Origin of the sequence: Shewanella sp. MSW (assembly GCF_007636515.1) — a bacterium.
Taxonomy (GTDB): domain Bacteria; phylum Pseudomonadota; class Gammaproteobacteria; order Enterobacterales; family Shewanellaceae; genus Shewanella; species Shewanella indica.
In genome coordinates this window covers 57,672-115,342 of record NZ_LVDR01000009.1, presented here as the reverse complement: position 1 = coordinate 115,342, position 57,671 = coordinate 57,672, and the positions used below count along the sequence as shown (strand labels likewise).

The 57,671-nt window shown below is 51.3% G+C and carries 51 protein-coding genes (1 of these 51 only partly in view); 32 read left to right on the top strand and 19 right to left on the bottom strand.

Going from position 1 to position 57,671, the window contains the following annotated elements; genetic code table 11:
- Both AYI96_RS11700 and AYI96_RS11695 read right to left on the bottom strand, forming a co-directional pair.
- A protein-coding gene (locus tag AYI96_RS11700) for an ATP-binding protein (protein WP_144361655.1) crosses the window boundary here: on the bottom strand, positions 1–863 show its 5' portion. 1,246 nt of this gene lie to the left of the window's left edge; the window shows 863 of its 2,109 coding nt (coding positions 1–863); its start codon is at positions 861–863; its stop codon lies beyond the left edge, outside the window.
- A gap of 2 nt (positions 864–865) precedes the next feature.
- Complete coding sequence (locus AYI96_RS11695) at positions 866–2,248, bottom strand: sigma-54-dependent transcriptional regulator (protein WP_039035395.1); 1,383 nt, start codon at positions 2,246–2,248, stop codon at positions 866–868.
- Positions 2,249–2,528: 280 nt separating this feature from the next.
- Here AYI96_RS11695 and AYI96_RS11690 point away from each other — a divergent pair, with 280 nt between their 5' ends.
- The 8 genes from AYI96_RS11690 to mutM are packed head-to-tail and all read left to right on the top strand — an operon-like array spanning position 2,529 to position 9,493.
- Complete coding sequence (locus AYI96_RS11690) at positions 2,529–3,341, top strand: substrate-binding domain-containing protein (protein ID WP_039035396.1); 813 nt, start codon at positions 2,529–2,531, stop codon at positions 3,339–3,341.
- Complete coding sequence (locus AYI96_RS11685; RefSeq protein WP_039035397.1) at positions 3,338–4,045, top strand: ABC transporter permease; 708 nt, start codon at positions 3,338–3,340, stop codon at positions 4,043–4,045. The genes AYI96_RS11690 and AYI96_RS11685 overlap by 4 nt, the downstream gene beginning before the upstream one ends.
- Positions 4,046–4,053: 8 nt before the next feature.
- Positions 4,054–4,761, top strand: coding sequence for an ATP-binding cassette domain-containing protein (locus AYI96_RS11680; protein WP_039035398.1), 708 nt, complete (start codon positions 4,054–4,056; stop codon positions 4,759–4,761).
- Positions 4,745–5,338: a molybdenum cofactor guanylyltransferase MobA gene (mobA, locus tag AYI96_RS11675; RefSeq protein WP_039035399.1), complete on the top strand. Its 594-nt coding sequence runs from the start codon at positions 4,745–4,747 to the stop codon at positions 5,336–5,338. The genes AYI96_RS11680 and mobA overlap by 17 nt, the downstream gene beginning before the upstream one ends.
- A gap of 9 nt (positions 5,339–5,347) precedes the next feature.
- Positions 5,348–7,153 (top strand): bifunctional molybdopterin-guanine dinucleotide biosynthesis adaptor protein MobB/molybdopterin molybdotransferase MoeA, encoded by a 1,806-nt coding sequence (locus AYI96_RS11670; RefSeq protein ID WP_071475706.1) that lies wholly within the window; start codon positions 5,348–5,350, stop codon positions 7,151–7,153.
- Between the two features lie 8 nt (positions 7,154–7,161).
- Positions 7,162–8,148 carry a GTP 3',8-cyclase MoaA gene (gene moaA / locus AYI96_RS11665; RefSeq protein ID WP_144361654.1) on the top strand — a complete coding sequence of 329 codons (987 nt, stop codon included), beginning with the start codon at positions 7,162–7,164 and terminating at the stop codon, positions 8,146–8,148.
- 54 nt (positions 8,149–8,202) lie between these two features.
- Positions 8,203–8,661: a hypothetical protein gene (locus AYI96_RS11660; protein WP_071475707.1), complete on the top strand. Its 459-nt coding sequence runs from the start codon at positions 8,203–8,205 to the stop codon at positions 8,659–8,661.
- Positions 8,662–8,677: 16 nt separating this feature from the next.
- Complete coding sequence (gene mutM / locus AYI96_RS11655) at positions 8,678–9,493, top strand: bifunctional DNA-formamidopyrimidine glycosylase/DNA-(apurinic or apyrimidinic site) lyase (RefSeq protein ID WP_101096235.1); 816 nt, start codon at positions 8,678–8,680, stop codon at positions 9,491–9,493.
- Between the two features lie 7 nt (positions 9,494–9,500).
- On the opposite strand, the gene AYI96_RS11650 is transcribed toward mutM, so the two are convergent.
- The 5 genes from AYI96_RS11650 to coaD all read right to left on the bottom strand — a co-directional run bounded on the left by AYI96_RS11650 (position 9,501) and on the right by coaD (position 14,818).
- Entirely contained in the window at positions 9,501–11,222 is a 1,722-nt protein-coding gene (locus AYI96_RS11650; protein ID WP_071475708.1) for an ArnT family glycosyltransferase, read from the bottom strand.
- Entirely contained in the window at positions 11,222–11,896 is a 675-nt protein-coding gene (locus tag AYI96_RS11645; RefSeq protein ID WP_144361653.1) for a TVP38/TMEM64 family protein, read from the bottom strand. The genes AYI96_RS11650 and AYI96_RS11645 overlap by 1 nt, the downstream gene beginning before the upstream one ends.
- 1 nt (position 11,897) lies before the next feature.
- Complete coding sequence (locus AYI96_RS11640) at positions 11,898–12,629, bottom strand: glycosyltransferase family 2 protein (protein ID WP_039035429.1); 732 nt, start codon at positions 12,627–12,629, stop codon at positions 11,898–11,900.
- Between the two features lie 198 nt (positions 12,630–12,827).
- Positions 12,828–14,321 (bottom strand): capsule assembly Wzi family protein, encoded by a 1,494-nt coding sequence (locus AYI96_RS11635; protein ID WP_144361652.1) that lies wholly within the window; start codon positions 14,319–14,321, stop codon positions 12,828–12,830.
- A 5-nt stretch (positions 14,322–14,326) separates the two neighbouring features.
- On the bottom strand, positions 14,327–14,818 hold the full coding sequence (gene coaD / locus AYI96_RS11630) for a pantetheine-phosphate adenylyltransferase (protein WP_144361651.1): 492 nt from the start codon (positions 14,816–14,818) through the stop codon (positions 14,327–14,329).
- A gap of 315 nt (positions 14,819–15,133) precedes the next feature.
- Between coaD and AYI96_RS11625 the strand changes: the two genes are divergently transcribed.
- The 5 genes from AYI96_RS11625 to AYI96_RS11605 are packed head-to-tail and all read left to right on the top strand — an operon-like array spanning position 15,134 to position 20,007.
- On the top strand, positions 15,134–16,168 hold the full coding sequence (locus AYI96_RS11625) for a glycosyltransferase family 9 protein (protein ID WP_144361650.1): 1,035 nt from the start codon (positions 15,134–15,136) through the stop codon (positions 16,166–16,168).
- 51 nt (positions 16,169–16,219) lie between these two features.
- On the top strand, positions 16,220–17,173 hold the full coding sequence (gene rfaD / locus AYI96_RS11620; RefSeq protein ID WP_144361649.1) for an ADP-glyceromanno-heptose 6-epimerase: 954 nt from the start codon (positions 16,220–16,222) through the stop codon (positions 17,171–17,173).
- A gap of 25 nt (positions 17,174–17,198) precedes the next feature.
- Complete coding sequence (locus AYI96_RS11615; protein WP_226684949.1) at positions 17,199–18,059, top strand: glycosyltransferase; 861 nt, start codon at positions 17,199–17,201, stop codon at positions 18,057–18,059.
- 17 nt (positions 18,060–18,076) lie between these two features.
- Entirely contained in the window at positions 18,077–18,853 is a 777-nt protein-coding gene (locus AYI96_RS11610; RefSeq protein WP_052248225.1) for a glycosyltransferase family 25 protein, read from the top strand.
- 8 nt (positions 18,854–18,861) lie between these two features.
- Positions 18,862–20,007, top strand: coding sequence for a glycosyltransferase family 9 protein (locus tag AYI96_RS11605; protein ID WP_039035410.1), 1,146 nt, complete (start codon positions 18,862–18,864; stop codon positions 20,005–20,007).
- Positions 20,008–20,188: 181 nt separating this feature from the next.
- Here the strand turns inward: AYI96_RS11605 and AYI96_RS11600 are convergent, their stop codons facing one another.
- The 3 genes from AYI96_RS11600 to AYI96_RS11590 all read right to left on the bottom strand — a co-directional run bounded on the left by AYI96_RS11600 (position 20,189) and on the right by AYI96_RS11590 (position 23,556).
- Positions 20,189–21,289, bottom strand: a complete 1,101-nt coding sequence (locus AYI96_RS11600; protein WP_039035411.1) for a glycosyltransferase — start codon at positions 21,287–21,289, stop codon at positions 20,189–20,191.
- Complete coding sequence (locus tag AYI96_RS11595) at positions 21,282–22,355, bottom strand: glycosyltransferase family 9 protein (protein ID WP_082014341.1); 1,074 nt, start codon at positions 22,353–22,355, stop codon at positions 21,282–21,284. Before AYI96_RS11595 ends, AYI96_RS11600 begins: the two co-directional genes overlap by 8 nt.
- Before the next feature lie 154 nt (positions 22,356–22,509).
- Positions 22,510–23,556: a glycosyltransferase family 9 protein gene (locus AYI96_RS11590; RefSeq protein WP_039035413.1), complete on the bottom strand. Its 1,047-nt coding sequence runs from the start codon at positions 23,554–23,556 to the stop codon at positions 22,510–22,512.
- An 85-nt stretch (positions 23,557–23,641) separates the two neighbouring features.
- On the opposite strand from AYI96_RS11590, the gene AYI96_RS11585 reads away from it, so the two are divergent.
- Positions 23,642–24,358, top strand: coding sequence for a 3-deoxy-D-manno-octulosonic acid kinase (locus AYI96_RS11585; RefSeq protein ID WP_039035414.1), 717 nt, complete (start codon positions 23,642–23,644; stop codon positions 24,356–24,358).
- Here the strand turns inward: AYI96_RS11585 and waaA are convergent.
- Positions 24,344–25,615 carry a lipid IV(A) 3-deoxy-D-manno-octulosonic acid transferase gene (gene waaA / locus AYI96_RS11580; protein WP_144361648.1) on the bottom strand — a complete coding sequence of 424 codons (1,272 nt, stop codon included), beginning with the start codon at positions 25,613–25,615 and terminating at the stop codon, positions 24,344–24,346. The genes AYI96_RS11585 and waaA overlap by 15 nt on opposite strands.
- Positions 25,616–25,734: 119 nt before the next feature.
- On the opposite strand from waaA, the gene AYI96_RS11575 reads away from it, so the two are divergent.
- From AYI96_RS11575 to glpG, 5 genes are all read left to right on the top strand, one after another.
- A complete protein-coding gene (locus tag AYI96_RS11575) occupies positions 25,735–26,379 on the top strand; it encodes a TetR/AcrR family transcriptional regulator (RefSeq protein WP_039035416.1) in 645 nt (214 codons plus the stop codon).
- Positions 26,380–26,575: 196 nt separating this feature from the next.
- The gene (locus tag AYI96_RS11570) at positions 26,576–27,769 is read left to right on the top strand and encodes a glycine C-acetyltransferase (RefSeq protein WP_039035417.1); all 1,194 of its coding nucleotides are present in this window, start codon (positions 26,576–26,578) and stop codon (positions 27,767–27,769) included.
- 23 nt (positions 27,770–27,792) lie between these two features.
- A complete protein-coding gene (gene tdh / locus AYI96_RS11565) occupies positions 27,793–28,818 on the top strand; it encodes an L-threonine 3-dehydrogenase (RefSeq protein ID WP_039035418.1) in 1,026 nt (341 codons plus the stop codon).
- Positions 28,819–28,896: 78 nt separating this feature from the next.
- Complete coding sequence (gene glpE, locus AYI96_RS11560) at positions 28,897–29,199, top strand: thiosulfate sulfurtransferase GlpE (protein ID WP_039035419.1); 303 nt, start codon at positions 28,897–28,899, stop codon at positions 29,197–29,199.
- A 3-nt stretch (positions 29,200–29,202) separates the two neighbouring features.
- On the top strand, positions 29,203–30,036 hold the full coding sequence (gene glpG / locus AYI96_RS11555) for a rhomboid family intramembrane serine protease GlpG (RefSeq protein ID WP_144361647.1): 834 nt from the start codon (positions 29,203–29,205) through the stop codon (positions 30,034–30,036).
- Between the two features lie 112 nt (positions 30,037–30,148).
- On the opposite strand, the gene elbB is transcribed toward glpG, so the two are convergent.
- Positions 30,149–30,802 (bottom strand): isoprenoid biosynthesis glyoxalase ElbB, encoded by a 654-nt coding sequence (elbB, locus tag AYI96_RS11550; RefSeq protein WP_025009069.1) that lies wholly within the window; start codon positions 30,800–30,802, stop codon positions 30,149–30,151.
- Positions 30,803–31,187: 385 nt separating this feature from the next.
- Between elbB and polA the strand changes: the two genes are divergently transcribed.
- Positions 31,188–33,956: a DNA polymerase I gene (polA, locus tag AYI96_RS11545; RefSeq protein ID WP_144361646.1), complete on the top strand. Its 2,769-nt coding sequence runs from the start codon at positions 31,188–31,190 to the stop codon at positions 33,954–33,956.
- Between the two features lie 652 nt (positions 33,957–34,608).
- On the opposite strand, the gene yihA is transcribed toward polA, so the two are convergent.
- Positions 34,609–35,259 carry a ribosome biogenesis GTP-binding protein YihA/YsxC gene (gene yihA, locus AYI96_RS11540; RefSeq protein WP_039035432.1) on the bottom strand — a complete coding sequence of 217 codons (651 nt, stop codon included), beginning with the start codon at positions 35,257–35,259 and terminating at the stop codon, positions 34,609–34,611.
- Positions 35,260–35,428: 169 nt separating this feature from the next.
- Here yihA and AYI96_RS11535 point away from each other — a divergent pair, with 169 nt between their 5' ends.
- The 5 genes from AYI96_RS11535 (at position 35,429) to hemN (ending at position 40,275) form a co-directional block, all read left to right on the top strand.
- Positions 35,429–36,049, top strand: a complete 621-nt coding sequence (locus tag AYI96_RS11535) for a c-type cytochrome (RefSeq protein ID WP_039035423.1) — start codon at positions 35,429–35,431, stop codon at positions 36,047–36,049.
- Positions 36,050–36,808: 759 nt separating this feature from the next.
- Positions 36,809–37,495 (top strand): methyltransferase domain-containing protein, encoded by a 687-nt coding sequence (locus tag AYI96_RS11530; protein ID WP_039035425.1) that lies wholly within the window; start codon positions 36,809–36,811, stop codon positions 37,493–37,495.
- 47 nt (positions 37,496–37,542) lie between these two features.
- Entirely contained in the window at positions 37,543–38,067 is a 525-nt protein-coding gene (gene yihI / locus AYI96_RS11525) for a Der GTPase-activating protein YihI (protein ID WP_039035426.1), read from the top strand.
- 11 nt (positions 38,068–38,078) lie between these two features.
- On the top strand, positions 38,079–38,546 hold the full coding sequence (locus AYI96_RS11520; protein WP_039035427.1) for a DUF2489 domain-containing protein: 468 nt from the start codon (positions 38,079–38,081) through the stop codon (positions 38,544–38,546).
- 352 nt (positions 38,547–38,898) lie between these two features.
- On the top strand, positions 38,899–40,275 hold the full coding sequence (gene hemN, locus AYI96_RS11515) for an oxygen-independent coproporphyrinogen III oxidase (protein WP_082014343.1): 1,377 nt from the start codon (positions 38,899–38,901) through the stop codon (positions 40,273–40,275).
- 63 nt (positions 40,276–40,338) lie between these two features.
- Here hemN and add read toward each other — a convergent pair whose 3' ends face one another.
- On the bottom strand, positions 40,339–41,334 hold the full coding sequence (add, locus tag AYI96_RS11510; protein ID WP_144361645.1) for an adenosine deaminase: 996 nt from the start codon (positions 41,332–41,334) through the stop codon (positions 40,339–40,341).
- A 198-nt stretch (positions 41,335–41,532) separates the two neighbouring features.
- On the opposite strand from add, the gene AYI96_RS11505 reads away from it, so the two are divergent.
- Together AYI96_RS11505 and AYI96_RS11500 are read left to right on the top strand one after the other, a co-directional pair.
- Positions 41,533–43,311 carry a DUF885 domain-containing protein gene (locus tag AYI96_RS11505; RefSeq protein ID WP_144361644.1) on the top strand — a complete coding sequence of 593 codons (1,779 nt, stop codon included), beginning with the start codon at positions 41,533–41,535 and terminating at the stop codon, positions 43,309–43,311.
- 67 nt (positions 43,312–43,378) lie between these two features.
- Positions 43,379–44,392, top strand: a complete 1,014-nt coding sequence (locus AYI96_RS11500) for an alpha/beta fold hydrolase (RefSeq protein WP_144361643.1) — start codon at positions 43,379–43,381, stop codon at positions 44,390–44,392.
- Here AYI96_RS11500 and AYI96_RS11495 read toward each other — a convergent pair.
- Positions 44,307–46,640, bottom strand: a complete 2,334-nt coding sequence (locus tag AYI96_RS11495) for a putative bifunctional diguanylate cyclase/phosphodiesterase (protein WP_256213852.1) — start codon at positions 46,638–46,640, stop codon at positions 44,307–44,309. The two genes, AYI96_RS11500 and AYI96_RS11495, sit on opposite strands and share 86 nt — an antisense overlap.
- A 433-nt stretch (positions 46,641–47,073) precedes the next feature.
- Positions 47,074–49,260, bottom strand: coding sequence for an OsmC domain/YcaO domain-containing protein (locus AYI96_RS11490; RefSeq protein ID WP_144361642.1), 2,187 nt, complete (start codon positions 49,258–49,260; stop codon positions 47,074–47,076).
- 370 nt (positions 49,261–49,630) lie between these two features.
- Between AYI96_RS11490 and hmpA the strand changes: the two genes are divergently transcribed.
- Positions 49,631–50,821 (top strand): NO-inducible flavohemoprotein, encoded by a 1,191-nt coding sequence (gene hmpA / locus AYI96_RS11485; protein WP_039035436.1) that lies wholly within the window; start codon positions 49,631–49,633, stop codon positions 50,819–50,821.
- 21 nt (positions 50,822–50,842) lie between these two features.
- On the opposite strand, the gene AYI96_RS11480 is transcribed toward hmpA, so the two are convergent.
- The 3 genes from AYI96_RS11480 to AYI96_RS11470 form a co-directional block, all read right to left on the bottom strand.
- Positions 50,843–51,754, bottom strand: a complete 912-nt coding sequence (locus tag AYI96_RS11480; protein ID WP_052248227.1) for a cation diffusion facilitator family transporter — start codon at positions 51,752–51,754, stop codon at positions 50,843–50,845.
- A 41-nt stretch (positions 51,755–51,795) separates the two neighbouring features.
- Entirely contained in the window at positions 51,796–52,200 is a 405-nt protein-coding gene (locus AYI96_RS11475; RefSeq protein ID WP_144361641.1) for a hypothetical protein, read from the bottom strand.
- 197 nt (positions 52,201–52,397) lie between these two features.
- On the bottom strand, positions 52,398–53,996 hold the full coding sequence (locus AYI96_RS11470; protein WP_071475722.1) for an AbgT family transporter: 1,599 nt from the start codon (positions 53,994–53,996) through the stop codon (positions 52,398–52,400).
- Between the two features lie 629 nt (positions 53,997–54,625).
- Here AYI96_RS11470 and AYI96_RS11465 point away from each other — a divergent pair.
- The 4 genes from AYI96_RS11465 to AYI96_RS11450 all read left to right on the top strand — a co-directional run bounded on the left by AYI96_RS11465 (position 54,626) and on the right by AYI96_RS11450 (position 57,532).
- Positions 54,626–55,195, top strand: coding sequence for a LemA family protein (locus tag AYI96_RS11465; protein ID WP_039035348.1), 570 nt, complete (start codon positions 54,626–54,628; stop codon positions 55,193–55,195).
- A gap of 21 nt (positions 55,196–55,216) precedes the next feature.
- Positions 55,217–56,251 carry a DUF3137 domain-containing protein gene (locus AYI96_RS11460; RefSeq protein WP_101096257.1) on the top strand — a complete coding sequence of 345 codons (1,035 nt, stop codon included), beginning with the start codon at positions 55,217–55,219 and terminating at the stop codon, positions 56,249–56,251.
- 155 nt (positions 56,252–56,406) lie between these two features.
- Positions 56,407–57,075 carry a lytic transglycosylase domain-containing protein gene (locus tag AYI96_RS11455; RefSeq protein ID WP_409928943.1) on the top strand — a complete coding sequence of 223 codons (669 nt, stop codon included), beginning with the start codon at positions 56,407–56,409 and terminating at the stop codon, positions 57,073–57,075.
- Between the two features lie 25 nt (positions 57,076–57,100).
- Positions 57,101–57,532: a hypothetical protein gene (locus tag AYI96_RS11450; protein ID WP_101096258.1), complete on the top strand. Its 432-nt coding sequence runs from the start codon at positions 57,101–57,103 to the stop codon at positions 57,530–57,532.
- Positions 57,533–57,671: the final 139 nt, after the last annotated feature.

Genomic DNA, 57,671 nt, shown 5'->3' with positions numbered 1-57,671 from the left:
ACCTGCTGACGTACCTCCTCCGACACCAGTGTGCCCAATGCCCGGCCGCGATTCTCATCTTCTTTGGGGAAGAAATGCAGAGGCACATTGGTGCTGATACGGATATTGTCGAGGAAGATGGTCACAGTGCCTATGGAACGTTCCGGCAGTGTGCCCTTGTCATAGACCAGATCGCGAATATGATCGACGATGCGAGTGTTGCGGTTAAACAAGATCCCACCATCCAGATACCAGCCGATCTTGCCGTTTTCATCGGCTACCGGCAGCAGGCTGCGGCTGAGCATACCCCGCTCTTCAACTTCCCTATCGGGATTTTGTGCCCTCAAGGTCATTTTCACCGGGATCTTGGCACGTTCGGCCAACTCGGGATCGATTCGCGCCAGCCGCGAGCTGGAGAGTACCATCAACCCGGAATAGGCGCTTTGTCCCTGAACCAAGGGCAACATCTGCCGCAAGTCCGGATCGGCCGCCGCATCGGCGATTCTAACCAGACGCAAAAAATCGAGATCCAATGCCTTGCGTTGCTGATCCAGAAAAACATTGAGCTCTTTCTTTTTCAGCTGTTTACCTTCGAGTATAGAGCGAAAGTGGGTCTGGAAGTCGAAGGACTGCATCACATGTTCCAGCTGTTTTTCCTGGCGCTCCTGCACGGCATCCAAGGTGTTATTGGCCACGGTCAGGTCTGCTTTGACCTTCATAAACAGCTGTTTGCCTGTGTAGCTGATGTTCCAGTAAATGGTGATAAACACCAGGCTCACCAGTGTCAGCAAGATGGGCAACAGAGTCAGGATCAGAATGCGATAACGCACCTTTGCCTGTAGCTGCTGCCAGCTCAGGCCAAAGAGCCGTTTGAACAGTGACAAGCTCAGACCTCCGACTCGCAGTCAAACCACTCTTTGTATTTACGATCCAGTGTCTTGCGAGACACTCCCAGCACCCGGGCTGCCGCCGACTTGTTGCCTCCGTGGGAGTCAACGACGGCGGTGACATGGTCTTTCTCCACATCCTTGAGCGCCCAGTCGTGGGGATAGCCAGGCTGAGCATTCAGTTCGGCCTTGGGCTGTTCTTTCCAGTATTCCGCCGGTGGCTTACCGAGCAGAATGCAGCGCTCTATCATGTTACGCAATTCGCGGATATTCCCCGGCCACTGATGTTGCTGCAGTTTGAGCAGGTCCTCATGGCTCCAGACCACCTCTTTCACCCCGAGCTCTGCGGCCAACTGACGGGTAAAATGATGGGTCAATTCCACCACATCATCCGGCCTTTCCCGCAATGGCGGGATCACTATGTCGAGCACATTGAGACGGTAAAAGAGATCGCGGCGAAAATGCCCGGCTTCAACCTCTTCGGCCAGTTTACGGTTGGTTGCCGCTATCACCCGAACATCAATATTGACTTCTTTCTCGCTGCCAACCGGACGAATCGCTTTTTGTTCCAGCACCCGCAGTAAGGCCGTCTGCATTTTCAGCGGCATTTCCCCGATCTCATCGAGGAAGATGGTGCCGCCGGAGGCAAAACTAAATAAGCCTTCCCTATTGCCCTTGGCGCCGGTAAAGGAACCTGCAGTATGACCAAAGAGTTCACTTTCCAACAACTCTGGGGCAATGGCGCCGCAGTTAACCGGTACAAAGGGGCCCTGACGACCACTGAGCAGGTGAAGTTGCCTGGCCACCAGCTCCTTGCCCGTGCCGGACTCGCCTTCGATAAGCACTACGGCATTGGTCGGTGCCACTCGCTCAATCACCCGCTTGACCTCCATCATGGCATCACTGTTGCCTATGATGGTGGAGGAGTAGCCGCTGGACACTTCCCGGCGCAGCATCAGGTTTTCCCGCTTCAATAAGCGCCGCTCGATGCAGCGATCGACCGCCTTCATCATCTGCTCAAGATGAAAGGGCTTCATGATGAAGTCGGAAGCGCCGGCCCTAAGTGCCTGAATAGCCACTTCCATATCGGCATAGCCCGTCATAAAGATGATGTCGGAACGCCGCTCTTGATCATCCAGCGCCTCACGCCACTCAATACCTGAGCGGCCGGGCAGACGTATATCCACAATCAGCAGATCGAAGTGACAACGGCTTCGCAGTTGTTCAGCTTCTTCTATGCTGGCGGCGGTTTCTACCAGGGCAAATTTCTTTGCCAGCGCTTTGTTGAGGAAACTGCGCATACCGGGCTCGTCGTCGACGATCAACACGGACACGGCAGAAGGCATTGGCTTAGACTTAAGTGGCTTTTCTATCTGGCTCATATTGTCGGCTTCAGGACATTTTGACTCAATTGAAATAGATTCTATCATTGATACGGTAAAAATTGGTCACTATGAACCAGCGAAAAAGCCGATTGGGACAATTTGTCTGACACTTATTTACCAAGCTTGGGATCCAGTTCACATATTGGATCCCTCAATATCGGTTTATAGCTGACATTCATCTTTGGCACCCAAATTGCTTTATTGGGTGCGAGTACAAGGCCGTGGCCCGCTGGCTTATGGGTTCGGCACACTTATAAAATCATGCCAAGGAGCAATAATGTTGAACTTGAAACAACTGCTAGGTCTTGCCATTGCGGCAGGCCTGATGATCTCTGCCCCGGCTTCCGCTCAGGAAACCATCAAGCTGGCCACCACCACAAGTACTGAAAACTCAGGTCTGCTGGGTTACCTGCTGCCAAAATTCGAATCTGAATCAGGTTACAAGGTACAGGTGATCGCCACAGGTACAGGTAAAGCCCTGAAACTGGGTACCCAAGGTGACGTGGATCTGGTGATGACTCACGCTCCTGGCGCAGAAGCCAAGTTCGTTGCCGACGGTTTCGGTGTTGAACCTCGCGGTATCATGGAAAACGACTTTGTTGTCCTAGGCCCAAAGAACGACCCTGCCAAGGCTCGTGACAGCAAGAATGCCGAAGAAGCCTTCGCCAAAATCGCCAAGTCAGGCGTACCTTTCGTATCCCGTGGTGATGACTCAGGTACTCACAAGAAAGAACTGTTGATCTGGAAAGCCGCCAACGTGACTCCAGACTTCAAAGGCTATACTTCTGTAGGTCAAGGCATGGGTAAAACCCTGCTGATGGCTAATGAACTGCAAGGTTACACCCTGTCTGACCGTGGTACTTTCGTGGCTTACAAAGCCAAACTGGACCTGAGTATCGACTTCGACGGCGGCGCCACTCTGGCCAACCCTTATCAGGTTATCCTGATCAACCCTGCCAAATACCCTGATCTGAATCACAAAGGTGCACGTGCCTTCAGTGATTGGTTGATTAGCAAAGAAGCACAAAGCATGATCAACAGCTATAAAGTTCAAGGTGAACAACTGTTCAAGGCAACTTACGGCAAATGAGTGAAGGCTGGTTAGCCCTTATACAGCAGGCCCTCGGCCTGCTGTTTTCCAGAGACCCCGAAGTCTGGTCTATTATCTCCGTCTCTTTCTCGGTATCTTTCGCGGCACTGCTGATCACCTTGCTGCCGTCCATGATACTGGGGTTCGCCCTGGCGTTTGTTCAGTTTCCCGGTCGCTGGCTGGTAACCAACCTGGTGCAAACCCTGCAATCCATTCCCACTGTGGTGGTTGGCCTGTTGGCTTATCTACTACTGACCCGTAACGGTGCCCTGGGCGACCTGCGCTGGCTCTTTACCCAAAAGGGGATGATCCTCGGGCAGATGATGATCTGCGCCCCGGTACTGATAGCCATGAGCCATGCCGCCTTCACCAGTGTCGACCGCCGCGCCTGGGAAACCAGCCGCACCCTGGGTGCCAGTTGGAGCTCGGCTATCTGGGTGGTTTGCCGCGAGCTGAGAGTACCGCTGTTACTGGCGATTATCGCCGCGTTTTCCCGTATCATTACCGAAGTCGGCTGTTCCATGATGGTTGGTGGCAATATAGCCCATGTTACCCGTAACATACCCACCGCGATTTCGCTGGAAACCAGTAAAGGGGACTTCGCCCAGGCCATAGCCCTTGGCTTAGTGCTGCTGGTGCTGGCACTGATACTGAATTTTGCTCTGGGTACTCTGCGCGGCAGGGCCAATCCCAGAAGTCATTAGGACGCTTGATGATAAAGCTGATAGCCCAAGATCTTGAGATGCGTTTTGGTGAACGCCTGTTATTTCGCGCCCGGCAACTGGAGTTTTGCCAGGGCGAAGTCATCTATCTGCAAGGTGACAATGGCTGCGGTAAAACCACTCTGATGAAGCTGCTGGCCGGCTTACTCAAGCCCAGCGCCGGTACCATCTATACCCAAGGATTTCCAGCTGCGCCCTGGTGGCGAGGTGATACCTTGCTCGGCAAGGCTATTTACCTGCATCAGCACCCATACCTATTTGAAGGCAGTGTCAGCTACAATCTGCAACTGGCGCAGAAATACAGCAGCCTGGATAAAGCCGAGCAGCGCACTAGGATGCAAAGCGCGATAGAAAATGCCCAATTGGGGAAACTGCTCAAGACTAACGCCTCAACGTTATCCGGCGGCGAACGGCAACGGCTGGCACTGGCCAGAGCCTGGCTGTTGAAACCCAAGTTACTCATGCTCGATGAGCCCATATCCAATATGGACAGGGCATCGCAGCAAACCGTTTTTGCTATGATTGCCGAATTAAAGCAACAAGGTACTGGGCTACTGATCAGTAGCCACCAGCACTCAGAGCTGACAGCACTTTGTCACCAACATTGGCATATAGAATCACAACAACTGACAACCTCAGCCAATTTGAGACTGGCCACGGAAGAACTGCAGGAGGAGAACTATGTCGCAGCGCATTGATGCGGTAATACTCGCCGGAGGCATGGCCAGGCGTATGGGCGGAGAAGACAAAGGACTGGTAGATCTGCTGGGGCGTCCCATGATTGCCCATGTTATCGACAGGGTAAAACCTCAGGTGAATCAGATCCTGATCAACGCCAACCGCAATCAAACACGTTATGCTGAGTTCGGTTTTCCAGTCATTGCCGACCTGGAACAGGGCTATCCCGGGCCGTTGGCGGGGATGATCAGCGCCCTGGACAAAACAGACGCCGATCTGCTGTTAGTGGTGCCCTGCGACTGCCCTTTGCTACCCAAAGACCTGGTTGAGCGCATGGCGCAAAAACTATTGGCATCAGAAGCGGATCTCGCCGTGGCATCCGACGGCGAGCGGGAGCAGCCAGTGGTTATGCTGCTCAAACCGACGGTGAGAGATTCGATGCAAGCGTTTCTCGATTCAGGCAGGCGCCGTATTGATCTCTGGTACAGTGAGCACCCGGTAGTGGTTGAATCATTCGCCGATCAACCCAACGCCTTTATTAACGTCAACACCAACGAACAAAAACAACAACTCGCGGCGGAAATATCCCAAGCTTAAGAGGTTTCTATGAGCACTGTCTTTACCAATCCCCTGTCCATTCCCGTGTTGGGCTTCTGTGCCTATAGCGGCACAGGCAAGACCACGCTGCTGAAGCAGTTGATCCCTGAACTGAATCGTCGTGGTTTGAGACTGGCAGTGATCAAACATGCCCATCACAACTTTGATATCGATGAGCCGGGTAAAGACAGCTATGAGATGCGCAAAGCCGGTGCCAGACAGATGTTGGTGGCCTCCCATGTACGTTGGGCCTTGATGACAGAAGATCCGCTGGACAGAGATCCGGATCTGCTGCATCTACTCGGCCAGCTGGAACAGGACAAGGCCGATCTGGTGTTGGTGGAAGGCTTCAAGAGACTGGCGCTGCCCAAGATTGAATTACACCGAGCCGCCCACGGCAAACCCTTTATCCATACCGAGGATCCCAATATCCTCGCAATAGCCTGCTGTGACGAAACCAAGCTGCCAGGGGAGATCCGCCGCCTGGATCTCAACAATGTGGCGCAAATTGCTGACTTTGTGCAGCAGTATGTTCGCGATTATCGCCCCGAATCCAAGCCCTCTTCAGCAAGAGCCCTGCCCTTAAGCGCCTGTGAGCTCGGCAGTGAACAGAATCTGTCGGTACGTCAAGGCATTGACCATATCCTGGAGCAAGTCAAACCCGTCACAGAGACAGAGCTGTTGACGCTCGATGAGGCCGACAACCGTATTCTGGCCCAGGATGCAATATCACCTGTGAATGTGCCACAGCAGACCAACTCGGCAATGGATGGTTACGCCTTCGCGTTTCAAGACAACATGTCACAACCCTTTGAGCTGAAAGGAGAAGTGCTGGCCGGTCATCAATATTCTGGCCAGTTGCAGCCGGGTGAAGCGGTACGAATTATGACAGGTGCGCCGGTTCCTCTGGGTGCAGATACCATTCAACCCAGAGAGCTTGCCACTGAAACTGATGGCAAGGTCAGCTTCAGTGGCAAAATCTACCGCGGCCAGCACGTGCGTCTGGCGGGTGAAGATATAGCCCAAGGCGCCGTTGCCCTAAGTGGTGGTACACGTTTGGGCGCTGCCGAGCAAGGCCTACTGGCTTCGCTGGGACTGTTTGAGATGCCCCTCAAACGCCGCCCCAGAATTGCCGTATTCTCCACCGGCGATGAAGTCAGCCAACCCGGCACTGAGCTCAAGGCCAACTGCATCTACGACTCCAACCGCTATACCATCAAGGCGATGGCCAAGCGTCTGGGCTGTGAAGTGCTGGACTTGGGGATCATCGAAGACTCAGAAGCGGTTCTAAGCCAAACATTGAGCCAGGCGGCGACTCAGGCCGATGTGATCATCAGCTCGGGCGGGGTGTCTGTCGGCAATGCCGATTATATCAAGACAGTGCTGGCCAAGCTGGGAGAAATCAACTTCTGGCGTATCAATATGCGCCCGGGACGCCCATTGGCATTCGGTAAGATAGACCAAACATTGTTCTTCGGCTTGCCCGGCAACCCTGTGGCCGTGATGGTCTCTTTCCTGATGTTTGTTCAACCTGCATTGCGTAAACTGGCCGGTGAACCAAGCGGGCAACCAAGACTATTGCCGGCGATTGCCGATGAAGCCATGCGCAGCCGCAGCGGCCGCACCGAGTTCAGCCGCGGCATCATGACCCTGGGAGATGACGGCCAATTGCACGTACGCACGACCGGTGCCCAGGGCTCAGGCATGCTCAGCTCCATGGTCAAGGCCAACTGCTTGGTGATTATCGGTGAGGCCGATGAACGCATAGAGGCGGGTGAAACCGTCTATGTACACCCGTTTGCAGACCTGCTCTGAGGCTGCCCTTGAACAGCCTGAGTGACGGCTTTGGCCGCAAAATAGAGTATCTGCGCCTCTCCATTACCGACAGGTGTGATTTTCGCTGCATCTATTGCATGAGTGAAGATCCCTGTTTTCTAGCGCGGGAACAGGTATTGAGCCTGGAGGAACTGGCTTTTATCGGCCGCGCCTTTACCGAGCTTGGCGTCAGCAAGATACGCCTCACCGGCGGCGAACCCTTGGTACGCAGCGATTGCGACCGTTTGGTGGCGCAGCTCGCGGCATTACCTGGGCTCAAAGATCTTTCCATGACCAGCAACGGCTCCAGGCTGGCCAAACTGGCTCCGGCGCTGAAAGCCGCCGGCTTGAACCGCCTCAATATCAGCCTGGACACCCTAAAGAGCGAACTCTTCACCACCCTGACCCGCAACGGCAAGCTGGAGCGAGTGCTCAAGGGCATAGATGCCGCCAAGGCAGCCGGCTTTGACAGGATCAAGATCAACGCCGTGATCCTCAAGGGACGCAACGAAAACGAAATTATCGATCTGCTGGAGTATTGCCGTCAAAAGCAGCTGGATATCGCCTTTATCGAAGAGATGCCTCTGGGTGTGATGGAGGAGCGTTCTCTGCCAAGACACATGAGCAGCAGTGATGTCAGGGAAATTATCAATCAACGCTGGTCCTTGAGCCTGTCATCCAAGCGTACCGGCGGCCCGGCACGTTACTACAGCATGGCCGACAGCCCTATCCATATAGGTTTTATTTCACCCCACAGCCATAACTTTTGCCATGAGTGCAACCGGGTCAGAGTCACGGCCGAAGGCCGCTTGCTGCTGTGCCTGGGGAATGAACACTCGCTGGATCTGAAGCAGATCATCCGCAGCCATCCTGGTGATATAGACGTATTGAAGCAAGCTATCTTCGAGGCGATTCAGCGCAAGCCCAAGGAGCATCACTTCGACGATCCCAATCAGGTGCAGATCCTGAGGTTTATGAACAGCACGGGTGGCTGATACCTGCCACCGTGCTACACTGGCGATTCGACCTCAATCAAACTATTTTTGCCCATGGCACTGACCCGCAAACAGTGGAATAACATCATTATTCTGGCCTCCATTTTGATGGTGTCGGTACTGACCTTGCTGGATAAACGCATGAACTCGGTGCCAGATACCCGCGAGCTGTTTGACAGCCATACTGAACTGCAACAGCTGCAACTGGACGGGATCTGGTTGGCACAGGCCGCCACTGGCCAATGGCAGTGTGATCCCAAGGTGCTCAATTGCGCCGACTGGAGTCAAGCCTGGCTCAGTATTCGGGTATCACCATTGGCCAGCAAGCCTGAACTCACCCAAGATGAGCGGCCACAAGAGTTGCTGCTGAAAGTCAGCGGCGCTGCCGAGCCACAACTTTGGCTGTTTTATCCCCATCAAGGACTGCTTAAATCTGCCGCCGGGAACTGGTATCTTATTCCCCCCAGCCTCAGAAGTGGTGTTGTACCTCTGCTGAGTGTATCCACAAGCTGATAGAGCAGAGAGCCTTATGCCAGAATTGCCGGAAGTGGAAGTGACCCGCCTCGGGGTTGCGCCGTATCTTGTTGATCAGACCGTCAGTAACCTTATCGTTCGGAATCCTTCACTGCGTTGGCCGGTACCTGAAACGGCCCGCAATATCATAGGACAGACCATCAGAGCCGTGCGCCGCCGCGCCAAATACCTGCTGCTGGATACAGATGCCGGTACCTGCATAGTGCATCTGGGGATGTCCGGCAGCCTGCGGATTTTGCCCCGTAGCACACCGGCGGAGAAACACGACCATATAGATTTGGAGCTGGAAAACGGCCGGGTGCTGAGGTTCAACGACCCGCGCAGATTCGGTGCCTGGCTCTGGTGCGAGTTGCCGGAAACGGCTCATCCACTACTGGCCAAACTGGGCCCCGAACCCTTAACGGATGCCTTCAATGTCGAGCAACTGCACGCGGCACTCAAGGGCAAGAAGAAGGCGATAAAACTTTGTCTGATGGACAATGCCATTGTGGTGGGTGTCGGTAATATCTATGCCAACGAAGCCCTGTTTGCCGCCGGGATCCACCCGCAGGCCGATGCCGGTAAAGTGGATAAAGAGCGGCTGACAGTGCTGGTCGCCGAGATAAAGCTGATCCTGGCTCAGGCCATCAAACAGGGCGGTACCACACTGAAAGATTTCACCAATGCCGAAGGTAAACCGGGTTACTTTGCCCAAAAGCTGCATGTCTATGGCCGCGGTGGGGAAACCTGCACCCAATGTGGCCATCTATTATCCGAAATACGCCTGGGACAGCGCAGCACAGTGTTTTGCAGCCTGTGCCAGACGCGCTGACCCAAGGCTATTCCCGCATCCACTGCCCCGGATGCGGGGTGTAGTAACTGACCATAGTCTTGGGCGACTGACATTCGGGCAGACTCGCCGATGCCGACAGTAAATACCAATCTTGCCTGTGGGCCGAGCCCATATTCTGCCCCTTACTCAAATCAAAGCATTCAAGGGTTACCCAACCGGGAACCAGGAGATAGCGTTGTTTACCTTGTTGCAGCCACTGCCAGGCCCGGCGCTCCTGCTCGGCGGTGGATGCCAGATAGCTAAAATGGGTAATACTTATGGGAGAAAACAGAATAAACTGCTCCTTGAAGCGGATTAATCCAAGCTCAGCTTCCTCACCTATCACCTCGGCAGTATGTTGCATCAAAGCCTTGGGAGTACGTATTTCATCGAGCAACAGATAACCCCAGGTGCTGACCAGGAGCCATCCCAGAATAGTTACAGCGCCGGCCCTGAACAGCGAAGGCTGCTTCCTTAGCCACCAAATCAAAATTAGCCAGGAAGAACCCAGCACCATAAACAGGTAGCCGATACCTGTGAGATCATCGGTATAGTCCGCCAACCTCTCAAGCAACTTGGGATGATGCAGCAATGCCAGCACCCCAAGAGTCAGCAGCAAGCCCCCCAACAACCACAACAGGGCGGACACCAAACGCTCAAACCACAGACACAACTGTGCTCCCTGCAATGCAGCCGCAATGGCCAGCGCGGCCATCGGCAGTGCCGGTAAAATATAGAGATTGCGCTTACCTGGGCTGATACTGAAAAACACCACCACCAACAAGACCCATAACAGCAAGACGGCAATGCCTGGGTCTGCCTTAATGGCCGCCCAGAGGCGCTTTCCGTAAGCCAATGCCAATAAAGGCAGAGGGAACCAGAGCCAAGGAATGACACTGAAAACAAAGAAATACCAAGGTTTGATATGATCCCAGGCGTTGACGTAACGTTCACCCGTTTGCTTAAACAAAATATTGTTCATGTAAGCCAGGTGATCCGGGCTCGCGGATGCTTGAACCGTCAGTATCATGGGAACCAACCAGAGCGCAATTACGGCCAACATGGCGACCGGCCCCAATAGCGCCCGCCAGCGCCAGCTCTCTCGCCATAAGCCTCGTTGCCAGCTGTAAAATGCCAACGGCAACAGCAACAGCAGAGGCAGAAAGCCAACCCCCTTGGTGATAACCCCCAACCCCATAAAGCCCCAGGCGGCGAAATACCAGCCCCAACTCGGCCCTTTGAGGAAATGGCGCAAGAGGCCATAACACCCTAAAGTAATCCAACACATCACCATGGCATCTATCTGAGCATTCTTGGCCTGCATCAAAAATTGCGGCACCAATAGCAGCAGCAGAGCAGCATTGCGCCCGGTGCGAACATTCCAAAGTCTGGCGCCCAGATCGTAGACCAGCATCACTGTCAACAAACCACACAGGGCATTGGGCAGCAAGAAAGCCAGCTTGAGGTCACCAATCAAGGCGTAGCAAAGTGCTATGGCCCACATGAAAACCGGCGGTTTATCAGGATAAAATTCGCCGCCGCGACTGGGAAACAACCACTGACCGCTACTGACCATTTCTCTGGCAACTTCGACAAATCTGGGTTCGTCAGCAGGCCAGGGAGAGCGGAATCCAATTCCCAGCAACATAATAAACAAGGTCAGCCAGAACAATGCCCAAAACACCCTGGTGTAACTATCACTGCCAAAGTAGCTACGCAGCCAATTCATCAAAGCTCCTGTTTGTCTGTGACCAAATCATCCACCTGACGACTCAGGCGATTGCGGTAAAGGTAAGTTCCTATAAAGCTGGAAAGCAGCAAGAGCACCAGGCTGATGCCGAGTTGATACTGATCAGACAAGCCCAAGCCGGCCCCGGCATAGGCAAAGATCAGCATCTGCGGTAAATAACCAATGAAACTGCCAAGCAAAAAACCGCCGACAGGAACCCGGGTTGCCCCGGCGAAAAGATTGGTCAACAGGTTGCTGCCCACAGGTAACAGCCTAATCATTAATACTTTGAGCCAGGTGCGATGGATGATCATCCGTTCAAAACGTTGCAGCCGTATACCAAAACGTTTTTGCAAGAATTCGCGTACCGTCAAACGGGCACAGTAAAAGCTGAGAAGGCAACCCGCCAAGGCGGCAAAGGTAGAAAACAGGGCGCCAACAGCCCCCCCAAGCGCGAAGCCGAAAACAAAGGCAATGATCTGTCTCGGCCCCCCCACGGCAGTAAACAGGGTGCCCACAGCAAACAGTAACGCCAGTCCACCACTCCCTTGGCGCTGAATAAAGTTGGCGACCCAGTTGCTGTCGGTGAGATGCTCAAACCAGCCGGCCTGAACGGCCAACATCAGCCCAAGCAAAACAAAGAGCAACAACAGTGTCTTTAGCAAACGCTTCAACTTAATCCCGGCGGCTGTGTTCAATGCTGTCTATCTCGGCAATTTTGGCCCGGCGGATCAACCACATCACCCCCAAGATATCGACGATTCCCACCCAGAGTCGATTCCAGGCAGTATATTTTGAAATACCGGCTTGTCTATCTCTGTGATTAACCACGGAAATACGCACATCTCCCCCAATACGGCGGATAAGCGCCGGAATATACCTGTGCATATGGTTGAAATAGGGAAGTTTCAGAAAACTGGCTCGTGGAAACAGTTTAAGGCCACAGCCGGTATCCGGAACGCCATCGTGCAACAAAGCATCGCGTACCCGGTTGGCAAAACGGGATTGAAAGCGTTTCCAAGCCGTGTCTTTACGGTGCTTTCGATAACCTGCGATACAAAAATCAGCACTGTTCATTTGCGGGATAAGCCGGATCATGGCGGGGATATCCGCAGGATCATTCTGCCCATCGGCGTCCAGGGTCACTATATATTCCCCCTTGGCCTCGCGCACTCCCGTGCAGATAGCCGTGCTCTGACCTGTACTGCGTTTATGACGGATAACTCTGGCATCACAACCATTTTGCTCTGCGGTTTGTAACACTTCGTTGGCAGTGTTATCGCTGCTGCCATCGTCCACAACCAGAATTTCAAATGGAGTTGTACTTGCCAAGGCCTGACAGATTTCATTAATGAGAGGGCCTATATTGCCGGCTTCGTCTTTGGCGGGTATTACGACTGAAATCAAAAATAAGCTCCCGGGATACTGACCTAAAAACAGTTCAAGCCTATGTTCCATAGGCTTGAACTGCAGCATAGAAGTCGTTTCTTAAGGCTAAATTATGTCAACGCCGCTTTTTACGCAACCATTAAAACCAATGCTGATAACATTTTAATTACAGACATAAAAAAGCCGGCTAAGCCGGCTTGGGGAAGGTGTTATTTCTCAGAATCTGTATTCGTAACTGCCAAATAGGCTGGCATCTGTATCGTTATCAGTATCGAATTCTGAACGGGAAGCAGTTCCCCCAAAAGTCATCATTCCCTTCAACAAGGGCATTCGATAGCTGAGCTCCAACATCAATAGGTCTTCCTTGGCAGGCTGAGGTGCCCAACCATGAGAAGGAGACTTGCCGTCTTTATTGAGTTGAGCATAACGCAGGTAAGCGTTGATGCCGTGGCTGTCGGCAAATTGCCCAACCAAACCCAACACATAAACCTTGGCATCGCTGTCATAGGTGGATCCCAAAGAACGTTGATAGTAACGTGAACCACTCAGGTAAGTGCTATGTTCATAGAAACAGTTAAACACATTAGGGTCGCTACCACAGGCTACCATTGTATCCGTATACTCAAAGAACAGCTTATATTGCTGCTGCGCCAGGTTGAAGCGGGTATCAGCGCCCACCAGCATGCCACAGTCGGCAATCTGCCATGGCGCCGAACCGCTGGAGTCTTCACAGGTGCGCTCCAGATAAAGGCCGAAAGGCACGTTAAACAGAGTGTCGGCATAGCGAATATCGAAACCCGCCATCTGGTTGCCTATCTTGGACTGCATGGAAGGGTCACAGTTAGGATCTCCATCGGCACACTCGGTACCACCTGAAATAGCATCCCAGAATGAACCAAAACCGCAATCCTGCCCCTCACCACAGAATTGCGTGGTCCAGGAAAGGCCTATTTCCAACTGTTTGAAGGGTCTGACACTGCCACGCATATTCCACAGCAGGGTATCTTCAATGGCCCTGTCGTCGTTCATCCAACTGATACCAGTAGTCAAGGTCCAGGGACCAATCCAGGATAGCCAAGGGGTTTCAAAGCCAGCGGCATTGTTACGACTGAGCATCACAGACGGCATGGGCCTGGCATTATTTGATTTATGCAAGGCCGAATCAAATCCAGGCCCCCACCACTGCTGCACAGCGCCTGCGGTCACTATCCAATTGCCCAATACCACAGCCATGTAGGAATCATCCGGACGAGCGTTCTCATCATCCTGAGCATCATATGCCCCGGTTCCTGCAACCTTGAAGGCAAAACGTTCTCCGACATATTCATAGGAGGCACTCAGTTGTCCCTTCTCACGATAGTCAGAACCAAAATGTTGAAATCTGGCAGCATCGGTTGCCGCCGTTGCCTTGATGGCCGCACTACCGCGACTGTCTATCGCCTGACGATAGTAAAAATTCACCCTGGAAAAGGCGTCGGTCAACGCCGGGGTCAGGGTGGCCGGCTCAACTTTGGCCAAGTCGGCACCGATACCTGCCCACATCAAGGGATAGGTATTGACCGGAACCGTGATTACCCCGGCATCGGCCAGCGCTTGTATATCGGCTCTTAAATAAATGTCAGAACTATCGACCCAAGGCGCCGCTTGACTCATAGTACTCATTCCCAGGCCAATGCCCAGCACCAAGCTTTTGTACAAAAAACTTCTCATTGAAATTAACTTCCTTGCTTTTTGATTCGGGTAACCAAGGCCTTGGCAACATCCGGATGAACAAATTGACTGACATCGCCCCCGTGCAGCGCGACTTCCTTGACCAAGGTCGATGAAATAAAAGAGTTTTCTTCCGCAGGTGTCAAAAAGACACTCTCCAGCTCAGGGTGGAGCCGACGATTCATATTGGCCAGTTGGAACTCATATTCGAAATCAGACACAGCGCGCAGCCCCCGCACCAACACATTGGCACTCCGTTCTTTGGCAAAGTCCACCAGTAGCCCGGTAAAGCCAACCACCTCGACATTATCCAGATGTGAGGTCACCTTGTTGAGCATGGCGACCCTTTCTTCCAGAGTAAAACAAGGCTGCTTCGATGGACTGGCTGCCACACCTATCACCAAGTGAGAAAATAGCGCAGCGGCACGTTGGATAAGATCCGCATGCCCATTGGTGACAGGGTCGAATGTTCCGGGATAGATGGCTTTCGTGTACATGACTCTGTGCCCTAAATTGATGGTGTAATCGCGCCTAGTTTAACGAGTTCTCTCCCTGGATTGAACCATTGACATCGAATCAGCTTGGTTAACCGCTTAACAGCGGTTGTACCCAAAGAGTCTGAGTTCAAGGCATTTGGTGACCCATGCAATTCTTTCAGACATGAAACCTGGTTATGAAAGACGAAAACACAGATCTATGGAATTTAAATTGGTATACTGACACGCCTTTTTTCGTGAGTGATCCATTGATGTTCACGAGGATGTAGACATCAATGGATCACTTAAGTTTTTACAATGAGTTGATTTTTTCATATGTTAAAAAGAGTATTGGTCATCAAACACGATAAAATTGGCGACTTTGTCCTCATGTGGCCTGCACTGTATCTACTCAGGCATGCTTTACCGCAAGCCAGTATTGAAATGTTTGTCTCTCCAGCCGTAAAGCCATTTGCTGAAGTATGCCCTTATGTTGACCATGTCATTGTCGATAACGGCAACGATGAAGAGATTGGCGAAGCCATCAGCGCCAGGCAATATGACGCAATTCTCATCTCTCAATCCGAATACCGTATCTACAAAATCTTACGTCACATAGATGTTGCCTATAAACTCGCTCCTAAGCATAACTGGTACCAATATCTCTATAAACACAGAGCCAACGTTCAGTATCGTAAGGGAGAGCCTTGTTGGCGTGGTGCTTGCTTACTGGTAGAGCACTTCCTTAATCATTTTGGATACAGTATCCCAGCGCTTCCCAAACAATATTGGGATAAACAAGCCGTGCGAGACAAATGGCAAGCCTATTACGGACATTCTTCAGGTGAAAAGTTGATCTTTGCTCATCCGGGTACAGGTGGGTCATCCGGTGCGCTCGCCCCAAAGGACTTTGCCTACCTATTAACACAGATAAACGCCAATACTAAAATCGACTGTAAGTTTGTACTCACCTTTAACGGTGACGAAGAAGCATTAGCGCAAATAATCAATAAAGACTTACAAGCTAACGGAGTCAAAGTGGTGATGGCCAAACCTTTAGCCGGCCTTGCCGACTTTGCCGAATCACTGGTCGCTGCCGACATGTTTATCGCAGGTTCAACAGGCCCATTACATATCGCTGGGCTCCATGATGTGCCGACTGTAGGCTTTTATGCGGGGAGGCGTTCAGCGCCCAAAATTCGCTGGCAAACTTTGACCCAGAGCCACAAGCGTCTAGCCTTTACTCCACCGATAGGCAAAAAAACTGGCCGAAATATGGCACTAATCGATTTTGACGCTGCGGCACAGGAAATTGCTCAGTTCCTAGATACCTTTTATGGTGAGCCCCAACCACTCACCTCGGATTTATAACATTTAGCGACTCGACATTTATACGAGTCACACGAAAATTGGAAAATACTTATGATAGTAGTCACAGGTGCCGCAGGCTTTATTGGTAGCAACTTAGTTAAAGCGCTCAATAACTTAGGGCGTAGTGATATTATTGCCGTAGATGACCTGACCGACGGCACCAAGATGTTTAATCTCGCCGACTGTGAAATCGCCGATTATCTGGATAAAGCAGACTTCATCGAACAGATCAACCAGGGACAATTCGATAACAAGGTTGAAGTAATCTTCCATCAAGGCGCCTGTTCGTCAACCACTGAGTGGGACGGCAAGTTTATGATGGCTAACAACTACGAGTATTCCAAAACCCTGCTCCACTTCTGTGAGCGTACCGGCAGCCAGTTTATCTATGCATCCTCGGCCTCTGTTTACGGCGGCAGCGATAAGTTTGTCGAGCAGCGGGAGCTGGAAAAGCCGCTCAACGTCTATGCCTACTCCAAGTTCCTGTTCGATCAATATGTCAGGCAACATAGCTTCACGACTCAAGTGGCCGGACTACGTTACTTCAACGTTTATGGACCAAGGGAACAACATAAGGGCGGCATGGCTAGTGTAGCTTTCCACTTCAACAATCAGATTAAGGCGAATGGTATCTGCCGCCTGTTTCAGGGCCACGACGGCTTCGAAGATGGCAAACAACTGAGAGACTTCGTGTATGTCGAAGATGTAATCAAAGTCAACCTCTGGCTATGGCAAAATCCAAGTGTCTCAGGGGTGTACAACTGTGGTACGGGTCAAGCACAGAGCTTCAACGACGTGGCCAATGCGGTGATCGCTTATCACGGTAAGGGGGAAATCGAATATATTCCTTTCCCGGATAAGCTCAAAGGCGCCTATCAAAGCTATACCCAGGCGGATCTCACTCGACTTAGGGCTGCTGGATATACTCAGGCCTTTAAAACAGTCGAGCAAGGAGTACCCGAGTATCTGGACTGGCTGGCCGCGCAACACTTTATCGGTCAGTAATTAAGCCTTGAGGAGCCCATTTGTAATGAAAGACAATCAATTGAAAACAGCTATTTTTACGCTTGCTATTGGTGATGAAAATCCCATGTACCGTGCCGCGTTACTCAGTTTCGAAAGATATGCCGAAAAAGTCGGTGCTGATCTTATCGTTTCAAAGGAGCTCCATTACCCAATCACCATCACAAATCCAAAACATACCGCCAGCCCTGCGTGGACAGAGAAGTTATATATCAAGGAGTTATTGAAAAAATACGATAGGGTACTGTACCTGGATGCCGATATCATTATTACTCCAGATGCTGACAACATTTTTGAAGTTTATAATGAACTGGATACTATTTATCTATTTAATGAAGGACAGTTGCTAGAGCGTCAACCTGTGATAGACAAAATCTCTGCTATCATGGGTGAAATAAAAGACTGGCCCAAAGAAAATGGACGCCCTGTCTACTATAACTTAGGCTGCATGCTAATTTCACGCCAATGTCCATTATTTGATATTGCCTCATTATCTGATCTTCAGAAACTTTGTAATCACATAAAGTACTATGAACAAACTTATGTAAACTACCTGATACAACGTGATAATCTCAAAAATAAGAGCATATCCTCACAGTTTAACCGCATGGATGTTTTAGGGGCAGATAATTATAAACAAGCCAGCTTCATCCATTATGCTGGTAGAGGCTATACTAACTCTTCCTTAAAACGTGAAGTCAGATTTGTAAACGACTTTTGCGACATCTTTGCTAACCAAATAGATGCTGACACTTTAAAAGAAATCAAAAGCGACGGCTGGGAATTGTTTATCGACAAAGCACATAAGCGTTATAAGCTACCGAGATCGATCATCAGTGCCTTGGCCAAAGCCTTCGTCACCATTTAAGGAAATAGCTAAAACTCATGATGAAGTATAAGGTTTTCGTTATCAATCTAGCCCGCTCTAAAGAGCGGATGGCCCATATTACCGAGCAACTCAATCGTGTTGGAGTCCCCTTCGAACGCATAGAAGGCGTTGATGGCAACCTACTAACAGATGAAGAAATTGAACAGGTTTCTCCTGCCAAATTAGTGCAAAAAAACTATTACAGGGCGCTAAGTAAAGGAGAGGTCGGTTGCAGTCTTAGCCACAAAAAAGCATGGCAAAAAATTATCGATGATGACTTGGATTTTGCCTTCATTCTTGAGGATGACATCTACCTAGAAGACAATTTCTCAGAAGTGGTCGACTTAATGCGAAACCTACCCACAAAAGAATGGGACTTCATTAAGCTTTATCCACTCCGCAAGGGTGGCCAGAGCAATATTAGGAATGCTTATACTTACCATAAGCACAAATTTATTAGTTATCATAAGTTTCCAATTAGCGCTGTAGCACAGGTAGTGAGTAAAAAAGGAGCTAAAGCACTTATCAAAAACATGCCTTATGTGGTACAACCAGTTGATGGACACCTAAAATCCTGGTGGACGCTAGGTATTTATCCTTTTGGACTCATCCCATACTGCGTTTCAGTCGATCTGACGGGCCTATCGGACATCAACCCTCATGGGGGGCTTGAAAAGATGAAGCAACGCAAATTAACCAAGCTATATCTTAACTGGCAACGCGCTCTGGCGCGGCTTTTTGCAACGCCTAAGCTTGACAAAAAATTCACACAGTTTACCAACTATCTAAAATAGAGATTCTTGTGTCTGTCATAATTGAACATTCAAGCATACTGAAAGCTAAGCGTGTCTTGTACATGACACACTTGGCCATTGGTGATTTTGTCTACCAAGGTGTTTGGTTACGCGCCCTTAAAGCAAAATACCCTCATCTTAGTATCGATATCTGGTTTGACGACTGTCGCAGTAAGCCCCACGATTGGGCCAAAGGCCGCAACAAAATTCTATCGGAATGGATAAATGCAATAGGGGATTTCGACGACGTTTATCCTATTGTGAGCAATTTGGATCAACGTCAAGCAGCAATCCAAACAGCTCGAGAAAAAAAATACGATATCATCATTTTCGTAGGGAAAAATCGTAGCGAACAATTTGCAAAGATTGCACGTCAGATCTCATCGACAGCCATAGTTGTCGCCACCATGAACTACACCCTAAAAAATCTATTTACCAGTAAAATCTATGCTGGCAAACTCGATGGTACTCTCAACTACCGTGACATAGCTAAAAAAAGCTCACATATTACTGACTTCTATGGTCACTGCTTTAATCAATTTCTAGGATTAGATACCACAGATCTCATTAACGGCAGCAAACAACTCGATATTTATATTAGTCCTGAGTATCAATCAAGTGTCCAACCCGTGATAACCTCACTCACACAGGGTGACTCAAATAAACTCATTATTTTTATCAATCACCTATCAACGGCGACGAAAAAAGACTACCCCTGGCCTCAAGTAAAACAACTGATCCAGCTGCTTAATTCAAAATATGCCAACCTAGTATTCATAGTCAATACACCGCCAGATAAGCTTGAATCTGTCACTGCAGAGATAAGAGCAGATAAAGATTTAAATCCAAAGCAGATCACGACCTTTACTGCACTGAATAATTTCTTTGAACTTCCAGCTATCATAGGTCTTTGCGACCTGAGCATAAGCGTCGATACTGCTACTGCTCATCTCGCTGTATGCATGTCGAAGCCTCAAGTAACCCTAATGGCCAGCGACTTTAAGCTCTGGCAACCACTGGGGGATAGCATCATCCTTGAAGGTACAGGTAAAGCAAGCTCTATTGCCCCTCACCAAGTCGCCAATGCAGTGGAAAAGCAAATCCTAAACTTCTATGGTGAAACAGAAAAATTTCAGCCTTTAAACAACAATTGAGTATATGTTGAACATAAACCTGGGCAGGGGAAACTTAATAATGCATTATTTATTAATGCTTTATATTTAGCCCACCAACACCGAGGCTTTAATATCAGGGCTTGTAAAACGATTAAACAAGCAAGAGCTTAAGTAATTGGGCTGCAAGTGGTAAAAGTGGTGAAGTTTTATTCCATTCCCCTTAAGAGGACTCACAGAGGCTCAGATAGTCGGCAACAATTTTGTCGATGGTCACCTGCGTAAGGATCTGACTGTCGGCAAAAGGCGGATAATACTCCAAGGCTTGCTCCAACTTCCGACTTAAAGCCTTACTATCCCGTCTCGGAACCAGATATTTAGCCAGTTCACCCGTTAAAATCTCATCAGGTCCATGGGGGCAGTCGGTACTGATCACAGGAGTGCCGCACAATAATCCCTCGACCAGGACATTACCAAAGCCTTCATAATCGGAACTGAGCACCAAGAGACTCGCACCCTTTATCCAGGGAAAGGGGTTGGCCTGAAACCCGGGACAGATGATGCGATCGGCCACACCGTATTTTCTGGCCAGTTTCATCGCCTTCTTGGGATTGTTACAAAGTAGCACCAGCGGCAAAGGCTTATGCATCTTGGCAAGAGCCTGAAATAGTATGTCATGACGTTTTTGCCGTGCGACGCGACCAACATGGATCAGATAGTCACCTTTGGGAATATCCGGGTGTTCCTCTACAGCTTTTGCCCTTATCGCTTCTATATCGAATGGGTTATATATAGTACGCATACTGCGGGGAGAAATTCGCCCGCTCTGGCGAATTTCCTGAGCGATCCCCTTGGAGACTGTGATCAACGCCTGGCCGTTTAGTGCCAGCTTGGTTCTGAGCATTGTAAGGTAAGCTAATAGTCCGAGTTTACGCTCACGCTTCAACTCCTCTTCAATAGAGTTATGCACCACAATATAGAGCTGTGATACACCGGCACGAGTTAGCAATAAATTGCTCTTGTCCAAATTAGACAAAATAAGGTCAAAACCACCATAAGTCTGTTCGAGTTCATCGAACCATTGCTTGACCCTGGCAACCGAGCGCCCCAACCGCCACCAGGCAATGATATGCCGCTCACCTTCATCGAAGCAGACATGCAAGGGAATTTCCTCAGGGACTGCATAATCATAATGAGGGGTCAGCACCAAAAGATGCGGCTCGTGTCCCAAACGTTTCAGTTCAGTCGCCAGAGTTAGGACTATCTTCTCTGCACCGCCACCGGCGAGGCTGTCTATAGCTAAGCCGATCCGTTTACTACTCATAATCAAGCCCCAATAGTCGTGCAATCTCCATTATGCAGATATCCAGCCCCTTGGCCTCCCCCTCTTTATCCATATTGGCAACTAACTGCCCCACGGTTTGTGGTTCCAACAGACGCTGTACCTGAGTACACATAGCATCTGTCTCGATATCGCTGCTGATGGCTAAGCCCCGCTGCACACAGCTATCAATCCGCTTGGGTTGATCCTTGGAAACTGCCACCGCCAACGTCGGCACCTTAAGAGCTATCGCCTGCAACAGGGTATCACCACCGCTTAGTACAGCGCCCACTGCGCCATCAAGCAGATTGATAAACTCCATGCTGGAGAGCCGCTCTATGCTCACTACCCCCTCTAACCTAGGTAGGGCTTTAGGATAATTAGGACCAAACACCATGACGCTGGGTATCCCCATCTTTTGATAACAGACCTGCGCTACTTGGGCAAAACGTTCAGCCGCAAGAGTTGCGCCGACATAATGACCGCCAGATCCTGCGCTATAGAGGAGATATCCCTTTGGCTTTAAGTTATATGCTTGCTGCAACTGCTGTTGCAACGCTTTATCGGGTCTTGCGAAGATAGGACCGGTAAAGATGGGCTCGGCCCGTTTGATCAGGTTTAACTTGAAGCGATCGAAACGACTAATATCGCCAATCACAAACTCAGGCTGCACTACCCAATGACTGTCAGTGACCAATGCCCGTACAAGCTTCATGCCTCGAGCACGTTTGCGTTTGTGCTGGCTGATAAAAACCACCTTGGCGCCACTGCGATAAGCATGTTTCAGCTGTGCTTTACGGCCGGCCGCATCAAAGATTACCAGGTCAGGCTTGAGCTCTGAGATCAACTGGTTCACCTCTTTCACTCGCTTGGTGGGAGTGTCGTCAACCAGATGCGTTGGATAGGAGCAATACTTGGCGTAGGGGGCGCGACTGTTAAGCACAAATTCAATCTGTGCTCCGGGCCAACGCTGCATGATCTCGTCGGCCACTATGGTGGAACGCATATATTCACCTATTCCCTCTTCACAGGAGACAGGTACAAATAGAAATTTTGGCGCCACGGACATCGACATTATCCCTAAAATTAAATGGAAAAACCCCATCCTCCCTCATTGCTTCACTCAACTGATGTTTGTCAGCAGATGAGCCTATCAAGCCTGAAGTTTACCATTAATCGGCAGCTCCTTACTATTGACCGGAGTATTGTTGAGGATCGCTCGATTAAGCGCTTTCGCTCGCTGGCAACAGACGATCAAATTGGGCTATTACAGATGCCACCGGGATCATCTCCATCAGATGCGCGCCCTTGGCGCGTGTCCCCCAGGGAACCTCGCCTGGATGTTGCAAGGCGATTACCTCATCATAGACACTGACCACGCTATCCAAACAGGTATAAGGCCCAGTGCGTCCAGGATTGGAATGGGCGTATAGGCCGATCACCGGCGTTCCTTGGGTCACAGCCATATGAGCAGGACCGGTATCCGGCGCCAGGACTATGCTCGCCTGTTTCAAAAGCGCCAAAAGCTGCGTCAGTGAAGTCTTACCCACCTGGTTTTCGATGCGGGCATCGCCATGTTCAATAATGGCCTCGGCAAGCTGATACTCCATAGGAGCGGGGCCGCCGCAAAGCAACACACGATAACCTCTTTCCAGCGCATGGTTGGCTACTTGAGCATAACGTTCGGGCAACCAATTTCGCTCTGCCTTACTGGCGGCAGCGCAAATAATCAGTGCCTTATCCCCATCAGGGATCAACTGACAGGCAAACTCAGTATCAGCGGCGGGCACAGGAATGTCCCACTTAGGCTGAAGATCTGTCACCCCCACAGCCTTAGCGAAGCCCATAAAGCCTTCCAATACATGGGGCGTGGCCAACGGGGCAACCTGCTCATTGGTCACCAACCATTGTCCCTCTTTGGCCCTGGCCCGGTCAAACCCTATGCGCACTTTGGCGGGGATCATCAATGAGGCTATGGTAGCCCGCAGCGCCACCTGCATGTGCAACAGCACATCGAAACGACGCCCCTTGAGCGCCCGCCGCAAATTGAGGTAACTCTTCCAGCCTTGACCTTTGTCAAACACCACAAACTCCACCCCGGGCAGGTGCTTGAGCAGCTGATATTCTATCTTGCCTACCACCCAGGTGATGGCCAGTTGCGGGTACTGGCGCTGAATTGCCTGCACCATGGCAACGGCATGACAAACATCACCAATCGCCGACAGGCGCAGCAAACAGAGAGATTGAATTTTCGCGGGGTCAAAACTCATGGACAGAATCGGCTTCTTGGGTGCAAACCCCAGATCTTAATGTAGAATAGACTCAGGTTCCACGCTTATAACGAACAAATAGCCGATGCAAATTAAAAACACCGCCAAGGGTTGCCTGGCGCTGAGCCTTGCCGCCCCACAAGCCCTGGATGAAACCTGGTTTGACGAGTCTTTTTGGCGGCAACAGCAAGCGATTGTCGGCTCATCCAAGGGGCGTTACACCACTTGGTTTGTCGAGCATGAAAAACAGCAGTGGGTATTGCGCCACTATTGGCGCGGCGGCTTGATGGAAAAGTTCAGCAAAGACGCCTACCTGTTCACCGGCCTCACCAAAACCCGCGCCGTGGCAGAACTGGCGCTCTTGGAGCAACTCTTTGAAGAAGGTTTACCTGTACCCGAGCCCATTGCCGCCAAAGTGGAACGCTTCGGGCTCTGGTACCGGGCCGATATCCTGATCCGTCGCATTCATGGTGCCGAGGATCTGGTGGCTCTGCTGCAAAAACAGGCCATGTCACGCCCACAGTGGCAACAACTCGGCGCCTTGATTGGCCGTTTTCATCAGCGCGGTGTCTACCATGCCGATCTCAACGCCAAAAATATTCTCAGCAGCGACCAGGGCTTTTATCTGATTGATTTTGACCGAGGAGAGCTGCGAACCCCGGCCGATGGCTGGCAACAGGCCAATCTCAGTCGGCTGCTGCGCTCCTTCAACAAGGAAAAACGCAAACAGCCCCAGCTGCAATTTACCGAAGATAACTGGCAGTGGTTGCTGGAAGGCTACCGCGGCTCAGCGAGTGCCTGACAACAAGGCCTGAGCCAACTGCAACTGCTTCTGCAGTGCTCCTCTGTTGCTGCTAACCACTTCCAAGCCGGCTTGGGCGGCGCGGCGTCTCGCATCGCTGTCCTGTAACAGTGCCGCTATGCCACTCGCCAGCGAGGCGGCATCCTCAACTTGCTGTAAGGCCCCGGCACCTTGCAGCAGGTAAGTTATCTCGGCAAAGTCCCAATGATGAGGGCCGACAAATACCGGCAAGCCCAAGGCCGAAGGCTCCAGCGGATTATGCCCGCCATTGGTGATCAGGGTGCCGCCGACAAAGGCCAGATCGCCGCAGGCATATAACCCGAGTAACTCCCCCATGGTATCCCCGAGCAGCACCTGAGTCTCGGCAGCTAGCCCTTGGCCGCTGCTGCGCCGCACATAGGCAAGCCCGGCCTGCTTGATTGCCGTGGCGGCATTATCGAACTGCTCCGGGTGTCTCGGTACCATGATCAACAAGGCCTCTGGCCACAGTGCCAATAGGCGTTTATGGCACTCCAGCATGGCGGCAAATTCCCCTGGATGAACACTGCCGGCAACCCATACCGGGGACGAGGCGCGTCCCCACAACTGCCTTTCGCCCCTGGCCCTGGTTATCTTGTGCTGATCCAACTGCAGGTCGAACTTGAGGCTACCGCAAACACTCAACTTGTCGCTGGCAACGCCGAGAGCGATAAAGCGTTCGGCCTCGGCTTGGGTCTGCACGGCTATCTTATCCAACAGTTGCAACATCGGCAGGCTAAGTCCGGCCCACTTCTGGTATTTGGCGGCCGACTTGGCCGACAACCGGGCATTGGCCAACATGATGCCTACGCCCTGTTTTTTGGCCTGATGCAGTAAGTTGGGCCAGAGTTCAGTTTCCATCACTATCAGGTTCGAAGGCTTGAGCCTGTTAAGAAAACGTCGCACACACCAGGGAAGATCGAACGGCAGGTAACAATGCTGCACTGTGTCACCAAACGCCTTGCGCACCTCACGGGAACCTGTGGGACTGGTGGTCGTTACCGTGACAGATAAGTCAGGGTTGGCTTGCATCAATGCCTTGATCAGCGGCACTGCGGCCAGGGTTTCCCCCATGGAAACAGTATGGATCAACAGGTCTGTCGGTTTGGCCTTGAACAAGCCGAATCGCTCACCCCACCTGCCGCGGTAATCCGGGCTCTTCAATGCCCTAAATGCCAGATACAGCAGTAAGAGTGGCGACAACAGATACAGCAAGAGTGAGTAACGACTAAGGTTCATTGGCGGGATAATTGAGTTTTGCCTGATGGATTGTCACAATGCTAGCATAATACCCGAAGCAGCATAACCAAGAGCCATTCGCCGGATTGCGGATGATGCCGCAACCATTTAGGACTCAGATGAAAACCCGCGATAAAATCATCCAGGCCAGCCTGGAACTCTTCAACGAATACGGCGAACGCTCCATCACCACCAACCATATCGCGGCTCATCTGGGAATAAGCCCGGGCAATCTCTATTACCACTTCCGCAACAAGGAAGATATTATTCGTTGTATCTTCGACCAGTATGAAAATCATCTGGAACTGGGGTTTCAGCCCTATGAAGACAGGCAAGTCGATGTCGAGTTGTTGATTGGCTATTTCGATGCCATGTTCTATACCCTGTGGCAATTTCGCTTTATGTACGCCAACCTGGCCGACATCCTCAGCCGCGATGAGGCCTTGAAAAAGCGCTATCTGGAAGCCCAACAAAAGGTGTTGACCCGCTCTAGCCACGTACTTCAACAGTTGTGTCAGGATGGCTTTCTGCAGCTGGAGCAAGACAAGATCTCCAGCCTGGCCGATACCATCAAGATGATAGTCAGCTTCTGGATCAGCTATCAGCTGACCCAATCCAGCATAGCCAATATCACCAAGTCTTCACTCTATGAAGGCCTGCTCAGGGTGCTGATGATCTTCAAGGCCTACGCCACCCCCAGTTCCACCTCGACCTTCGAGCGTCTGGAGCAACACTACCAAAATTTGGCCCACCAGCAAGACTAGCTCACCGTCTTGGGCATCTGACATTCAGGTGCCTTGCTCTCTCAGCTTCCTTAGTTTTTCTCATCTGAAACAAGCACTAGCCCTAATCTGATTTATCCCTGACGGCCCAGCTCAAAAAAGAGTGTTGAGCCATTGGCTTTAGGGTTAAAATGCCACCACTCCAATAAACAGAATAATCCAATCAAGGAGACTTAAGGTGGCATCTACCTCATTCTACGATCAGATCAACCAACAGCTTGCCGACGTCAAGGCCGAAGGTCTGTACAAGAGCGAACGTGTAATAGTTTCTCCACAGCAACCAGCCATTCGCGTCAACGAAGCAGAAGTTATCAACTTCTGCGCCAACAACTACCTGGGTCTGGCCAATCACCCTGAATTGATCAAGGCGGCACAGGCCGGGTTGGCAGACCATGGCTTCGGCATGGCCTCGGTACGTTTTATTTGCGGAACCCAGGATATTCACAAGCAACTGGAAGCCAATCTGTCCGAATTTCTCGGCATGGAAGATACCATCCTCTACTCCTCCTGCTTCGATGCCAACACAGGTCTATTTGAAACCCTGTTAGGCCCGGAAGATGCCATAGTGTCAGATGCCCTGAACCATGCTTCTATCATTGACGGTGTTCGCCTGTGTAAGGCCAAGCGTTTTCGCTACGCCAACAATGATATGGCCGACCTGGAAACCCAACTGATCGCCGCCCGCGATGCCGGTGCCCGCCATATCTTGATAGCGACAGATGGGGTGTTTTCCATGGATGGGGTTATTGCCAACCTCAAGGGTATCTGTGACCTCGCCGACCAATACGGCGCCCTGGTCATGGTCGATGACTCCCACGCCGTTGGCTTTATCGGCCAGAACGGCCGCGGCACCCACGAATATTGCGATGTGATGGGTCGCGTTGACATCATCACGGGCACCCTGGGTAAGGCGCTGGGCGGCGCTTCCGGCGGCTTCACCGCGGCCCGCAAAGAAGTGGTCGATTGGCTGCGTCAGCGCTCACGTCCTTACCTGTTCTCCAACTCACTGGCACCTTCTATCGTCAGCGCCTCGATTCGGGTGCTGGAGATGCTCAAAGAGGGCCAGGAACTACGCGAAGCGGTATGGGAAAACAGCCGTTATTTCCGTGAAAAAATGGCTGCAGCCGGATTCACCCTGGCCGGAGCAGACCACGCCATAGTGCCGGTCATGCTGGGTGATGCCAAGTTGGCCAGTGACTTCGCCAACCGCCTGCTGCAGGAAAATATCTATGTTATTGGCTTCTCCTTCCCGGTAGTACCCAAGGGACAGGCCCGTATCCGTACCCAGATGTCGGCGGCTCACAGCCGTGAACAGCTGGACAAGGCCATCGAAGCCTTCACCCGAATCGGCAAGGAGATGGGTATCATCTGATACCTATCCCATGGAGTAACATGATGAAAGCACTGAGCAAACTCAAGCCTGAACAAGGCATCTGGATGGTAGACGCACCCAAGCCGGAAATGGGCCATAACGATCTGCTGATCAAGATCCGCAAGACCGCCATCTGTGGTACCGATGTGCATATCTACAACTGGGATGAGTGGTCACAAAAGACTATCCCTGTTCCTATGGTTGTCGGCCATGAATATGTCGGCGAAGTGGTGGACATGGGCCAGGAAGTGCGTGGCTTCAATATTGGTGACCGGGTGTCAGGCGAAGGCCATATCACCTGTGGTCACTGCCGTAATTGCCGTGGTGGCCGTACCCATTTGTGCCGTAACACTGTGGGGGTTGGGGTCAACCGCGAAGGTGCCTTCGCCGAATATCTGGTAATCCCGGCCTTCAACGCCTTCAAGATCCCCGATGATATCAGCGACGAGCTGGCTGCTATCTTTGACCCCTTCGGCAATGCGGTACACACTGCGCTATCTTTCGATCTCGTCGGTGAAGATGTGCTGATCACCGGAGCAGGTCCCATAGGCATTATGGCCGCCGCCGTTTGCCGCCATGTGGGTGCACGCCACGTGGTCGTTACTGATGTCAACGAGTACCGTCTGGAGCTGGCACGTAAGCTGGGGGCTACCCGAGCCGTCAATGTGGCCAAAGAAAAACTCGAAGATGTGATGAGCGAGCTCGGCATGACAGAGGGCTTCGATGTCGGCCTGGAAATGTCCGGTGTACCGTCTGCCTTCCACTCCATGCTGGATACCATGAACCACGGTGGCAAAATTGCCATGTTGGGGATCCCGGGTGGCGATATGGCGATAGACTGGAGCAAGGTCATCTTCAAGGGGTTGGTGATAAAGGGCATCTATGGCCGGGAAATGTTTGAAACCTGGTACAAGATGGCCAGTTTGATCCAGTCCGGATTGGATATTGCACCTATTATCACCCACCATTACAAGGTGGATGACTTCCAGCAGGGTTTCGATGCCATGCGTTCGGGTCAATCCGGCAAGGTCATTCTCAGCTGGGATTGATCCTCAAACAGGGCGCTGTACTCATGCAGCGCCCTGATGCACACTGTTAATAAGCACTACCTCTTTTACAGGCAAACTATGTCCAGTTACCAACACCTTTCTGTCGTTCAACTCCAGCAAATGATGGCCGAAGATGCCGAGCTGCAGATAGTCGATATTCGCGATCCTGCCAGTTTCGAGACGGCCCATATTCCCGGCGCCATTCGCCTCGGCAATGACAATCTGGCCGACTATCTCAGGGACGCCGATATGGATAAGCCCTTGGTTGTCTGCTGTTATCATGGCATCAGTAGCCAAAGTGCCGCGGAATATCTGCAACATCAAGGATTCGATGAGGTCTACAGCCTGGATGGCGGTTTCGCTGCCTGGCCGAGGGACTGAGACATGGAAATCGGCCGCCTCCCCAACGAACGCGCCGCTCAGGCGCTGGTAGACTACCTCAAGGGTGAAGGGATCCCCTGTCGCATCATGCATCTGGAACAGGGAGTGGCTATCCATGTCATCAAGGACACCGACCAAGCACAGGGGCGCAAAGCGTTTCTCGACTTTGTTCAGGATCCGTTAAACCCCAAATATCTGCAGGCTTCCTGGGACCATGGCGACAACCGCATCCGCTTTGACTATGGCGCACCATCACTGCAACTGCTGAGTCAATTTATTACCGGCGCCGGACCGCTAACGCTGGTCATTCTACTGGCCTGCATAGCTATCTTCGCAGCCATGAACCTGGGCTACGGCAATCAGGTATTCGAAGCCCTTGCCTTCTTCGGCGCCACTTCGGATGCCGGTTTCAGCCAATTCTGGCGCCTGTTTACCCCGAGCCTGCTGCACTTCTCGGCGCTGCATATCACCTTTAACCTACTCTGGTGGTGGGTCTTGGGTGGCAAAATAGAAAACCGTATCGGTCTTGCTCCTTTACTGACTCTGCTGTTGGTCGCCGGTACTTTGCCCAATATAGTGCAGTTCTATCTCAGTGGCCCCAACTTCGGCGGTCTTTCCGGGGTTGTGTATGGCCTGGTAGGTTATACCTGGGTCAGCGGCCGTATGAGCCCAGAGAAAGGCATAGGTCTGCCACCGGCCTTGATGGGTTTTATGCTGTTGTGGCTGGTACTTGGCTTTATGGATGTGTTTGGCCTTTCGATAGCCAACGGCGCGCATCTGGGTGGACTCTTGGTCGGGCTGGCCCAAGGCTGGCTCGACAACCGCGGGAAAAAATAATCCTATGTGGCTCAGGTTTGTACACGCCAAAGTCACTCTGCACAGCCGGCAACAGTAAAAAGAGGGAGCTCAGGCTCCCTCTTGAATAGGTTCAAAGTAACTTGGACAGGGCTTAGGCCAGCTCCAACACCTTGGCCACCAGCTTTTCAATGCCACTATTGGCCTCGGCAATGGAACCTGCCAGCATGTAAGCCGGGGTGCTGACTATCTTGCGCTCACTGTCGACCACAATTTCATCTACCTTGGCATTTTGATGTTCACCGCCCATGGCTACAAAGGCCGCTGCGGTTTCAGCGTCCGTCCCTATGGTGCCTCTGGCTCCTTCACCATAGAGGCTCGGGATCATCACAGGCGCGATACAGATAAAACCCACCACCTTGTCTGCACTGATAAAACGGCTGATAAATTCACGTACCGGAGCGGCAATCTCACTATTGCTGCCATTTACGGCAAAGTTACAGAGGTTTTTGGCAGCCCCGAAGCCTCCGGGAATGATCAGGCCGTCGAAGTCAGCTACATTCAGTTCAGAAGTCGCCTTGATATCACCCCTGGCAATTCGAGCAGCCTCCACCAACACATTGCGCTGCTCAGTCTCCACGACTTCACCCTTGAGATGATTGACCACATGCATTTGAGGAATATCAGGGGCAAAACACTGGTAAGCCGCGCCCGAACGAGACAGGGACAGCAGGGTCAACACCGCCTCATGGATTTCACTGCCATCGAAGACACCGCAACCACTGAGAAGAACTGCGATTTTTTTCATTAAAAATTCCCTCTTATGTCATTTGGATTTAACAAACCAGTTACAAACTGGTTGATCTGATTAAAAATCATGCTAACTTAATTCATCGTCTCTGCTAAGAGGCGATTTTTACCGCTACCAAGGTGCGAATCAGGAAAAGGAATTTAAAAAATCCACAACCGATAAGATTTAGTAAAACTTTTACCTGACTCACAAAAAAACAAATAATAAATAAATATCAACAAGTTATAAAAACAACTTTATGTTGTTCTCTACCGCCTTTCTCTATGTTGATTTTTTCACTCACAGACTTATCCACAGGCTGTGGGTGATTTTGTCATGGCCGAAAATGCCTTGATATGGCATGCTTAGCAGCACTTAAGACAGCTTAGATTGAAACAAAACTATGCCAACAATAGCAGAAAACCCCCTCGTCCTTGTGGATGGTTCTTCCTACCTCTATCGGGCCTACTATGCACCACCTCACCTGACCAATTCCAAGGGTGAAGCTACCGGGGCTGTTTATGGCGTAGTCAATATGTTGCGCAGCTTGCTGGGCAAATACAAGCCACAACAGATGGCGGTTGTTTTTGATGCCAAGGGTCCCACGTTTCGTAACGAGATGTACGCCGAGTATAAGGCCCACAGGCCACCAATGCCTGATGATCTGCGAAGTCAGATAGCCCCCCTGCATGCCATCATCGAGGCTCTTGGCCTGCCACTCCTTTGTATTCCCGGGGTTGAAGCCGATGACGTGATAGGCACTCTTGCCTCCAGGGCCAGTAAGGAAGGCCGTGCCATTCTGATCAGCACAGGCGATAAGGATATGGCGCAACTGGTGGATGACAATGTCACCCTGATCAACACAATGACAGACACCATAATGGGACCGGAAGAGGTCACCAGTAAATTTGGTGTCGGCCCCGAGCTTATCATCGACCTGTTGGCCCTAATGGGCGACAAGGCCGATAACATCCCGGGACTGCCTGGTGTGGGTGAGAAAACCGCGTTGGCCATGCTGACAGGGGCCGGTGGTGTCGCCAAGCTACTGCAGCAACCGGATTGTGTCACGGAACTTGGCTTCCGTGGTGCCAAGACCATGGCCAAGAAAATCACCGACAATGCCGAGATGCTGCAACTATCCTACGATCTGGCAACTATCAAAACAGATTGCGAGCTGGATCTGGATTGGCATCAACTCAATATTACCGAGCCCAATAAAGACCAACTGACACAGCTTTACGGCGAGATGGAGTTCAAGCGTTGGTTGGCAGAAGTTCTGGACAACAAGATGCCGCACCCCAAGGCGGCCAACACAACAGCGCCAGAGACTCAGGAAGAAACTCCATCTCAAGTCACCATAGAGACAGAATACGAAACCATACTGACAGAAGCCGCACTGGAAAAATGGCTGAAAAAGCTGGCCGATGCCGAACTGATGGCGGTAGATACTGAAACCACCAGCCTCAACTATATGGACGCCAAACTGGTGGGTTTGTCCTTTGCCGTCAAGGCTGGAGAAGCCGCCTATCTGCCACTGGGACACGATTACTTGGATGCCCCCGAGCAGCTGCCTAGAGAAGGGGTATTGGCCAAACTCAAGCCTATTCTCGAAGATCCAGAGATAAAGAAAGTAGGTCAAAATCTAAAATATGACATCAGTATTCTGGCCAATGCCGGTATCAAACTGGCCGGTGTCGCCTTCGATACCATGCTCGAATCCTATGTATTCAATTCTGTAGCATCCAGACACGACATGGATGGCCTGGCGCTCAAGTATCTGGGGCACAAATGTGTCAGCTTCGAAGATATTGCCGGTAAAGGCGCCAAACAGCTGACATTCAACCAGATCCCTTTGGAAACAGCGGCGCCTTACGCCGCCGAAGATGCCGATATCACACTCAGGCTACACCAACACCTGTGGCCAAGGCTTGAGCGGGAGCAAGAGTTAGCCAACGTTTTCACCGAACTTGAGTTGCCGCTTATTCAGGTGCTCTCACAGATGGAGCGCGACGGAGTGTTGATCGACAGTATGCAACTGTCGCAGCAGAGTGATGAGCTGGCACAAAAGATAGATGCGCTGGAGCAAAAAGCCTATGAGATAGCCGGAGAGAAGTTCAATCTGGGTTCTCCCAAACAGCTGCAGGCACTATTCTTTGAAAAGCTGGGTTATCCGGTGATCAAGAAAACGCCGAAAGGCGCGCCATCCACCGCCGAGGAGGTATTGATAGAGTTGGCGCTGGATTATCCATTGCCAAAGATCATTCTCGAGCATCGCAGCCTGACCAAGCTCAAGAGCACTTATACAGATAAGTTACCGCTGATGATCAATGGCAAAACCGGCCGGGTGCATACCAGCTATCATCAAGCCAACGCTGCCACCGGCCGCTTGTCGTCCAGCGACCCTAACCTGCAGAATATTCCTATCCGCACCGAAGAGGGGCGCAGAATTCGTCAGGCCTTTATCGCACCTTCAGGGCGCAAGATTCTGGCCGCCGACTACTCACAGATTGAGCTCAGGATCATGGCTCACCTGTCCCAGGATGCCGGCCTGCTGGCGGCATTCGCCGAGGGTAAAGATATTCACAGAGCAACGGCGGCTGAAGTCTTTGATGTGGCTTTTGAAACTGTCACTCCAGAGCAGCGCCGACGGGCCAAGGCGGTTAACTTCGGTCTTATCTATGGCATGTCCGCCTTTGGCTTGGCACGCCAACTGGATATTCCCCGCACTGAAGCACAAAGCTATATGGATACCTACTTCAAGCGTTATCCCGGCGTGCTCAAGTATATGGAAGAGACCAGGGCACTCGCTGCCGAGCAAGGTTATGTCTCCACACTCTTTGGTCGGCGCCTGTATCTGCCGGAAATCCGTGATCGCAATGCCATGCGGCGTCAAGCCGCAGAACGGGCTGCAATCAACGCTCCTATGCAGGGAACAGCAGCCGACATCATCAAGAAGGCGATGATCAAAGTTGCCGACTGGATAGCCTCTGATACCAAGGGGGAAATCACCATGATCATGCAGGTTCACGATGAATTGGTGTTTGAAGTCAATGAAGCGAAAGCCGAAGAGCTACAACACCAGATCTGCAAACTCATGGCTGAAGCCGCTACCCTGGATGTACCTTTGCTGGCTGAAGCCGGCTTGGGTGACAGCTGGGATCAGGCTCACTGATAATCTATCTATTCCATCAAGAGCCATCCTTCGGGATGGCTTTTTTGTGTTTTGAACACAAGGCTATGATTATCCGCATCTGCTCCCGTCATTAGCTACCCTACCTGAACTAAAAACAACAATTTTTGGCAAAAAATCGACAAACCAGCGCTAAAAGCCTGCTTTTTAAGCTCATTTTTGTAATTTAAAGATCAAAAGGCGCTTTTCTAGCCAACGATTCTTGTGATCGACTCCACATTATTGTCGTCTTTTTGAAAAAACAGTTTTCCCATTAGAGATAAATACAGTATTATTCTCGGCGTAGGGTACAGAGGTTAAGATGTTCTATCTTTCAGACCTTTATTTCACTTTTAGTGATCAGCCAAATTCTGGCGCCCCAGCAATCATTTGCTGGGGCTTTTTTTCGTCTGCAATATTTTTTAGAGTAATTACTTTAAAACTGATTCAGTTCGCGTTATGCTACCGCCATTGAGAGCCATCGAAGTCCAAGTTTGATGGTACTTGAGTCTTGTTGAAATTTTAGCTTCTCCCCAAAAGAGCTAATTTAACCGGTGACTGAGTCGCCGGTTTTTTTTGTCCTGGATTCTCCCAGCACAAACAACAGATACAAAAACGGCAGCCTCCATGGCTGCCGTATAGTGGTTTGGGTCCATCATCCTTGTTCGTTGTCTTCTTGTTCCAACCAGGCTGGATGGCACCACTCATCCAGAATTGCCAAAACCTTAGGTTTCCCGGTGCCCTTCAATGAAGAAAAAGGCTCGACTCTGACCCAATCACCAAAGTCAACCAGCGCTTTACGTACCTCATTGACCGTTTTCATCTTGGCACTCTGTGGCAACTTATCTGCCTTGGTCAGCAGCGCCAGTACCGGGATTTCACTGGCAACAGCCCATTCAATCATCTGCAAATCCAAGTCTTTCAACGGATGGCGAATATCCATTAGCACCACCACACCACTCAGGCAAGCCCGCTTTTGTAAATATTCACCCAAAGACTCCTGCCATTTAAGCTTCATGGCCAGTGGTACCTGAGCAAAACCATAGCCGGGTAAATCCACCAAACGGCGCTGCTCATCGAGCTCAAACACATTGATCAGTTGGGTACGGCCAGGAGTTTTACTGGTTCTGGCAAGGTTTTTCTGCTCGGTTAAAGCATTCAAAGCACTTGATTTACCAGCATTTGAGCGGCCGGCAAAAGCGATTTCCACGCCGGTGTCGCCAGGTAAATGCTTATCCAAATGGGCAATATCAGGCGCGCTGATAAGGAATTTTGTCTTGCGAAAATCGATACGAGTTGCTGTCACTTCTGACTCCGGAATTTTGCTGGGTGATAGCATAAATATTGAAGACTTGCTTACTTTTCCACGTTTTCGTGTAAAATATTAGCCCGATCACATTATTTGTATTTTACCACGCTTGCGGGTCACCCTAGTAAGCTCAGGACAATAATTTAACGAAAGAAGTTGGAACGCCATGAAAAAGTTAGCCCTTGCGCTGTCTGTAGTCGCCGCCATATCTTCACCTGCGATTGCTGAAGGTAATGCTGAAGCGGGAAAAACCAAAGCCATTGTCTGCTCTGCCTGCCATGGTCTTGACGGCAACAGCATGATCGACATGTATCCCAAGTTGGCCGGTCAGCATACAACCTATCTGCAAAAACAGCTGCGGGAGTTTCGTAGTGCAGCTCAAACCGGTGGCAAGGATGGCCGTATGGATCCCATCATGGGTGGGATGGCGGTAGCCTTGAGCGATCAGGATATTGCCGATGTTGCAGCTTATTTTGCCAGCCAAACATTGCAGGTTGCTGAAGTAAAAGATGTTCCTGATGCCGGCGAAAAGCTGTTCAAGGGTGGTGATATGTCTCGTGGCATAGCCGCTTGTTCTGCGTGTCACGGTCCTGAAGGTAAAGGCAGCGAACTGGCCGGTTTCCCGGCAGTTGCTGGGCAGCACGCCAACTATATCAAGATCCAATTGAATAAGTTCCGTGATCAGAGCCGTCATAATGACCTAAACGGCATGATGCAGGACACAGCGAAAAAGCTGAATGATGCAGACATTGATGCGCTGGCCAAGTACATCTCCAGCCTGAAGTAATTTTTGCTGTAGCTTGGAAAAGGGTGAAGTTTCACCCTTTTCTTAAGTCACAACGTTTACGTTTACGTAAACTGAAAACATTAACGCTTGACACAGATCACAGATTTAGGTTTAATGTGCCCGTACCGAGATAAACCCATCTGCTTGTATAAAAACTTTACCAACAACATTCAGGTTTCGGTATAATTTACATTCAAGATATAAGAATAAAGCAAGCCAATAACAATAAGACTACTAAGACCACTCGCAAATAATAATAATGAGTCGAGATTTCAGTTTGAAATCCAGGTCAATAAAAGTAAGGAACCGGCGATTTTGCCAAACCGCTTTTTAGCATTGTCCTTACGAATTAACAGGGGAACTTGCTCCAACAGGAAGATGTTTGCAGGACTCAAACATTGGCACGGGAAGCAACGCGCTTTGGATGCACTGGCTGGAAGCTTGTTATCACTGGAAGGTACTTGGTAGACAAGGATGGTCTGTTAGGCGTCACAGAAGACGACTGAATAATGATGAGTCAATTGGCCATCGCTATTTGCAGGAAACCCAAGAAAGTGTCTGGAAGACCGATAACGAGAAAAACTGCAGGGAAAGCTGTCAAAAAAAGAAGGATATCGACCGGGAAAGTCGCATAGCAAGTAAGGAAACTTGAAATCAGAATAGGGTGTTAGTTAGCACCATCATAAGGCGGCAGCCATACTGCCGCCTTTTTTTATGGCATAATTTGTTAACCCCCATTGAGCAGATATTAATTAGTCCATGCGTCGCTGTCCCCTGTGTCATAACGATCAGGCTGAACTCAGCTTTCAGGATAAGAAACGAGGTTTTTATCTCTGCCCTGAATGTCGGCTGTTGTTTGCAGACTCCAACAGTTACCTGTTACCAGATGCCGAAAAGCAGCGTTATGGACGAGCCCGCCAAGCTGGAAAGCAAAAGCAGTTGGCACGCTTTATCCACCCCTTGTTGGAACAGCTGCAATCTTTGCAGCCAACGCCTTTATTTGGCCTCAACTTTGGCCGAGTGCTAAGCGAGGATGGCCTGAAACAGATCCGCGACGCCGGACACCATTTACAACAGTTCGATCCCTTTTTTGCAGCAGATCACCAGTTACTACATCACCAATATGACTTTATCTGTTGTTTTCGGGTGTTCGAGCACTTCAGGGCCCCGGCCAAAGAGTGGAGCTTAATAGAAACCCTCTTGAAACCAGGTGGTTGGCTGGCCATATCCACCCCATTACTGACCTCTTTAGCCGCGTTCCCCAAATGGCATTACAAAAACAATCCAACCCATGTCAGCTTTTATCAGCAACAGACGTTTGCTTACTTGGCATCTCAGGGCAAATTTAGGCTAATATTTGCAGCGCAGGACTTCATCTTGATGCAAAAAACATCAGGATCTGCTATAACACGCGACCTTGATGCAGAACCGCCGCTTGTAGACTGAACCCGGCACGGTTCGGACGCAACCAACTACTTTTTATCGAGAGAATTATGTCCCGTAGTAAAAAGACCCGTAAAGTCGGCGAGAACAACCCCAAACTGGCCCCCAGAAGCAAGAAATCTGAGCGCGCTCCAGCCCGTAAGAAGCAGGATTCAGGTAATAAGGCGGGTAGCCGCCAGAACCCTGCTGCTCCAAAGGGGCAAAAGCGGGCAGGCTCTGACAAACAAGATATCCGCCTTGGCAGCAAAAGGCCTGTCGCTCTGGATATAGTCAAAGAAAAGGTTGCACAGCCAAAACAACCTAAACTGACCGATGAACAGTTGCTGCTGCAACTGGAGGAAGATCCGCGCCTGAATAAGCTGCTGGATCAGCTGGAAGAAGGTCGGGAACTGGCCGCCGATGACCAGCAATGGCTGGAGCGGCAATTGGCCAAGATAGAGAAGCTGATGGAAAAACTTGGCATTACCGATTTGGATCAGGCCGATGAAGCCCCAAGCAAGAGTCATAGCGATGACGAATTGCTGGAGAAATTCGAATCCGGTGCTGAGCTTCTGAAACAATACCAGGACAACTAACGGAGGCCGGGATGCAGTTTATCCTTATCACCTTAGCCATGTTGATCATCATAGGACTGAGTGCCTATGCCACAGTGTTGCTTTTGCGTCTGAGAAGACAAACCCAGGCCAGAGAGCAGGCGATGGCTGAACAAAAGGCGGTTATGGAAGCTAAACAGGCATCCCTGCTTGCCGATATCCGCTATATTGCCGCCGCAATGACAGAAGAGCGTTGTGAGTTGTCCGAAGGAGTAGTTAGAATCGTCAAACTGTTCGATCTGCTATCGCTGACAGAGAGAGTCAGTGGTGACTACCCGGATGTGTTTATGCATTTTGAGCGTATCAAGGATCATCCCATTCTGGAGGCCAGGGCTCAGTTACCCAAACAAGAGCGGATGCGGCTAGACCTGGCCAGAATGAAGTCTGAAGCCGAGCTGGAGCAAGGCATATTGGCCGACGCCAAAAAACTCTCCGAGTTTCAACTCAAACCAACTCACTAATGCAGCAACTGCCGGCTTGCTCTCAGCAGTCGGCAGCGCTTTATTCACCGTCCCCGAAATCTTCGCCCCTGAAAGACAGTCCCAAACATCGGAGGCTTGTGTTTTAGTTACGCCTGAGTTCGCAGCCTTGTCTTGTCGTCTCAGCCAAACAACAATCAAGCCTGTTGAATCTTTTCTCTGGCGTGAGTCGGTGCACAAAACCTCAATAAGACAACAGACATTGAAAGCATTTTCAGGGATATTTCTTAACGTTTGCTTGTGTACATATAATTTTTACAACCTGGATCAAGGTTATTTGAGCCATAACCCTGCATACTTCGCTCATTGCTAATTTACTGTCGGAGGACACGCCTTGAAGCAGCCCACTCATATCAGCTGGGATCAATCAATGATCGAGAAATATAACTACAGCGGTCCCCGTTATACTTCCTACCCAACGGCGCTGGAGTTTGACGACTCATTCACAGAAGGCGATCTATTGTCGGCCATAGCCAACAGCAAAAGTGACAAACTGTCTCTGTACATTCATATCCCCTTCTGCGCCAAACTTTGCTATTACTGCGGCTGTAACAAGGTTATCACCCGACATCAGCACAAAGCCGATCAGTACATAGAGTACCTGGCAGCCGAGATCGTCAAGCGGGCGCCTCTGTTCAAACACTATACTGTGACCCAAATGCACTGGGGCGGTGGCACACCGACGTTCCTAAACCCAGAGCAAATCATTAAGTTATCGTCACTGTTGAAGAGTCACTTCAACTTTGCCGAACAGGGTGAATACTCTATCGAAGTCGACCCTAGAGAAATCGAACTCTCTATGCTGGATGCCCTGAAAGAGGCTGGGTTCAACCGTATCTCCATTGGGGTGCAGGACTTCAATAAAGAGGTTCAGGCAGCAGTTAACCGTGAACAGGATGAAGACTTCATTTTTGCGCTGATCAAAAAGGCCAAAGAGATGGGCTTTGTCTCTACCAACGTCGATTTGATTTACGGCTTGCCTCATCAAACACCGGAAACCTTTGCCGAAACCATTCAGCGCATTCTGGATCTGTCGCCAGACCGTCTGTCTGTATTCAACTATGCTCACCTGCCGGCCCGCTTCGCGGCGCAGCGGAAAATCAAAGATGAGCACCTGCCCAGCCCACAACAGAAGCTGGACATGCTGCATCAGACGATTGAGACCCTGACCGGCGCCGGCTACCAATACATAGGCATGGATCACTTCGCCAAACCTGATGATGAGCTGGCCAAACTGCAAAGAGAAGGCCGATTGCACCGTAACTTCCAGGGTTATACCACCCAGGAAGAGTGCGATCTCCTCGGACTTGGGGTGTCATCCATCAGTCAGATTGGTGACTGTTATGCGCAAAACCAAAAAGATATTCGCCCTTACTATGAAGCCATAGATGAGCAGGGCCACGCTCTATGGAAAGGCTGTAAACTCAATCGTGATGACGAAATCCGTCGCGCAGTGATCAAGCAGCTTATCTGTCACTTTGAGCTTGATATGACCAAGATGGAGCAACAATTGGGGATCCAGTTTGAAGAGTACTTCGCCGAAGATCTCAAGCTGCTGCAAACCTTTATCGACGATAAACTGGTTAACATTGAAAATCGCCAGATCAGCATCAGTCCAACCGGGCGTCTGTTGATCCGTAATATCTGTATCTGTTTCGATGTCTACTTCCGAGAAAAGGCACGTCAGCAACAGTTCTCCCGGGTAATTTAACCCTGAGAAGAATAAAAAAGCCGATGAATGATTCATCGGCTTTTTTGTGTCTGAACCAAACTTTTATGCTTTAGCGGCGTAAAGTTCCCGACGCTCGCTGTCAGAGAGGAAGGCCATATCCACGCCATTACGCTGCAGCTTGGCCAATTCAGCAGCGGTGAAGCCCATCTCCTGCTTAACCACACGATATTCATGCTTGATATCTATGGCGCTGACGCCTGGATCATCGGTATTCAAGCCAACCAACACACCGGCTTCCATAAAGGTGCGCAGTGGATGCTCCTGATAGCTGTTAACGGTAGAAGTATGCAGATTACTGGTAGGACAGGATTCGATACCTATCTTATGTTCCACCAGATACTCCATCAATTTGGGATCATGAATGGCATTGACCCCATGGCCTATGCGAGTCGCCCCCAACTCCTTGATGGCTTGCCACATGCTTTGGGCACCGGCGGCCTCTCCGGCGTGAGCCGTGATCTGAAGTCCGGCATCGCGTACCCGCTTGAAATGCTCGTTAAACAGCTCACCGGGGAAACCCAACTCATCACCGGCCAAATCAACCGCGACCAAAGACTCCCTGTGCGCGAGTAAGCCATTCAACTCCTGGGTACAAGCCTGCTGACCAAATGAGCGTGACAGAATACCTATCAGTTTTATCTTGACCTGATAGTCCTTGAGCCCGGCTTTTACGCCATCAATAACGGCTTCCACCACGCCTTCTATCGGCAACTTATGATTCATTGCCATGTAGTAAGGGCTGAACCTTAATTCGGCATAGTCCAACCCGGACAATGCCACATCGGCGACATTTTCATAGGCCACCCGCTTTACCGCATCCAGATCGGCCAGCACGGCAACCATCCAGTCCAGCTTTTTCAGGAAAGCCACTAAGCTGGATTCTTTACCCTGGATCTGTACGTAAGGTGCCAAAGCCTCAAGCGAGGCCGCCGGCAAGGCAATGCCATGCTGCTGACCCAGTTCCCATATGGTCTCAACCCTGACATTGCCGTCCAGATGGCGATGTAAATCGACCAACGGAATTGAAGTATCAATCATAAAAATAACCCCTGTATGAACTACCCCGCCAATGTAATTATTTTTTGGTCTGGGGACGCTTAAGTGTAACACGCCTTTTGTTAGCACCTCTTAGTCTACTGACAGGCTTTGTTACCAAAAGGTGACGTTAAATCTCTGGGGCTCCATCCTGGCTTAAGGCATAATCCTTCATCAAGGATAAAAAAGGAACAAAATCAAATGAAAAAACTCCTGCTGCCCCTGTTGCTCACTGGATTCCTGGGCGCCTGCCAAACCCCTGCCCATGAAGCCAACACGCCAGAAATAAGCAAGCAGCTATCTCAAGCCGATAGCCAACTCCAGCAGTTAATAGCCGATGCCTGGCAGCAAAGGCTGGCAGAAAGCCCTCAGATGGCCTTGCTGTTTGGCGATGACTCGGCCGCGGGCAAATTAGCAGACTTGTCAGCTGAAGCTCTGGCGGCCGATGCTGCGGCCAATTCAACATTATTGCAACGGCTAAAGGCGATCCCCAGAGAACAGCTGAGCAAAGAAGCCGCCATCAATGCCAGTATTCTCGAATACCAACTACAGGAGCGTGTGGATAGCTTCAGGTTCAAGGCCCATTACCTGCCGATTACCTCAGAGAGTGGCTTTCACGCTTACATTGCTTCTATGGCCTCAGGGCCATTCAAGACAGAAGCCGATTACCGTCACTACCTGCAGAAACTGCAATCTCTGCCGCGCTACTTCCAGCAACAGATACACTGGATGCGCCAGGGGCTTGCCGAAGGTATCACTCAGCCGCAATCTGTACTGAGAGGGTTTGAACAGAGTATTCAGGCTTATATGGTACCAGTGCAGAAAAGTAACTATTTCAAGCCGTTTGAGACGTTTCCAGAGCACTTTTCTGCCAATCTTAAACAGGAACTGAGCCATGCCGGATACGTCAGTGTCGAGCAGCATGTGTTACCGAGTTATCAAGCCTTCTATGACTTTATGACCGAGAAATATATCCCCGGCGCCCGCCAGAGCATTGCCGCATCAGCTCTGCCCAATGGTCGGGCCTTTTATGAAAACAGGGTCAAGTACTACACCACTCTGGATATGACGCCTGAGCAAGTCCATCAACTGGGGCTGAGTGAAGTAAAACGGATCCGCGCCGAGATGGAACAGATCATCGAACAAACCGGTTTTAAAGGCAGCTTTGCCGAGTTTCTGCATTTTATGCGCACCGACAAACGCTTTTATGTGGACACGCCGGAGCAACTGCTCAAAGAGGCCTCCTATATTGCCAAAAAAGCCGACGCCATGTTGCCACGCTATTTTGGCAAACTGCCCCGCAAACCCTATGGTGTCGCCCCTGTTCCGGCTGAAATTGCCCCCAAATATACAACCGGGCGCTATTCCGGCTCCAACTCGGAGACTGTGGCGGGTTTTTATTGGGTAAACACTTATGCCTTGGATAAGCGTCCTCTCTATGAGTTGGAAGCACTCACCCTGCATGAGGCTGTTCCGGGTCACCACCTGCAGATTTCTCTCAATCAAGAGTTGGAGCAACTGCCCGATTTTCGCCGCTACAGCTATATCTCGGCCTTTGGTGAGGGATGGGGACTATACAGTGAATATTTGGGGCTGGAAGGGGGTTTTTATCAGGATCCCTACAGCAACTTTGGACGCCTGACTTACGAGATGTGGCGCGCCGCCCGCCTGGTAGTCGATACAGGTATGCACACCCAAGGCTGGAGCCGTCAGCAGGCAATAGACTTTATGGCCGGTAATACGGCTCTGTCGCTGCACAATGTCACCACAGAGATAGACAGATATATCTCCTGGCCTGGGCAGGCGCTGGCCTACAAGATTGGCGAGCTGACTATCAAACGTCTGCGAAAGCAAGCAGAAGATGCCCTGGGGGAAAAGTTCGATATCCGCCAATTCCACGATGCAGTATTGGCGCAAGGCTCTGTGCCCATGTCTGTACTGGAACAGCAGATAGCCGACTTTATCGCCTCACAGCAATGAAACCCTGTTTCTGATACACTCGGCCAGTGCCTTTGAGCACTGGCTTTTTTAGATCAGGAAATATTGGATGGTAACGACCCAGGCCCGCAACACAGAACCCGCTTCAACCCAGTCTCAATTGGAGACTTTCTGGCAAGGTGTCACCCATGCCAAGCTGGCAGTGGGATTCGGTAAAGAGCTGGCCTACGGTTATATTTGCCATCCAAAGGCGAAACAAGCCGTCGTCATCAGCAATGGCCGGGTAGAGAGTTATCTCAAGTATCGGGAGCTGATCCATGACTTCTATCAGCAAGGCTATAGTGTCTACGCCTTGGATCATATGGGGCAAGGCCTATCCAGCAGGCTAACCGCCAATCCTCACCAGGGGCACATAGATAAGTTTCAGGACTATGTGGATCACTTACACTGTTTCGTTGAGCAAGTGGTAGTTGCAAACCAATATGAACAGTATTTTCTGGTGGGCCACTCCATGGGCGGCGCCATAGGCACTCTGTATTTACAGCAATTCCCCCAACGATTTACTGCTGCGGCCTTCTCTGCCCCCATGTATGGTATTCGCCTGCCAATGCCGCGCAACTTCGTACGTTGGCTGGCAGGAAAACTCAATAGTTATGGCCCGCATACCGAGCCCAACTATGTGTTATCCGGCCATGATTATCGTCCGCTCGAGTTTAAAGATAATCAATTGACCCACAGCGAAAGCCGATATCAGGCATTACTGGATTTATGCCGGCAACATCCTGAGATCCAACTGGGCTCGCCCACCAATCAATGGTTGATAGAAGCATTGGATGCTTGCGAGCAGACCATCACCGCAGCCAGAGAGTCAAAGGTGCCAATCCTCATTCTTCAGGCTGAGCAGGACACTATCGTCGATAACCAGGCGCAAATCGCCGCCCTTGGCCCCAAGGTGACATTGGAAAAGATCATGGGAGCCAGGCATGAACTCTTTATTGAAATCGACGCAATACGTGAGCAGGTGCTGAATATTATTTTCAACTTCCTGGCGCAGCATACGGTAACTCACGCCACGGAGGCTGCAGCAGAACTGCAAACTCAGCCTCAGGCAGAGGCTGACTAAACAGATACCCTTGGAAGTTGTCACATCCGAGCTGATTCAAAAAGGCTCTTTGTTGAACGGTTTCAACCCCTTCGGCAACCACTTTCAGCTCCAGACTGTGAGCCATTTCGATTATGGCCTTGACTATGGCATCGGCACTGCGCCCAGAGCCAATCTTCTGCACAAAAGAGGCATCTATCTTCAATCTGGATAGAGGCAGGTTCTGTAGATAACTCAACGAACTGTAACCTGTGCCAAAGTCATCTATCGCCACGGATATCCCCGCCTTCCTCAGCAGATCGATTCGGGTATTCATGATGCACAGATTGGTCAACAAGGCGTACTCAGTCAACTCCAACTCCAACGCATCTGTTGCAATCCCCTGGGCCTTCAGCAAGGCGATCAGACGCTCAACAAACTCGGGCTGATTAAACTGTCTGGCGCTGAGGTTGATGGCGATTTTTGGCACCCCAATGCCCCTGGCCTGCTGCTCGCGAATGAAGCGACAAACTTCGAGGATGACCCAATGACCAATTTCACTGATAAGGCCACTGCCTTCAGCCACAGGAATGAAATCCGCCGGTGAAATATTTCCCTGCTGCGGATGCTGCCAACGCAATAGCGCCTCAGCCCCAGTCAATTTCCCCTGGGCATCAACTATTGGCTGGTAAACCAAAGAGAGTTGTTGCCGTTCGATGGCATAGCGCAACTCATTCTGGATCAGCAGATTTTGGTGAGCCTTAACCTCCATCTCGGAGTTGTAGATCATGCAGTTATCTCGACCGCCTTCCTTGGCCTGGAACATGGCCATATCGGCTCGCTTCAAAAGCTCCTCGGCATCAATATCATCCTGATCATCAAACAGACAAACACCAATACTGGCAGACACATGCAGCTGCTTGTCACTGATATTGAAAGGCCTGGCAACCAACTGCCTGATCTCACTGGCCAACGCCAAGGCTCGCCTTGCTGCCATAGCTCTGTCTTGGGTTAGATCTTTCGCTAGAATAACGAACTCATCCCCCCCGAGCCTGGCAACCAAAGTATTGGCGCTAAAATAGCCCGAAAATCTAGCCGCCAGTTGGATCAATAACCGATCTCCCAGATGATGCCCGAGAGTGTCATTGATAGTTTTGAAATTATCCAAATCTATTAGGAACAGCGCTGCACACTGCAGACTGTTGCGACAATGCTTTTGCTGCTCATACAAGGCATCCATCAAAGAGCGGCGATTGGCTAAATTAGTCAGGGCATCATGGTTGGCTAAATGGGCCAGGGCTTGCTGATTACGCACATCATCCGACACATCGGCATGAGTACCTATAATCCGGCAAGGGCGGCCCTGTTCGTCCCATTCAACCAGCATTCCCCTGTCCAGCACCCAGATATAGTGTCCCTCTTTATGGCGCATGCGATGAACACTCTCAAACGCCTCGGTCTCACCATTGAGGTAAGCCTGCAAAGACGACAACACGGCTTCTTTATCGTCCGGATGCAGTCGGCTTTCCCAAGTAGAATAAAGCCCTTCGAGTTCATGGGGGCCGTACCCTATCATCTCTTTCCAGCGGTCCGACAGAAAAACTTCGCCGCTGGCGATGTTCCAATCCCAGATCCCATTGCGAGTCCCTTCCACCGCAAACAACCAGCGTTGTTCATTGTCCCTCAATTGCTTCAGGGTTCGCTGCAACTTCTGTTGGCTCCGGTGCAAGTAATCCTTTAGCACCCGTACTTCACTGAAAACCCAAGTGTTATCCATATGAAAAGGGTTGTTCTCGCCTTTCCTGGCCTGCCAAGCCAGAGCTCTTAAAGGGCGGATTAACATAAAGTGCAATACCAGCATAAAGCCCAAAACAAATAAGGCCCCCAGGCCCCAAACCCGCATAAAACGCAGATTGAGGTCATCAGTTACCTTGGCCATTGCAGGCGATAGATCATACTCGAGATAAAGCAGTTCGGCCTTGCCCCCAAAACTAACGGAAGCCTCAGTGATAACGGGATAATATGCCTGTATTGATAGCCTATCCGTGTTGGCAAATATCTGTGGTTTTCCAGATTCGACCACCTGCCGGTGCAACGCCATTGAATAGCCATCGATCACTTGCGAAGCCCGACTGTCGCGCCAAACAACATGATTGGCGTAGCGGATAAGACTGGTGTCATCTAACAGTATGTACACCATGATGTTGAAGTCTGTCGCCGCCAGAGATATCTCCTCGGCTACACTGTCTAAATTTTGATTGTGAATCGCTCTCTCAACAAGATGTTGCATCCTGAAAAGTTCTTTCTCAAGCTGCTTTATCTGGGCCGCAGACGCCTCGGATTCCAAAGACCGGCGTTCATAGAAATACTCTCCGGCAACCAGGCAGAGATAAATAAAAAAAACACAAAAAGGAACAACATAGGCCATAGCAGGCCTTGGCATCTTCACAAATGAAATCCTTGATGTTCATGACAAAAAGGCACACACAATGCTTAATGCTAACGGTAAATTAACCTACAGGCAAAGAGTCTGCCGTTAAAATTGTTTTCATGTTTTGAGTACACATGTTTTGAATACATAGGGAAGATGCATTGCAGGGAAAACATTTGTGTGCAACTTCTTCTCTAGGTCAAAGTGACGAGATAACTTGAACCACAAGGAACCAGACTAAAAGCCAATGAAGTCGGGTAAGGGGCAAACATGCCCCTTACCTGAACATAATTTACTTCTTGGCAGCCACTCTGGCGCGGGCGGCGTGCAGTTTCTTGTAGCTTTCGATCAACCGCTGGTGTTTTTCCAGGCCTTCGAGCTGCATATTGGTTGGGGTCAGGCCGTAGAAGCGCACAGTACCATTTACCGAACCTATAGCGGCACCCAGGGTTTCCTGGCCAAACATGCGTCCCAAGTTGTACCGGTAGTCGTCCAGCTCGAGTTCATCGTCCAGGCTGATCTCCAACACCGCCTGCAGGCATTGATAGAAGAGGCCACGAGCGACGGTATTGTTATTGTACTGCAGGAAGGTTTCGGTCAGCTCCAGCGCTTCTTCCAGCTCACCTATTGCCAGACAGATCAGCAGTCTGAGTTCGAGTATCGTCAGTTGGCCCCAGACGGTGTTTTCATCAAACTCTATGCCTATCAGGGTGATGATATCCGTGTAGATATCCAATTGGCTGTCTTCGAGGCGCTCGGACAGGCTTTGCAGTTGGCTGTCGCTGAGGCGATGCAGGTTAAGAATATCTTCGCGGTAGTCCAGCGCCTTGTTGGTGTTGTCCCAAATCAGATCCGATACCGGATACACCTCGGAGAAGTCTGGCACCAGGATCCGGCAGGCATTACCTATCTCGGTAAACTCGGCGATGTAGACCTCTTTGCCCATATCTTCAAGAATCCCGAACAGGCTCTGACTCTCTTCGGCGTTGCTGCCGGAGAAGTCCCATTCGACAAACTCATAGTCCGGCTTGCTACTGAAGAAGCGCCAGGAGATCACTCCGCTTGAGTCGATAAAGTGTTCAACAAAGTTCTCCGGCTCCTGCACCGCCATGCTGTTGAAAGTAGGCTTTTGCACATCGTTGAGGCCCTCGAAACTGCGGCCCTGCAGCAGTTCGGTGAGGCTGCGCTCCAGCGCCACCTCAAAACTGGGGTGAGCGCCGAAGGAGGCAAACACGCCGCCGGTGCGGGGGTTCATCAGGGTCACACACATGACGGGGAACTGGCCACCGAGGGAGGCATCCTTGATCACCAGCGGAAAGCCCTGCGCCTCCAGCGCCTCTATGCCGGCCACTATCGAGGGATACTTGGCCAGCACGCCTTTCGGCACCTCAGGCAGAACCAGCTCATCTTCTATGATGCGGCGCTTCACCGCCCGCTCGAAAATCTCGGACAGACACTGCACCTTGGCCTCATCCAGATTGTTGCCTGCACTCATGCCGTTGCTGAGATACAGGTTTTCAATCAGGTTGGAGGGGAAATACACAGTCTCGCCATCGGACTGACGCACATAGGGAATGGCGCAGATGCCGCGCTCGACATTGCCCGAGTTGGTGTCGATAAGGTTGGAGCCGCAGAGCTCACCATCCGGGTTGTAGATTTCCAGGCAATAGTCATCAAGGATCCCGGGCGGCAGCTCATCGTTGGGGCCGGGCTGGAACCACTTCTCATTGGGATAATGAACAAATTCGGCGTTGGCGATCTCGGGGCCGAAATACTGGTCGTTGTAGAAGAAGTTGCAGCTGAGACGCTCGATAAACTCGCCCAGAGCCGAGCAAAGCGCGCTCTCTTTGGTTGCGCCCTTGCCGTTGGTAAAACATTTGGGCGAAGCGGCGTCACGGATATGCAGCGACCAAACGTTGGGCACCAGGTTACGCCAGGAAGAGATCTCTATCTTCATCCCCAATTCGGCCAAGGTGTTGGTCATGTTGGCTATGGTCTGTTCCAGCGGCAGATCCTTACCCAGAATAAAGGTGCTGTGGCTGTCATCCGGCTTCAGCATCAACATCGCCTGGGCGTCCTGATCCAGGTTATCCACGGTTTCCAACTGGAACTCGGGGCCGGTCTGAACCACTTTCTTCACGGTGCAGCGGTCGATAGAACGCAGTATGCCTTCACGGTCCTTGTCAGAGATGGTGTCCGGCAATTCCACCTGAATCTTGAAGATCTGGTTATAACGGTTTTCCGGGTCGACTATGTTGTTTTGCGACAGGCGTATGCCTTCGGTCGGAATATCGCGGGCGACACAGTACACCTTCACAAAATAAGCGGCGCACAGCGCTGATGAAGCCAGAAAGTAGTCGAACGGGCTCGGCGCCGAGCCATCACCCTTGTAACGGATTGGCTGGTCGGCAATGACACTGAAGTCATCAAACTTGGCTTCGAGTCTGAGGTTGTCGAGAAAATTTACTTTGATTTCCATTGGATAGTTCCGAGTTCCGGCGGGGTTTCCCGCTCGCCCGATGACACTCGCCGCAGCGGTAAAACCGGCGACCGACTGTGATCTGGGTCAAATTGAGCAAAATTGGGGGAATTATCCGCTTTTTAGCGGCAAAAGTCATTGTTGACCACTAAAGGCGACTTGGTACCAGAGAACCGAACCAGAGTAGCAAACAGGTCAGAATCAGGATCCAGATACGATAAACATAGACGCACCTCACGCACCCAAGTGTTTTTGCCAACCATACTGAATACCTGACAGCTCCTGCCAGAATTCTTTATTGATCTAAATCAAATACATGTTTATTTTATCACGGAACATATAACTTAAATGAATCTTTGAGGTTGTCGTTATGTTGGATCAACACACTATCCAAGTGGTCAAGAGTACTATTCCCCTGCTGGTTGCCGCCGGCCCAGAGCTGACCAAGCACTTCTATCAGCGCATGTTCCACCACAATCCCGAACTGAAAGATGTGTTCAACCTGGCTCATCAGCATAAGGGCGATCAACCTGTAGCCTTGTTCAATGCCGTCGCTGCCTACGCCCAACATATCGACAATCTGACCGCTCTCAGTGAAGCCGTGGAAAGAATTGCCCAGAAACACACAGGCTTTCTGATCAAACCCGAGCAATACGCCATAGTCGGCAAGCATCTGCTAGCCACCCTGGAAGAACTCGGCGGCGATGCCGTCACGCCAGAGGTACTGGGCGCCTGGGAGAAGGCTTATGGGGTGTTGGCCAATATCTTTATTGGCCGCGAAGCACAGATCTATGCCGATGCCGCAGGCAAACAAGGAGGTTGGAGCGGCACCCGCACCTTTGTTGTCAGCAACAAACGCCGCGAGTCAGCCGCCATTACCTCCTTCGAACTCACGCCCAAGGATGGCGGCCCTGTGGCCGACTTTAAGCCAGGACAATACCTGAACCTCAAACTCAGCCATCCGGCGCTGGCTCATACCGAGATCCGCCAATACTCATTGTCGGATGCCCCCAACGGCCGCAGCTATCGCATCAGCGTTAAACGTGAAAACGAAGGATTGGTTTCCAACCTGCTGCACAATGAATTCGATATCGGCAGCGAGCTTGAGCTGATCCCGCCGGCGGGGGATTTTTTCCTGAATACTGAGCCCGACACCCGGGTTGTGCTGCTATCTGCCGGAGTTGGACTGACGCCTATGCTGAGCATGTTAAACAGCCGCCTGCAGCAAGACTGCGCCGAGACACTATGGCTGCATGCCTGTGAAAATGGCGCCCAGCACGCTTTTGCCGAAGAGATACGCCGCAAGCAGGCCGAGCAGACAAATCTCAAGGCGCTGACCTGGTATCGCCAGCCGCTTGAAACTGATGTTCAGGGACAGGATTATGACCTGAAGGGCACCATGGTGCTGGAGCCGATAGCGTCCATGCTGCCTTCCGAGGGCCAATTCTACTGCTGCGGCCCCATAGGCTTTATGCAGAGCATCAAGGCGCAGTTGCTGGCCTTGGGTATTGAGGAAGCGCAGATCCACTATGAAGTATTCGGCCCCCATCAAGGGCTCTGATGCAGCCACACGGGCGCCGCTTCAGGCGCCCTGTTGCAGTAAGCCTTCCTCTTCGGGCTGCTCTTCCAGCGGCTCCACATGGATAAACACCGCCGCATGGGGAATAACAGCCATCAAGGCCTGCTCGATACGGTCACAAATGGCATGGGAATGGCCAACACTCATCTCCTTGGGCAAGGTCAGATGGAAGTCGATGTGACGCCGCCGGCCCGCCTGACGGCCGCGCAAGTCGTGAAAACCCCCTTCGCTGGGACAGTGGTGCGCTATTATCTCGGCGGCCTGGTTCAGCTCCTCTTCGCTGATGCTGTGATCCAGCAGCGGCTTGAAGGCCTGATCCAGCATGCTTATCGCTTCTTTGAGAATAAACAGCGCCACCCCTATGGCCACTATGGGATCCAGCAGCGCCAGATTATGGCCAAAATAACCGCCCACCCAGATGAGCAGCAGCCCCACGGCGACTCCGAGAGAGGTGAGCACATCGGCCTTAAGGTGCAGGGCATCGGCCTCAAGCGCTACCGATTGCTCTTCCCTGGCCACCCGGTAGAGATAGGCACTGACACCTGTGTTAACCAGCGCCGACAACAGCATCACCAATACCCCCCAGCCCAGGCCTTCCACCTCTGAGGGGCTGAGCAACTTGCCGACGGCCTCGAAAATAATCCAACCGGCCGCCGCCAAAATCAACAGCGCCTCAATAACCCCGGAAACATTCTCTATCTTGTCGTGGCCGTAGGGATGATCCCAGTCCGGCGGCACATCGGCGCGGCGCACGGCAAACAGGGCGATCAAGGCCGCCACCAAATCCATGGCGGAGTGAATCGCTTCTGAAATGATACTGACCGAGCCACTGACAATACCCGCCGCCACTTTCATGATGATCAGCGAAATATTGGAGCAGACCGAGACCATGGCGGCCCTGGCTTTTCTGGACATCTATTATTCTCCCTCAATACGGCTTGGGACTTGGACTATCGTCAGTCAAAGGTGATTACCTGGGCTCGTGCGCCCTCGCCCCGGTCAATCAACAGCAGAATCAGGCCAAACAACACTTGTGTCGGCAATAGCAGCACTAGCCAACTGCTCCACAGCAGGCTGTCGTCGACCCGAATAACAAACTTGAGTTGCACCGCCAGCAAAGCAAGCAGCCAGAGCGCAAAACAACGAAAACGGCAAAAGAAGCTGCAAAGGCCCATGAGCCACAGCAACCACATAGGCTCCGGCCACCAAGCGGCCCCCTCTGGAGTCAATTGCCCGGGCAGTTCGGCGCCGCTGAAATAGAGTTTACCGACCACGGCCGTGTCGCCTATCTCGGCGGCCAGGGTAAAACTCGTGGCCAACCAAGCCATTAGCAACAACAGACGTGCAGATGAAAAACGCATGCGGGCCCAACCAACAAACCAAAGGGCCCGATAGTGTATGACAATAGAAAAAGTTCAACAATAGCTTATAGTTAGAACAAAAACGGAACCATTTTCGTCCTCATTTACATAGTTAAACTCCCGCCTTGCGATGTCAACAAAAAGGGGCCTAAGCCCCTTTCCACTATGATTCCCCAGTGATTCACCCTTGCTGGCTATCAGCCCGCCGGTGAATAGTAGGTAGCCGCACCTGGGCCAACCGGCAGCCCCAGGCCGAATACCCAAAGGAAGAAGAACAGGGTCCAACCGACGAAAAACACCAGCGTATATGGCAACATGGTGGCTACCAGAGTACCTATCCCCAGGTCCTTCTTGTAGCGCGCGGCGACCGCCAGGATAAGACCAAAGTAACTCATCATGGGCGTGATAAGGTTAGTCACTGAGTCACCTATTCGATAGGCCGCCTGAATGGTTTCCGGCGCATAACCCACCAACATCAACATGGGCACAAATATCGGCGCCGTCACCGCCCACTGGGCTGAGGCACTGCCGAGCATCAAGTTGATGAAGCCGCACATCATAATAAACAGCAGGAAGACTATCGGCCCGGTCAGCCCCAGGGCGCTGAGGGCATCGGCGCCTGTCACCGCCAGCACGGCGCCCAGATTGGTCCACTTGAAGAAGGCCACAAACTGCGAGGCGAAAAACACCAATACGATATACATGCCCATGGTGCTCATGCTGTGGGACATGGCATTGATCACATCGGTATCTTTTTTCATGGTACCTACCACCTTGCCGTATACCAGCCCGGGAATGGCAAAGCAGACAAAGATAAACACCACGATTCCCTTGAGAAACGGCGAGCCCGCCACCTCCCCCGTCTCTGGGTGACGCAGAGGCCCCCACTCGGGAACCACGGTCAAGGCCAAGACTGCGCCGAGCAGCGCCGCCGCCAAACCGGCCATTTTCAGCCCTTTTTTCTCCTGTTCGGTGACGGTTTCCATCCGCTGCTCTTCCAGATCGACACTGGCTTCAGAGACATCGTAGTGACCCAGTTTGGGTTCAACGATTTTCTCCGTCACCAAGGCACCGAGGAATGAGATCAAAAAGGTGGAGACAAACATGAAGTACCAGTTGACCTCGGGGCCCACAGTATAGTCAGGGTCTATCATCTGCGCCGCCGCTTCGGTGATCCCGGATAATAGGGGATCCACGGTTCCCAGCAGAAGGTTGGCGCTGTAGCCACCGGATACCCCGGCAAAGGCTGCCGCCAAACCCGCCAAGGGATGCCTGCCAAGGGAGTGGAAAATCATCGCCGCCATGGGGATCAGCACGACATAACCCAGTTCGGCGGCAGTATTGGAAACGATTCCGGCAAAGACTATGGTCAGGGTAACCAGACGCTTGGAGGCTCCCATTACCAGTGCCCGCATGCCGGCCGACAAGAGTCCGGAGCGTTCGGCAATCCCCACCCCGAGCAAAGCCACCAGTACAGTGCCCAGCGGCGTAAAACCGGTAAAGTTGGTTACCAGATTGGAGACTATCATCCGCAGACCTTCGGCATTCATCAGGCTGACCACATGGATCAGGCCATCGGCACTGCGGCCACTGGCGCCTTCGGGGCGAGGATCTACTACTGTGACTTCAAAATAACCGGCAACGCCGGAGATCAGGATGACGGCTGCACAAAACAGCGCAAATAGCGTGATGGGATGGGGCAAAAGGTTGCCCAGGCGCTCCACCACATTAAGGAAGCGGATAAACCAGCCACTCTTGGCGGTTTCGAGCGGTTGCTGAGAATGATTGGACTGCATCGGATTTCCCTGTCTGCCGGCTCGGTTGCCGGTTCTATTTTCATGGCCGTAACATCTACGACAAGCGGCCCGCCATTTTGCCGCGACACTTTTAACTGAAACTTAACCTGGAAGAATTGCTGGGAAATTGAGGTAAAAAAAAGGACCCAGGGCGGGTCCATAAAGGCAAATTCGCTGAACTAATCGCTTTGCCCCAACGTTGTGTCGTTACAATTTACAACACGCTGTCTGAACCTTGCCTGAACACAATAAAAGCTATTTGTAAATAGGATGAATCCGATTGTTCGCTTTGACCGATGCCAAACAATTTTCCTGCCATCCTTAACAGAATTCGCTCAACATGAGTCAAAAACTGCTGCTTTTTTACCACTCAAAAACAGATAAATACTCAATAAAAATCATTGTGATAACGTTTTTACGCGCTAAAAACATACAGTAAAAACCTCCAATTCAAAGGCTTTTACTTAAATCCACCTTTAAAGGGATATAAGTGGTGGTTTTTATTGGTTTGACGAGTCTTGTCGGTAAAGGGTAAGCACAGGTTCAAAATCACAACAAAGATGCATTTGCAGCCATTTTATGATTAGCTGGCGCAGTTCAAAAAAAAACTGCAGGGAACTTTAGCAAATATGGATGGATTTTTGTTGATACTGGCAATCGCCGTGATACTGATTTATCTCTGGTATGTCAGCCTGATAAAAAAACGCAACACGGCCCGTGAAGCCCTCTCCGGCATAGATGTTCAGCTCAAGAAAAGGGCCAATCTGCTGCCCAATATTCTCACCATAGCCAAGCGCTTTATGGATCATGAAAAACAGCTGCTGACCGAGATCACCGAATTACGCACTCAACTGACCCAAAGCTACAATCCGGCCGACAAAGATGCAGTAAAACAACACCTGGATTTGGCCAACCAGCTCAACAACCGTGTTGGCCAGTTGATGGTGTCGGTAGAAAACTATCCCGAACTCAAGTCAGACAACACCATGTTGCAGGCGATGCAGACCTATAACGAAGTGGAAGCCCATATCTCCGCGGCGCGGCGTTTCTACAACTCAGCGGTCACTGAACTCAACAATGCAGTGGAAATCTTCCCGGGTTCAATCATAGCCTCAATGGCCAAGGTACAGGCTCTACCCTTCTATGAGGCAGATGAAAGCGCCAAAAGCCCGGTCAATGCCGGCGACTACTTGAACTGAGACAGAGTAAAAGATTGACCAGTGAATATTATCACCTTCCTGATGGGGGCGAAGATTTCCCCGGTACGCCCGGGAAAAGGCCTACAGGCCCCCAGCGAAGAGCTGCCCAAGCTGCAACAATACTATCGCCAGCATATAAAGCCCAAGGCCAGTCAATATGAAAGACTGAGGATCAAGAGCCTCAAGCAGTGCCGAACCCGGGTAGCCCTGTTTGTACTGACACTTGTGGTGACTCTGCTGCTGGTTTGGCACTATTGGTACGACCTTATGTACTACAGTTCCCTTGGCCCGGAAGCTTCATTTGCCCTCGCCCTTACCCCGGTTTTGCTGATGTTTTTCTGGTGTAAGAAACCCATCAAGGCGTTTCAAACACAGGTTAAAAAAGATCTGTTCCCGCTGATCTTCCGTTATTTCGGCGACGACTTTACCTTTAGTCCCAACGATGGTTTGCCACTGCGCCCCTTTCGTGATGCCGGCATTTTGCCCAAGCACGACATAGCACATTCCAGTGATTTTATTACCGGTAGCTATAAGCAGGTCGAACTGGGGATCAGTGAATTAGTGCTGAAGTCAGAATATCGGGATAGCAAGAATAAGAAGCGTACCAGCGAGGTATTCAAGGGACTGGCCATGACCTTTACCGTGCCACAAAACTTCGGCTGCCATGCGGTATTGATCCGCGACCGCGGCCTGCTGGGGAAACTCTCCTCCAGTTATTCGGGGCTGAAGCAGATGAAGCTGGAAGATCCTGTGTTCGAGAAAGAGTTCGATGTCTTCGCCGACAATCAGATCAATGGCCGGGTGTTGATGAACCCCTTGTTTATGGAGCGTTTGCTGGATTTGAGCAAGAAGTTCGGCCGGGATCTGCGCTGCGCCTTCCACGGCAGGCAGCTGTTGATCCTGTTTCCCAGTAACAAGGATAGATTCGAGACCGCCTCCATCTTTGAGGGAGCCACCTTCGAAAAGGAGTTCAGCCAGATCCACAGTGAAATGCAGCAACTCTTTGCTATCATTGACATATTGAAACTGGAAACACGGACGGGTTATCAGGCGTGAAGCACACTTCCGGCCAAGGACTCATCTCTTTGCTACTCTGGCTGCTGAGCTCGGCGCTACCCTTTGCTGCGCTTGCCGGCACCGAGATACCTATGCCTTCGGAAAAGGCCGCTATGGGTGAAGAACTCTCAGCTATAAGTAAAGAGCCTTCAGCTATGGGTAAAGAGTCCTCAGCCATGAGTGAAAACCCTTCAGGTATAGCTAAAGAGCCTTCGGCCAAACCCCGTATAGTGGCGCGTTACTCGGAACACGGCATCAGCGACAGCAGCCTGCCGAAGCGTAAAGTCTATCAGTACCGCCAGGCCAACGGTGTAATGGCATTCAGCGACAAGCCCCCCAGCAGCCAGGAATATCAGATCATTCTCTATGATTGCTTTGCCTGCCGACCGGACTCCAAGGTGAACTGGCAGGCAATCCCTCTGTTTGGCAGTGACTATGCCGCCGAAATCGCCCTCGCCGCCCAAACCTACAATCTGGACCCTGCGCTTATTAGGGCGGTGATCCACGCCGAGTCGGCCTTCAACGCCAAGGCCCTGTCCCGTACCGGCGCTATGGGGCTGATGCAGTTGATGCCGGATACCGCCAAAGAGCTTGGTGTCAGCAACGCCTTTGTGGTATCACAGAATATCGATGCCGGTAGCCGCTATCTGGCGCAGATGCTGGCCCGTTTCGATGGCGACATGACCCGGGCGCTGGCGGCCTACAATGCCGGCCCTACCACAGTGACCCAATATCGTGGCGTGCCGCCCTACCCGGAAACCCGCGCCTATGTGAAACGGGTGAAGATTTTACTGGAGCGCTACCGCAATTTGAGCCGTGCCTGAGAGGCGCAACAACAAGGAAGTGAAGATGTTTAACCTCAAGTCCCTCGGCCTTTGTGCCTGTCTGCTGATGCCCTTTTCCACCGTAATAGCCTGTGATGACAGCCAACTTGGGCCGGTTCCCGCAACCGCCGAAGCGATAATGGCAGTAAAGCAAGTCATGCAAAGCCACAAGGGCGAGCTAGACAACAGCATGAACGACGAGGAGATGCTGGATAAGGGCAGCCAACTGACCCGCACCATCTTCTGTGAGGCGGGCTACAGTCTCAAGGCCACTTGGGCCGCCTGGGCTCAGGACCCGTGGAGCGAGCAGCCGGCTTACGATGGCCCCAACGGCATGACGCTGCGCAATATGATGAGTATCAGCGCCTATATGATAGAGACCAATCCGCAGCAGGCGCTGGCGCTAGGGCTCATAGATGAGGCGACGCTGGCCGAGCTGAAAGCACTGTCGGAATAACTCACCACAGCCGCTTGTCACCACGCTTGTCACCACAGTCGCTATCACACAGTCGCTTAGACGCCATAAAAGCCACGGCGAACAGGCCGGGCCATTCGTACGCAACTTAGCACCCGACTTAGTATCCTACTAATACCCG

What these genes read in the sequence shown, in the direction of transcription:
- AYI96_RS11505 (WP_144361644.1), top strand. Translation starts at nt 41,533, where the DNA reads ATGAAAAAACTCCTGCTGCCCCTGTTGCTCACTGGATTCCTGGGCGCC.
- AYI96_RS11695 (WP_039035395.1), bottom strand. Translation starts at nt 2,248, where the DNA reads ATGAGCCAGATAGAAAAGCCACTTAAGTCTAAGCCAATGCCTTCTGCC.
- polA (WP_144361646.1), top strand. Translation starts at nt 31,188, where the DNA reads ATGCCAACAATAGCAGAAAACCCCCTCGTCCTTGTGGATGGTTCTTCC.
- AYI96_RS11480 (WP_052248227.1), bottom strand. Translation starts at nt 51,754, where the DNA reads ATGTCCAGAAAAGCCAGGGCCGCCATGGTCTCGGTCTGCTCCAATATT.
- AYI96_RS11610 (WP_052248225.1), top strand. Translation starts at nt 18,077, where the DNA reads ATGATGAAGTATAAGGTTTTCGTTATCAATCTAGCCCGCTCTAAAGAG.
- AYI96_RS11475 (WP_144361641.1), bottom strand. Translation starts at nt 52,200, where the DNA reads ATGCGTTTTTCATCTGCACGTCTGTTGTTGCTAATGGCTTGGTTGGCC.
- AYI96_RS11575 (WP_039035416.1), top strand. Translation starts at nt 25,735, where the DNA reads ATGAAAACCCGCGATAAAATCATCCAGGCCAGCCTGGAACTCTTCAAC.
- AYI96_RS11615 (WP_226684949.1), top strand. Translation starts at nt 17,199, where the DNA reads ATGAAAGACAATCAATTGAAAACAGCTATTTTTACGCTTGCTATTGGT.
- AYI96_RS11455 (WP_409928943.1), top strand. Translation starts at nt 56,407, where the DNA reads ATGGGTAAAGAGTCCTCAGCCATGAGTGAAAACCCTTCAGGTATAGCT.
- yihI (WP_039035426.1), top strand. Translation starts at nt 37,543, where the DNA reads ATGTCCCGTAGTAAAAAGACCCGTAAAGTCGGCGAGAACAACCCCAAA.
- mutM (WP_101096235.1), top strand. Translation starts at nt 8,678, where the DNA reads ATGCCAGAATTGCCGGAAGTGGAAGTGACCCGCCTCGGGGTTGCGCCG.
- glpE (WP_039035419.1), top strand. Translation starts at nt 28,897, where the DNA reads ATGTCCAGTTACCAACACCTTTCTGTCGTTCAACTCCAGCAAATGATG.
- elbB (WP_025009069.1), bottom strand. Translation starts at nt 30,802, where the DNA reads ATGAAAAAAATCGCAGTTCTTCTCAGTGGTTGCGGTGTCTTCGATGGC.
- AYI96_RS11595 (WP_082014341.1), bottom strand. Translation starts at nt 22,355, where the DNA reads ATGTCCGTGGCGCCAAAATTTCTATTTGTACCTGTCTCCTGTGAAGAG.
- AYI96_RS11495 (WP_256213852.1), bottom strand. Translation starts at nt 46,640, where the DNA reads ATGCAACATCTTGTTGAGAGAGCGATTCACAATCAAAATTTAGACAGT.
- mobA (WP_039035399.1), top strand. Translation starts at nt 4,745, where the DNA reads ATGTCGCAGCGCATTGATGCGGTAATACTCGCCGGAGGCATGGCCAGG.
- AYI96_RS11660 (WP_071475707.1), top strand. Translation starts at nt 8,203, where the DNA reads ATGGCACTGACCCGCAAACAGTGGAATAACATCATTATTCTGGCCTCC.
- waaA (WP_144361648.1), bottom strand. Translation starts at nt 25,615, where the DNA reads ATGAACCTTAGTCGTTACTCACTCTTGCTGTATCTGTTGTCGCCACTC.
- AYI96_RS11500 (WP_144361643.1), top strand. Translation starts at nt 43,379, where the DNA reads ATGGTAACGACCCAGGCCCGCAACACAGAACCCGCTTCAACCCAGTCT.
- AYI96_RS11670 (WP_071475706.1), top strand. Translation starts at nt 5,348, where the DNA reads ATGAGCACTGTCTTTACCAATCCCCTGTCCATTCCCGTGTTGGGCTTC.
- AYI96_RS11470 (WP_071475722.1), bottom strand. Translation starts at nt 53,996, where the DNA reads ATGCAGTCCAATCATTCTCAGCAACCGCTCGAAACCGCCAAGAGTGGC.
- add (WP_144361645.1), bottom strand. Translation starts at nt 41,334, where the DNA reads ATGATTGATACTTCAATTCCGTTGGTCGATTTACATCGCCATCTGGAC.
- AYI96_RS11600 (WP_039035411.1), bottom strand. Translation starts at nt 21,289, where the DNA reads ATGAGTAGTAAACGGATCGGCTTAGCTATAGACAGCCTCGCCGGTGGC.
- AYI96_RS11585 (WP_039035414.1), top strand. Translation starts at nt 23,642, where the DNA reads ATGCAAATTAAAAACACCGCCAAGGGTTGCCTGGCGCTGAGCCTTGCC.
- AYI96_RS11680 (WP_039035398.1), top strand. Translation starts at nt 4,054, where the DNA reads ATGATAAAGCTGATAGCCCAAGATCTTGAGATGCGTTTTGGTGAACGC.
- AYI96_RS11650 (WP_071475708.1), bottom strand. Translation starts at nt 11,222, where the DNA reads ATGAATTGGCTGCGTAGCTACTTTGGCAGTGATAGTTACACCAGGGTG.
- AYI96_RS11530 (WP_039035425.1), top strand. Translation starts at nt 36,809, where the DNA reads ATGCGTCGCTGTCCCCTGTGTCATAACGATCAGGCTGAACTCAGCTTT.
- AYI96_RS11590 (WP_039035413.1), bottom strand. Translation starts at nt 23,556, where the DNA reads ATGAGTTTTGACCCCGCGAAAATTCAATCTCTCTGTTTGCTGCGCCTG.
- AYI96_RS11465 (WP_039035348.1), top strand. Translation starts at nt 54,626, where the DNA reads ATGGATGGATTTTTGTTGATACTGGCAATCGCCGTGATACTGATTTAT.
- AYI96_RS11635 (WP_144361652.1), bottom strand. Translation starts at nt 14,321, where the DNA reads ATGAGAAGTTTTTTGTACAAAAGCTTGGTGCTGGGCATTGGCCTGGGA.
- AYI96_RS11535 (WP_039035423.1), top strand. Translation starts at nt 35,429, where the DNA reads ATGAAAAAGTTAGCCCTTGCGCTGTCTGTAGTCGCCGCCATATCTTCA.
- rfaD (WP_144361649.1), top strand. Translation starts at nt 16,220, where the DNA reads ATGATAGTAGTCACAGGTGCCGCAGGCTTTATTGGTAGCAACTTAGTT.
- coaD (WP_144361651.1), bottom strand. Translation starts at nt 14,818, where the DNA reads ATGTACACGAAAGCCATCTATCCCGGAACATTCGACCCTGTCACCAAT.
- AYI96_RS11625 (WP_144361650.1), top strand. Translation starts at nt 15,134, where the DNA reads ATGTTAAAAAGAGTATTGGTCATCAAACACGATAAAATTGGCGACTTT.
- hmpA (WP_039035436.1), top strand. Translation starts at nt 49,631, where the DNA reads ATGTTGGATCAACACACTATCCAAGTGGTCAAGAGTACTATTCCCCTG.
- AYI96_RS11685 (WP_039035397.1), top strand. Translation starts at nt 3,338, where the DNA reads ATGAGTGAAGGCTGGTTAGCCCTTATACAGCAGGCCCTCGGCCTGCTG.
- AYI96_RS11450 (WP_101096258.1), top strand. Translation starts at nt 57,101, where the DNA reads ATGTTTAACCTCAAGTCCCTCGGCCTTTGTGCCTGTCTGCTGATGCCC.
- AYI96_RS11490 (WP_144361642.1), bottom strand. Translation starts at nt 49,260, where the DNA reads ATGGAAATCAAAGTAAATTTTCTCGACAACCTCAGACTCGAAGCCAAG.
- glpG (WP_144361647.1), top strand. Translation starts at nt 29,203, where the DNA reads ATGGAAATCGGCCGCCTCCCCAACGAACGCGCCGCTCAGGCGCTGGTA.
- tdh (WP_039035418.1), top strand. Translation starts at nt 27,793, where the DNA reads ATGAAAGCACTGAGCAAACTCAAGCCTGAACAAGGCATCTGGATGGTA.
- AYI96_RS11520 (WP_039035427.1), top strand. Translation starts at nt 38,079, where the DNA reads ATGCAGTTTATCCTTATCACCTTAGCCATGTTGATCATCATAGGACTG.
- AYI96_RS11690 (WP_039035396.1), top strand. Translation starts at nt 2,529, where the DNA reads ATGTTGAACTTGAAACAACTGCTAGGTCTTGCCATTGCGGCAGGCCTG.